Raw genomic sequence first — 57671 nt, forward strand, 5'->3', positions numbered from 1 at the left:
ACCACCATCAAGGACCGCCTGCAGACCGCTGACTTCCAGGCAGACCTCGAAGTCTAAAGGTTCTATCGCCGCTTAAAGCCTCCGAGCCCCACCGCGGGGCTCGGAGGCTTTTGCCATGTCTGGGGTGCCAAGTGGGGGTGATAAATGCATCATCGCCCGAACCATTCATCCCGTTTTATTGGGGGCCTTGCACGGACCCTCACTCTAACCCCGTGGTGAGCGCAGTAGGCGCAATGTTAAGCAGTGATACGGCGCATAAAAGTCTCTAAAGGGGCATCGGTTCACCCATTGTTAAACATATAATTGGGGCGGTTACAGCCATTGTCCCCCACTAAGGAGTCTCACTGACATGGAATTCATCTCCCGCCACCTAGGGCCGGATTCTGCGGAGCAGGCCACCATGCTTGCGACGGTAGGCTACAACAGCGTGGACGCGCTGGTCGATGCCGCGCTTCCTCCCCAGATCCGCGCCGCTGAACCCCCTCAGCTGCCAGTAGCCCTTTCGGAGGATGAAGCACAGGCTAAATTGCGGGAGTACGCCAACCAGAACACGGTTCTGAAGTCCTTTTATGGGCAAGGCTTTTCTGACACCCTTACTCCGGCTGTCATCCGCCGCGGGCTGCTGGAGGACGCGGGATGGTATACCGCCTATACCCCGTATCAGCCAGAGATTTCCCAGGGGCGTCTAGAAGCGCTGTTGAATTTCCAGACCATGGTTGAATCCCTGACTGGACTGCCCATCGCCAACGCGTCCTTGCTGGACGAGGCCTCGGCCACCGCCGAAGCCGTGGGGCTTATGTCCCGCGCGGTAAAAAAGGGCCGCCGCGTGGTGCTGGATTCTCGCCTGCACCCGCAGGTGCTTACCGTTGCGGCGGAGCGCGCCCGCGCCATTGACCTCGAGGTGGAAATCGTCGACCTGCGCGAAGGCCTCGTTGGCGAGGATCTTATTGGTGCGGTCATTGCCTATACCGGTACCGAGGGCGATATCTTTGATCCCTCCACCATCATCGAGGAGCTACACACCCGTGGCGCACTGGCTACCGTGGCCACCGACCCGCTTTCGCTGCTCCTGCTGGAGGCACCTGGCTCGCTGGGCGCCGATATCGTGCTCGGTTCCTCCCAGCGCTTCGGAGTCCCGCTCTTCTTCGGCGGACCGCACGCTGCCTACATGGCGGTCACGGACAAGCTCAAGCGCAAGATGCCGGGCCGCATCGTAGGCGTGTCCAAGGACGCGGATGGTCGCCCCGCTTACCGCCTGGCACTGCAGACCCGCGAGCAGCACATTCGCCGCGAACGCGCCACCTCCAATATCTGTACCGCGCAAGCACTACTGGCCAACGTCGCCTCCATGTACGCTGTCTACCACGGCCCGCAAGGCCTCAAGGCCATTGCCCAGCGCGTTCACGCGCTCGCTTCCTCCTTTGCGCAGTCCGTCAAGGATGCCGGAAAGCAACTAGTGTCCGAGGACTTCTTCGACACCGTTACCGTCTCCGGCGTCGACGCCGCCACCATCAAGGCCGACCTCCAGAAGGAGGGCTACCTCGTGCGCACCATCGGCGAAGACAAGGTATCGGTATCCTTTGGCGAATCGGCGACCAAGGGGGACGTCACCAAGCTTGCCCAGGCCTTCGGCGCCGAAGCGGCTGAGGCTGATTTCGCCCTGCCGGAGAACCTGCTGCGCAGCGAGGAGCCGCTTCAGCACGAGATCTTCAACCGCATCCACTCTGAGACCCAGATGCTGCGCTACCTGCGCAAGCTGGCCGATAAGGACTTAGCGCTCGACCGCACCATGATCCCGCTGGGCTCTTGCACGATGAAGCTTAATCCCACCGCAGCCATGGAGCCCATTTCCTGGCCGGAGTTTGCAGGCATCCACCCCTACGCACCAGAGGAGACTACCGCCGGCTGGCGCGCATTGGTTGAAGAGATTGAAGGCTGGCTGGCCGAGGTTACCGGCTACGCTAAGGTCTCCATCCAGCCCAATGCCGGTTCCCAGGGCGAGCTGGCCGGCCTGTTGGCCATCCGCCGCTACCACGTAGCCAATGGTGATAACGAGCGCGATGTGGTGCTCATTCCGGCCTCCGCACACGGTACAAATGCGGCCTCGGCTACGCTGGCTAATCTGCGCGTTGTCGTGGTGAAGACCGCCGAGGATGGCTCTATCGACCTAGCGGATTTGGATGAGAAGATTGCCAAGCACGGCAACCACATCGCCGGCATTATGGTGACCTACCCGTCCACCCACGGCGTCTTTGACCCGGAGGTCCGCGATGTGTGCGATAAGGTCCACGCGGTAGGAGGCCAGGTCTATATCGACGGCGCGAATATGAACGCGCTGACCGGCTGGGCCCGCCCGGGCCAGTTCGGCGGCGATGTCTCCCACCTTAACCTGCACAAGACCTTTACCATTCCACACGGCGGTGGCGGCCCAGGCGTTGGCCCAGTCGCAGTGGCCGAGCACCTCATCCCCTTCCTGCCCACCAACGCCGCGGATCCGCGGCTGGATGCCACCACCGCTACCCCGGTAGGTCAGGGCGTGCCGATTACCAATACCGAATACGGTTCGGCCGGCGTGCTGCCTATTTCCTGGGCTTACTTGGCCATGACCGGGACACAGGGCCTGGCTCAAGCCTCCGCCCATGCCATTTTGGGTGCGAACTACCTAGCTAAGTCCCTGCAGGATTCTTTCCCTGTGCTCTACACCGGCAACGCTGGCTTGGTCGCGCACGAATGCATCCTGGATCTGCGCGCGCTTACCGACGCCTCCGGGGTCACCGCCGCGGACGTAGCCAAGCGCCTCGTAGACTTTGGCTTCCACGCCCCGACCCTGGCCTTCCCTGTGGCCGGCACCCTCATGGTGGAGCCCACCGAATCCGAAGACCTAGGCGAGCTAGATCGCTTCATCGAGGCTATGCGCACCATCCGCGCCGAGATCCAAGAGATCATCGATGGCGAGGTCTCCTATGAGGGCTCCGTTATCCACCATGCTCCATTTACCGCGGAGTCCGTCGGTGCCGATACGTGGGACTTTTCCTTCAGCCGTGAAAAGGCCGCTTGGCCGGTGAAATCCCTGCGCCACAACTATAAGTACTTCCCGCCGGTGCGCCGCATCGACGAGGCCTACGGCGATCGCAACTTAGTCTGTAGCTGCCCGCCGCCAGAAGCATTCGATATCGAAGAATCCTAAGGAGTAACCATGTCTGAGCTTCTTACCTCCCCGCTTCATGCCGAACATGAGAAACTCGGCGCGACCTTCACGGCCTTCGGCCCGTGGAATATGCCGCTGAAGTACCACAACGAGTTGGACGAGCACCGCGCGGTACGCAATACCGCCGGCTTATTTGACCTTTCCCACATGGGCGAAATCTGGGTCAACGGCGCCGACGCCGGCAAGTTCTTGTCCTATGCCTTCATCTCCAACTTTGAGCCACTCAAGGTGGGCAAGGCCAAATACTCCATGATTGCCGCAGAAGACGGCGGCATCATCGATGACCTGATTACCTACCGCTTTGAGGAGGATAAGTTCCTCGTCGTGCCGAATGCTGGCAATGCCGATACCGTGTGGGACGAGCTCAATAAGCGCGCTGAGGGCTTCGATGTTTCCCTGAAGAACGAATCCCGCGACGTCGCAATGATCGCTGTCCAGGGTCCTAAGGCCGCAGAAATCCTCGTGCCGCTGGTAGAGGATAATAAGCAAGATGAGGTATTTCACCTCGGCTACTACGCCGCCACCATGGGCAAGGTAGCGCGCACCTTTGCCATCATCGCGCGCACCGGCTACACCGGCGAGGATGGCTTCGAGCTCATCGTGTATAACTCCGATGCCCCACAGCTGTGGGAGGAATTGCTCAAGGCCGGTGAGGAATATGACATCAAGCCGTGTGGCCTGGCCGCCCGCGATTCCTTGCGCCTTGAGGCCGGCATGCCGCTGTATGGCAACGAGCTCTCTCGCGATATCACCCCAGTAGAGGCGGGCATGGCCCGTGCCTTTGCCAAGAAGGAAGCTGATTTTGTTGGCTCCGAGGTCATCCGCCAGCGCGCCGCAGACGGCCCGCAGGTGGCGATCACCGGCCTGATCTCCGCGCAGCGCCGCGCCGCGCGCGCCGGAGCCGAAGTTTTCGCCGGAGACAAGAAGGTAGGCACCGTTACCTCCGGCCAGCCCTCCCCCACCTTGGGCCACCCAGTAGCCATCACCATGCTGGATACCAGCGCCGAGCTGGAGCCCGGAACCGAAGTCGAGGTAGACATTCGCGGCAAGCGCTATCCTTTTGAGGTAACCGCGTTGCCGTTCTACAAGCGCGATAAATAAGCATCTTCTCAAACAGCCCGAAAGGACTACATCACCATGGCCACCCTTCCACAAGATTTCTCCTACTCCGAAGACCACGAGTGGGTCAACGCTGCCGCTGACGCCGTTGCGGGCGCTACCGTGCGCATCGGCATTACCTCCGTGGCGGCAGACCGCCTCGGTGAGGTCGTCTTCGCCGAACTGCCGGAGGTAGGCGATACCGTCACCGCCGGCGAGTCCTGCGGCGAGGTCGAATCCACCAAGTCCGTCTCTGACCTCTACTCCCCTGTTACCGGCACCGTAAAGACCGTGAACGAGGCCGTGCACGATGACTACGCCGTCATCAACAACGATCCATTCGGTGAGGGCTGGCTCTTCGAGGTCGAGGTGGATGAGGCCGGCGAGCTCATGGATGCCGCCGCCTACGCATCCGCCAACGGCCTAGACTAATTCGACCCACGCGGGAGGGTGTGCCATGCGCATCCTCCCGCTTTGCTTTGCCCACCGCACCAGAGGAAACTTTTGGCTATGACTGCACCACGCGATCCTTTCTTTCCCGCCGAGCGCTCCATTCGCGCTTCCGATAAGCCACTAGAGGTCCGGTTCCTGGGCCGGATGGACTATCAGGAGGCGTGGGATTACCAGGCCGAGGTCGCGGCCGCGCGTGCCAAGGGCGAGCAGGGCGATGTCGTGCTGGTAGTAGAGCACCCGAATATTTATACCGCCGGCAAGCGCACCCAGCCGGAGGATATGCCCGATAACGGCCTGCCCGTTGTCACCGTGGACCGCGGTGGGCGCATCACCTGGCACGGCGAGGGCCAGCTGGTCATCTATCCCATCATCAAGCTGGCTGAGCCTGTCGACGTCGTTGACTATGTCCGCCGCCTCGAAGAGGCCACCATCCAGACCGTGCGACAGATGGGGGTGACCACTGCCGGGCGCATCGATGGCCGCTCGGGCGTTTGGGTCCCTTCCACCACCGAAGCCAAGGATCCGGCTGCCCCGAAGCGCGACCGCAAGATCGCCGCGCTAGGCATCCGCATCACTCGCGGGGTCACCATGCATGGGTTGGCGCTCAATTGCTGCAATACGCTGGAATACTACGACCACATCGTGGCGTGCGGCATCGATGACGCCGACGTCACCACGCTGTCCCTAGAACTCGGCCGCAAGGTCACCCTCGAAGACGCCACCCAACCGCTCTTGCAGGCGCTGGACGACGCCCTCTCGGGCCGCCTCATCGTCGCCGACCACACCTTCGGCTCAGCCCCGGATCCCACGAAGCTGGCGAATGAAAGGGCACGGGAGAGGCGTCGGCAAGCGCGGCAAAAGCCCTAGTTCGGGGCTGGCGCGGAATAGGATGTGACCGCGGTGACTTATACCAAGCAGAGCTATTAGCCATCACCACCATCAACCGATAAAGTGAGTTTTTGTGACTGTTAAGCCCGAAGGACGCAAGATGCTCCGCATTGAAAAGAAAAATGCGGAGTCACCCATCGAACAAAAGCCACGCTGGATCCGCAACCAGGTCCGCACCGGCCCCGGCTACGAAGATATGAAGTCCCGCGTGGCCGGCGCTTCCCTCCACACCGTGTGCCAAGAGGCAGGCTGCCCGAATATCCACGAGTGCTGGGAATCCCGCGAGGCAACGTTCCTCATCGGTGGCGATAAGTGCACCCGCCGCTGCGACTTCTGCGATATTGCCACCGGCAAGCCGGAGGAACTAGACCGCGACGAACCGCGCCGCGTGGCCGAAAACATCCGGGAAATGGACCTTAACTACACCACCATTACCGGCGTTACCCGCGATGACCTCCCGGATGAGGGCGCATGGCTCTACGCCGAGGTCGTGCGCAAGATTCACGAGCTTAACCCGCATACCGGCGTAGAAAACCTCACCCCGGATTTCTCCGGCAAGCCGGACCTGCTCGAGGAGGTCTTCGAGGCTAAGCCGGAGGTCTTCGCCCACAACCTGGAGACCGTGCCGCGCATCTTCAAGCGCATCCGCCCCGCCTTCCGCTATGAGCGCTCCTTGGACGTTATTCGCCAGGCTCATGACTATGGTCTTATCACCAAGTCCAACCTGATCTTGGGCATGGGCGAGACCGAGGACGAGGTCGAAGAAGCACTGCGTGACCTGCGTTCTGCTGGCTGCGATATCATCACCATCACCCAGTACCTGCGCCCCGGCCCGCGCTTCCACCCGATCGAACGCTGGGTACGCCCAGAGGAATTCGTGGCCCACTCCAAGCTGGCTAAGGAGCTCGGTTTCGGCGGTGTCATGTCTGGTCCGCTGGTGCGCTCGTCTTACCGCGCCGGCCGGCTCTACGTGCAGGCCATGGAAAAGCGCGGCTTTGAGCTGCCGGAAAACCTCAAGCACCTAGCCGAGACCTCCCAGGGCGCCACCGCCCAAGAGGCCTCTACTCTGCTGGAGAAGTACGGCCCATCGAAGGAGACCCCCGTGACCACCCGCATGGCCAAGGCCCCGGCAAATTCCAATTCGGCGGCGGCCACCATCCGCTAAACCGAACGTTTTCATAACGGCCTGCGCTTTGCGCGTGGGCCGTTTTAACATTTATGCCCGTTGACCTTTAAAGTAGGAGCCATGGCGAAAGATGACAAGGCAGCACTAAAGGCTGCAAAGAAGCAAGAACGCGCGGCCAAGCGCCAGCAGCGTAAGCAAACTTGGTCCCAAATGTGGCAAGCATTCAACATACAGCGCAAGCAGGATAAAGCGCTTATCCCGATCATGCTGGGTGCCTTCCTGGGAATGGGCTTGCTCTTCTTCCTCATTGGCCTGCTTTTTGGCGGCGAATGGTTCATGCTCATCCTCGGCTTGGGCATTGGCGCGCTGCTCGCCATGTTCCTATTTACCCGCCGCCTTGAGCGCGATATGTACAAGCGGGTGGAAGACCAGCCGGGTGCTGCCGGCTGGGCGCTGGAGCAGCAGCTGCGCAATACCGTGGGCATCGTGTGGTCCGTAAAGACCGGTGTGGCCGCCACTCGCCAGCAGGATCTTATCCACCGCGTCATCGGCAACGCCGGCGTCATCTTCGTTTGTGAGGGCAATAAGAACCGCCTACGTCCCACCCTCAACCAGCTCAAAAAGCGCGTGGACAAGATCGCCGGTGGCGTTCCTGTCTACGAGATTTTCGTAGGCAACGGTGAGGACGAGGTTCCTGTTTCCAAGCTGCGCAATAAGGTCATGAAGCTTCCGCGCAACTACAATAAAAATGAAACCTATGAAAACATCCGCCGCATCGAGGCCATGGATTCCATGCCGGGTACTACCCCAGGTATGCCCAAGGGCCCGGTTCCCCACCAGGCGCAGAACATGGCCGGCATGAACCGCCGCATGCGCCGCGCCCAGCAGCGCAAGAAGAATAAATAGGCGCCTAGAGCTAATCCCTGCCGCACTTCGGACGATGTGCGGCAGGGATTTTCTTTTGCTCTAACTACGCCGACGAATTAGGAGCGGATAACGATGGTGCCGGTGGCGCGGTCATGCATGCCGCGACCGTCCGCATCAACCATGGCTGCTGGAAAGAGCACGCCGGTCAGCAGCGTACGCAGAACGGCGCGCCACAGACCTACGCGGGCACCGGGAACGTCGAGACGCGCCACGCCCATCCCTAACAGCAACATGCCCGGGGTGCGGGCAAAAAGCCAGCCGCACACAATGCCCATGACTACCCACAGGGCGTAGCCCAAAAAGGCCACCCCACCGAATTCCGTAGTGAACATGTGGATGAGGTTGGCAATAAGCATACACACGATCCAGTCAATGGCTACAGCGCCAGCGCGGCGGCCTACCGAAGCCAAAGATCCAGCTCCAGACTCGGGAAGACCGAGCTTTTCTCCCGGCCAGCGGCCGGGTCCTTCCATGTCATCGTATTCGCCCGGAATATTCGGCCCATCGAGCCACGTACGCTTATCTGCCATGCTCACCAATCTAGCGGGCGCAAAGTGAGATGTGAAACGAGGGGAATCGCGATGCCCGAGTTGCGAAACTAGTAGGCTATAGGGAGACAATTCACCGGTCAACAACGAGGAGACAATCGTGTCTTTCGAGACAGTGCAGGACATCGTCCAATTCATTGAGGACGAGGATGTAAAGTTCGTCGATATCCGCTTTACGGACGTCCCAGGCACCGAGCACCACTTTTCCATCCCAGCAGACGAGTTCACCGTAGAAGATGCCGAAAATGGCCTTGCCTTCGACGGCTCCTCAATCCGCGGATTCACCACCATCGATGAATCCGATATGACCCTGGTGCCGGATCCGGCCACCGCGCATATCGATCCATTCCGCACCGCAAAGACGCTGAACATTAAGTTCTTTGTCCATGACCCGTTTACTTTTGAACCCTTCTCCCGCGATCCGCGCAACATCGCGCGCAAGGCAGAAGAGTACCTCCAGTCCACCGGCATTGCTGATACCTGTAACTTTGGTGCCGAGGCCGAGTTCTACCTCTTTGACTCCGTGCGCTACGCCACCGATACCCATCACGGTTTCTATGAGGTGGACTCCGATGAGGGTTGGTGGAACCGTGATAAGGAAACCAACTTCGATGGCACCCCGAATACCGGTTATAAGACCCGCATGAAGGGCGGCTACTTCCCCACCGCGCCGTATGACAAACACGGTGAGGTTCGCGATGCCATGGTGGAAAACCTGCAGAAGGTAGGTTTCCAGATCGAGCGCTTCCACCATGAGGTGGGCGCCGGCCAGAACGAGATTAACTACCGTTTCAACTCCATGCTGCACGCCGGCGATGACATTCAGACCTTCAAGTACGTGATCAAGCAGACCGCGGCTCAGTGGGGCAAGACCGCTACTTTTATGCCTAAGCCACTGGCTGGCGATAATGGTTCCGGCATGCACGCACACATGTCCCTGTGGAAGGACGGCAAGCCGCTTTTCCATGATGAGGCTGGCTACGCGGGCCTGTCCGATATCGCCCGCTACTACATTGGCGGCATCCTGCACCACGCAGGTGCTGTGCTTGCATTCACCAACCCAACCCTGAACTCCTACCACCGCCTAGTTCCGGGCTTTGAGGCACCGATTAACCTGGTGTACTCCCAGCGCAACCGCTCGGCCGCTATCCGCATCCCAATTACCGGTTCCAACCCAAAGGCCAAGCGCATCGAATTCCGCGCTCCGGACCCATCCGGCAACCCCTACCTGGGCTTTGCCGCCATGATGATGGCCGGCGTCGACGGCGTGAAGAACCGCATCGAGCCGCATGCTCCGGTGGATAAGGATCTCTACGAGCTGCCACCGGCAGAGGCTGAGTCTATCCCACAGGCACCGACCTCCCTTGAGGCTTCCCTCAAGGCCCTGCAGGAGGACATGGACTTCCTCACCGAGGGCGATGTATTCACCGAAGACCTCATCGAGACCTACATCAACTACAAGTACGAGAACGAGATCAACCCGGTTCGCCTGCGTCCTACCCCGCAGGAGTTTGAGATGTACTTCGACTGCTAGAGCTGCGCTTGCCGACGCTCCTTAGAGACCGTCGGACCTAACGGCCTAGGACCTAGACCCCAAGACTTCAGCAACGAAGTCTTGGGGTCTGTTCTGTTCTTAGCGCTTTGGATTCAACGGCGACCAATCTACCACCGAGTTGAGCTGAGCTCGAACATCCTGCCATGGGGCCGTTAAGTCTAATGCTTTCGCCGCAATCTGATGCCCGCGAATCGTCGTATCGAGATTAGGGCATATTGCTTCATCTGTTTTGGTATAAAGCAAGATCCCAGCCACATTTCTCGCTCCTGTCGCAGCTAGATTATCGACGTAACTTAGCAACTGGTAGAGATGCGGTGATTGTACTTTCGGTACTCCAGAGCGGCCATACTGCATAGAAGTTGCATAGTATTTTGCATCGATAATCAACGAAGAAAATCCATCACTCATGGTTACATCCGTGAACATACTGGGCAGCTGCTCAGCGCCGCTGATGGTCTCTTCAATATCCCAGGGAACTTTGGGGGCGCCTACCGATAGTTGAGGATAGTGCTGCTGAAAATAGCGCAGAAGGAATCGTTCGTACAATGCGCTTTCCACCTTCTCATCAAGCCAAGATGACAGTACCCTGCCCTTTTCAGCTTCTCGTTGCAGCAGCCCCTCGATTACGAGGCGGCAAACGCCGTGCATCAGACGATATTTGCTGGTCATCCTAGTGTAGTGAATATCGCGCCAGCCAATTGAATATGGAGATATGCTTGAAACCTCTGAAAAGTACCCAAGAGCATCCCGCAATCTCCACCTGCGGTCTGTTTGCACCTCCCCTTCCGTGAGCAAGAGCGACAAAACGCATTTTAGGACTTGGTTGTGCGGGGTATCGGCTACGTAGTCGGCATATTCACATACCACTGCCCCACGGCTGCGCGCTCCCCAAGATAGTGTGCTCGCGAAATCAATGCGCCCGCGAATGGTGCTTAACTCTTCTGCCTGGGACACATAATCATGATGCAGTCCACGTTGCTGCTGTGCTTGAACCCCTTGAAGCATAATCTCAGCACACAAATCGTGCAGATGTTCAAATTCCTCGGTAGCAAAGGACGCAGCCTCAGCCTCTTCGATTGAATCAAAAGCATAAGCCAGCATGATGTAGATATTGCGCAGTACGCGGGAGCTTTTCTGCCTAGGTGGCCCTTGATCCACAGGGTCGTGGGAAAATACGGCCTCCATCATTTCACCGCGTTACGAAGAACCGTTGCCCACTCATCGACACGACTAGGGCTATCAAACCAATACTCCTCCACCAACGGAATGAGATCGTCCTCAACCACTGAATACAGCCAGTCCTCTTCTGTATCCTCAGCTGAAGATCCGTTAAGCACGTAGCTATGTCCAACCATAAATCCTGGCCCTAAGCGGGGATCCTCCGAAATTTCAGCATTTAAAGCTCGCAATGCATCGACTAGTTCATTTAGAGCTTGGCTGTCTTGCTCGGACTTCCAGTTTAAAAACCCATCGCTATCAAATGCGGGAGAAATGTTGAAAAACCCAAAGCGTCGCCTCAGTGCGTAGTCCATGACTGCCAGACTGCGGTCTGCAGTATTCATCGTTCCAATGAGATAAACGTTGTCCGGAACGCTAAAGAATTCATCACTATAGATAAGGCGAAGCTCGTTGTCGCGCTTATCGGCTTCGATAAGCATGAGTAATTCACCAAAAATCTTAGAGACGTTTCCGCGATTGATCTCATCGATTATGAAGAAATATTCCCGATCAGGATCCTCACGTGCCTTCTCACAAAAGTTATAGAAGGGACCATTAATCAGCTCGAACCCACCTTGGGCATTCGGGCGAAATCCCATCATGAAGTCTTCGTAAGAATAGCTCTGGTGAAATTGCACCTGCTCAATCCGAGAGGGATCCTTTTCACCCATGAGGCCAAAAGCCGCTCGACGAGCTACAAATGTCTTTCCCACCCCCGGTGGGCCCGTCAAAATGACATTCTTTTTTCGTTTCAAAACGGACTGCAGCCGATTGAATTGATGCGGCGTAAAGAAAACTTCTCGCAAGAAATCCTCTTCCGCATAGGCAGCTACCGAAGTAGTGTGGCTGTACTGGTCGTCCTGTTCAACAGCAAGTACAGCGTCAAGTTCGTCGATTTTGCTGCGCTTTGTGGTGATGTTGGTTAGCGTCTTCTGCGCCATTCTAAACGGGGTCTCCCACTCACCGCTGAATTCCCAATTCACTGAACGCACATTGCGGTACTCGCCTCGTTGAGGGTCATAGCGCGGCCCCGATTCTACGATTCCTCGCCCGACAATTTCAGACATTCCTCGCCGAGCGTAGACGATGTCGCCTACCGACATCTTGTGTTGAAATTCCCACACTGCAAGAGTGTCGTTGCGAAAGCTTTTTGTTGCGTCCTCTTCTTGCAACTTGGCCTGAATCGCATCGCGCTCGGTGTACGAACCAAAATCCCCGAGCTGATCCCACCCCAATGCCATGATGCTTTCCACTTGAAATTCTTCCCACTTTTGAGCGTTTTCGCCGGGAGCAAAAATCCAATAATTGCGACGCTGGGGTTCAGCCGGTGGTTCATCTGACCACTGAGCGAAGATTTTGTCAGACCAGAAACCAAACTCGCCTTCATAATGTTGAGCTAATGCCGTGCGAATGGCATAAAGATCACTGTCAATGTCTTGCGGGTCATTTCCCGAACGGCTCCCTATGAGGTCGCTAAAGCCAATGACAATTTTTTCTTTGAGTCCTTGGGATGAAATCGGCTCAAAGGATTCTGGCGCCATCAAGAATTGCATAATATTGCGGATATCCGAGCGATCCACTGTCGGTAGTCCCAACATGAACTGTTGAAGTCTGGCAGCATCACTCGCGATAACCCGCCGCTGTTCTTCCTCCTCCGCGCGGAATTCCTCCACGAAGGCTGCCATCCACGAAATATGCCGCCACATGTCCCCGTTGAAAGCTCGGCCTTGCTTTAGCCCGGCCACGCCTGACTTTCTATTCATGGCCGAACGCATGCCTTCTGGAATCTCAACGTCTCGATGCAAGTGTTTAAGTACGCTTTTGACATGATTCAGGCGTGTTTGTGGCCGCGCATTTAGAAGCGGCTGTTCTCGGAGAAATACCAATTCAGCAGCAAGGAGCACGACTTCGTCGCTCGCTCCGTCTAGCTGAATATCCAATTTTTCCCACTGCGTCATGCTCGTCCCGTCAATCGGGTCTTTTTCAACTCGGTTACGGATCTCGCGTGCCGCTGAAATTTTCCAAATATTGACGGTGGGATCGATCACGGAGCTACCGTCGCCTATTAAATTCTCAATGAGCGGCGCCACCTCTCGAGCAATTTTCATATCCGCAGCAAATCGGGATTCGAGGTTTCGCTGGTTTCGAGGGAATAGTGCGTCTTCAGCCATTACCCCATTATCCAACACTCGATTGATTGAGTCAGCTGGATTGGCGAAAACGGGTGGCCTGATTTAAGGACATAGAGCCGATTTCTAGTCTTCTCGGCTCAGCGCTGAACCACGTCTAATGTGCGACCCCAGACACACATTCACGTGGGATTGACCCCCGCCCCTATATACCCGCTTAGCGAGAGTTCTCACCAGCAAATACGACAGTAAAATTCTGATTTCCAGACCAGAAGAAATTAACATATGGGTGTGACTGATAGATTCCGCCAACTCCCCGCCCCGGGCCCCGCATGGGGAGGTAGCCTCATGGGCACCTCCATCGTTTCGCGCTTGCTCGTGGAAGAGGGGATGATGATTCTGGCTGGCATTTTTGCCGCGATCGCCTGTGTCATCTTTGTCGTTCTCACCGTCGGTTTCTTGCGCTATCGGTATCCCAGTTTTGAGCGCACCACCATGGCGGAATGGTCAATGTTTTTTATTGGCATCTTGGCGCTCGGCGCAGCACTTTCCGGCCTAACAGATGTCCCTACCTACCGCCTCGTCGGCTTTTGGATCGGTGGGCCAATCACGGTCATTACTTGGGCGATCCAGCTCACGCGCTTTGATGGCGAGCCCCGATTCACCTGGGGCCTACCACTCGTTGGCCCGATGATTTCGGCCTCCGTTTCCGGCTGGTTGGCTCACGATTACGGCCCGATGTACCACGTGATGGGTACCGGATTTTTCGTGATGTCCCTGGTGACAGCTGTTCCAACTTTTGCCCGCGTCTACTGGGCCGCGTGGCACGGCAAGGTAGATTTTACTGGCGCAAAGTCTGCGACCGCTTGGGTTCCTTTGGGCGTAGTGGGCCAATCCACTACCGCGATGCAGATACTTTTCCCAGGTCCCGTATCCATTTATTACGGCATCACTGCTCTTATCATCGCCGTTCCGCTGTCCATCTATGCCATGTTTACTTTCTATCCCAATGTGGCTCGGTGGGTGCCTTACTCCCCCGCCTGGTGGTCTTGTACCTTCCCGCCGGGGACCGTAAGCATGGGTGGCCACCAGCTGGCATTGGTCAATGGCTCCGAGCTTATCGACGCCATTGCGCTCACCATCCCCGTCCTCCTCACGGCACACTGGATGTTGTGCTCCATCCGCTTCCTCAGCTGGGTGTGGGAGGGCAAGAAGGAAACCGGCCCCGAAGAACCGCTCATCAAAACGGGGGCATAAAGAACTTAAAAGGAGGTGTCTCTAATGCAAGGCTCCTCCCCGATCACTTTTATCGCCTGGGATAGCGCCAACCTGCCGGCAGTAAGAGAAGTACTTACTGGCCTGCAACGAGACGGCATTTATTTATGCCGCGGCCGTCTGCTGCTGGAGACATCGTGGCTCGGCCAGGGCGCTCGGGACTTCTACGCCACTGCGTGGCGCTGGAGCGCAGATGATTCCCCGCTCTTTTGTGACTTAGCCCGGCGCGGAGAGCTCCTACTTACTATCAGCGATACCGTGATTGCATGTGGCAACGAGGCTGATATCGACGCTGCGCGCGACTGCATTGCCCAGGAGCTCATCGCCGTCCAGAATGCGCAGCAACTGTGCGAGCTGCTTGCCGACGCCGCAGAAGATTAAATCCTAAAGTCCCGGTTGCTCGCTGCGCTTCATCCACCCCATGCGCGGGGCAAAGCCACGAGGATGCTTCATCTGGGCTACAGCATCAGCGATCATGAGGCGGTGGCGGCGTGAGACGCTATCGGGAAGCTTGGCCACGGAGAACCACCCTGCCTCGGTATTTTCCTCATCACTGATGACTGGCTTCGCACCATCCGCTACCGATAAGCGCAGTGCCGTGCCCATGAAGGTGCACTCATCCCCGTTGGGATAGGTCACTGGGCCCGACTGCCCCACGCCCAAGAGCGCTTCCACCTTGGCGTCGAGCCCGACTTCCTCTTTCACTTCTCGCAGTGCGGTGGTCGTAATTTCCTCGCCCGGCTCGCAGATTCCTTCCACCGGTGTCCAGGTGCCGTTATCGGAACGCTGTACTAGGAGCACGGATGGAACTTCCCACAGTGCGGCGTCTGCTGATACATCGCGGATAATAATGGCGCTACAGGAAGGTACAAAGATCTGATCGTGGCCAATCTTTTCGCGCAGTTGAACAATAAAATCTGGAGTCGGCATGCCACCAAGCGTAGACCAGCGCGGCAGTTTTAGGCCATGGGCCCCAAGACCTCTTTGGCAAGCAGCTGGATATCAGTAGCCAGGGTGAAAGAAAGCTCCATATCTGTTTGTGTGCTTTGGCAGGTGTGGCCTTCTTCAAGGTGTTGCGTCGTTCCGGAGACTACGCCGACGATGGTCTGTCTTCCTTCTACCTCGCCGTACACTGGCCCACCGGAATCACCATTGGTACTGCACACATGGGCTCGGGCGGCAAGCGAATCTCGTTGGAGGTCCTGCGAGTTAAGCTGCGCAATCTCGGCGTCGTGCGAAAGCGATCCGCAGGTTTCCTCCGTAACGCGGCCAAGCTTGCACACCTCATGCGGCAGATGGGCCAAGGAGGTAGCGACGTTATTCTCCACTCTTCCGGGAACAAAATACTCGGCGCTGCCGGTGATTTCGATAAAGGCGACGTCGAGGTCATGGCTCTGGTCGGAGTAAAAATCCGAGTAAATAACTTCACCGATGGGCTCGGCGGGGTAGGTAAAGTCACCGTCGGCAGTTCCAGCCCACACCTTATCGCCGGGTTTGCCGCAATGGGAGGCGGTGACGGCGATCGTGCGGGCGTCGGCAAGCGTAAATGACCATGCCGCCGTACAGGATTGGTAATTGAAATAGGCACCCGGCCGCGGATCATCGCCGGATAAATCAAGCGCGGTGCCTGGCGCTAGGGGTGCCGCAGACGGGGAATAGGACTCATTAGGGATGAGGTTTTTATAGGACAGGGCAGAGAAATTCGGTTCTTCCCCGCTGTGAACCGGGCTGCATGCCGCAAGGGCTGCAGCCGTGCAGACTGCGAAGACGCTAGTTACTATCCGCGTCCGCATCCCCGGCGTTGTCCTTATTATCCTCTTCTGCATCCATCTCCGCCTGGGCTTTGAGATCGCGGATGAACTTTTCTGGGTCAAACTCGGTGTAGTGTTCCGGGCCTGCAAAATTTTCCAGGGCCATGGTCTAAACCTCCGTATCCTGAATCGACGTGGTGATGTAATCCTTCACCGCTGCGGCATCGTTGGGCAAATCCTTGACGTGCCGTTCGGCCTCGAGGATGCTGGCAAAACGCGCGGGTGGTTCGGGGGCGGAACCAATAGCCTCCGTGATGGTTTCCGCGAACTTTACCGGCAGGGCGGTCTCCAAGCACACAATCGGCGTCTCCACGCCCTCGCGCTGTGCGCCGCGCGCCACCTTAATTCCATCGGCCGTGTGCGGATCCGCCAGGTAATCAAAGCGCTCGTGCACATCTTTAATGGTGGCTAGGCGGTCCGCGTGGGTGGAGGAACCGGAAAGGAAGCCATATTCCTCGCGGGCGGTGGTGAGCTTCTCTTGATCCAGGCTGAAGCCGCCTTCTTTGACCTTGGTGCCGAAAAGCTCTGCGGTTTCGACTGCATCTCGGCCGAGTAAGTCGAACGCAAAGCGCTCGAAATTCGAGGCGCGCGAGATATCCATCGACGGCGATGACGTAGCCATCGTTTCTGCGGCAGGGCGCGGACGATAGTTTCCGGTGCGGAAGAACTCATCGAGCACGTCATTCTCATTGGTAGCCACAATGAGACGATCGATAGGAAGGCCCATTTGGCGGGCGATGTGCCCGGCGCAGATATCACCAAAGTTACCGGTAGGAACGCTAAAGGATACTTTCTGCTCGGCGTTCTCGGTGACTTTGAACCAGCAAGAGATGTAGTAGACCACCTGGGCCATCAGGCGTGCCCAGTTGATGGAATTGACCGCCCCAATGCGGTAGGTGGCCTTGAAGTCGGCATCGCCAGATACCGCCTTGACCACGTCCTGGCAATCATCAAAGACACCGTCTAGGGCGATGTTGAAGATATTCGGGTCATCTAGACCAAACATCTGTGCTTGCTGGAAGGCCGTCATGCGGCCGGCCGGGGTGAGCATGAAAACACGGATGCCGTGGCGTCCACGCATCGCGTACTCTGCTGAGGAACCGGTATCGCCGGAGGTAGCGCCCAAAATATTGAGGGTTTCGCCGCGGCGAGCAAGCTCATATTCAAAAAGCTCGCCCAAAAGCTGCATGGCCATATCTTTAAATGCGGCGGTGGGCCCTTCAGAGAGGTGCCCGATGAAAAGGCCCTCCCCTAGCTCCGTTACGGGCACAATCTCAGGATCGGCGAACTTGGGGCTAGTGTAGGCGCGCGCGGCGATGTCCTCGATGTCTTGCGCCGGAATATCGTCAATGAAAAGCTTAAGTACCTCGGCCGCGAGTGCCGCGTAGCCCTTATCCGCAAGCAACGTGCGCCATGAATTTAAAATGGCGGGATCCAGCTGTGGGTAGCTCTCTGGCAGGTACAAACCGCCATCGGGGGCAAGCCCGCCAAGGAGAATATCCGTAAAAGATGCGGGCTGACGGGCGGTATCGCGGGTCGAAATATACTTCACACAAAAGAATCTTAGTAGTTAAGGCGTAAGGTATCAGCCATGTCGCAGCCGAATCCTAGAGAAGTCATTACCACTCAGGCTTTAAGCATTTGGGTGGCCGCCATGGCGGTCTACCTCGTAGCGATTACAGGGCGCACTTCCTTCGGCGTCGCCGGTCTAGATGCAATTGAACGCTTCGATGTCGATGCCGGCCGCATCGCGGTTTTTACCTCCGTGCAGCTAGGTGTATATGCCCTAGCCCAAATCCCCACCGGCATCTTGATCGATAAGTTCGGCCCGCGCTTACTTCTAGTAATCGGCGCCGTCATTATGGGCGTGGGCCAGGTGGTGCTGGGATTTACCACCAGCTATGGCGTGGCCATCGCCGCCCGCGTTCTCATCGGCGCCGGTGACGCAACAGCGTTCCTCTCTGTTATGCGCATCCTGCCCTACTGGTTCCCGCTGCACCGCACGCCGATGTTTACCCAGGTGACCTCATCGCTGGGACAAATGGGCCAGTTCATCTCTGCCGTTCCTTTCTTGTGGCTATTGGGCGCGGCTGGATGGACCGCCGCCTTCGTCACCCTAGGTGCGGTGGGAATTCTCGTGGCCATCGCCGCGATTGCGGCGGTGGCGGATTCGCCAGAAAAATTGGGCATTATGCCTACAGAAAAGGAGCCGCCCAATTCGCAGGCGACCAGCATCCCAGCCCGCTTGAAAAAGGTCTTCCGCTCCCCAGTGGCCTGGCAGGCCTACTTCATCCACTACATCGGAATGCTGCCACTCGTCGTCTTTGTCATGCTCTGGGGCATGCCGATGATGACCCAAGGCATGGAGCTCTCTAAGGCCAAATCCAGCCTCGTACTTACTCTGCTGGCCGTATTCTTGGTTTTCGTCGGCCCACTGCACGGCAAGATTTCATCTCGCGCGCAGCATGTCCGGCCGTGGTTGAGCCTCGGATTTGTGGCTGTTCACGTGTTAACTTGGCTCGTTTTCTTTGTCTTTGGAACCGACAGCGGGCTGCCGGCAATCTTGGTGGTGTCCTTTATTACCGCACTGTGTACGCCAACGGCCAATTACGGCTTCGATATTGTGCGCGAACGCATGGACCGCTCTGTAGTAGCCACGGCTACAGGTCTGGGCAATATGGGCGGTTTTACCTCCGGCATGCTGGGCGCGCAGCTGTTCGGCATGGTGCTGGACCATTCTTCCGACGCCCCCAATTACTCCATGCCGGATTTCACTGCAGCCTCCACTGCGGTTCTAGCCGTGTGGGTAGTAGGCATGGTTGGTGTGGTTATCACACAGTTCCTGCGCCGCCGCGCCGGTGAAGATGGCCCTTCCGTAACTTTCGTGGAAGTTTCCTGAACCCTGCTCTAGTCCTCCGGATTGAGAATGAAGCGAATCGTTCCTTCTGGATCCGCCAGAAGCTCTCGGGTGGCCGCGACAGCTTCAGCCTCATCAAAAGCGATGCGTTCAAAGCCAGTATCGTTTAATTCCACGATGTCCGCGCCGGGACAGGCCAAGAGAATGGGCGAATGCGTGGCGATGATGACCTGTGCCCCACGATCTACCGCCTGAGCGATCTCCCCTACGAGGGCTAGCTGCCGGATTACGGAAAGGCCGGATTCTGGCTCGTCAAGGATATACACCCCTTCCCCGTTGATGTGCTCATAAAGCAGGTCAAAGACGGATTGACCGTGTGAACGGCGCGCTAAATCCACGTTCTGTGACAATGTGGAGCGCCCTCCTCGCTCGGCCGCGGAATCCCCGCGTTCGATGAGGTACTCATGCTTTTCGGCACGCAGAAAGTATGCGCGTTGGATAACTTCCTCCGTGTTGCAGCGTATGGGACTGCGAGGGACGATCTCATCCGGATCGTCCATCCTTCCGCCCTCTGGCGAGCAGCCCAAATCGCTAGCAAGGCCGGCTAGCAGGCTAGATTCTCCGATGCCGTTCTCGCCCACAAACACGGTCACCGGACTGCGCAATATAAAGCTGCCCACATCATCCAGGTAGTCAAAGACGGGCAATTCAGCACGATAGTCATCGGGCTTAAATTTCAGGCTCAGGGCATCAACCAGCATGGGCCCTAGGTTAATTCACCTCAGCAAGCCCGTGTAGCGCATCTGCATGCGAGGCGGCTGCAACGAGGGTCTTCAGGTGATTCTCTAGATCACCGGAGGGCAGTGATTGAGCGATGGCATCGGCCGGCACGGTATTGACGGCATAGGCCACTCCCACTCCGCCGGTAATGGGAATAGCGATGGCGGCGATTACTCCCACCGCGGTCGACAACGTGGTCTTGAAAGTCATAGTTTCCTCCAGGGGCTTCGGTATCGAGTATCGCGCTCGTTACCAATTTGTGATGTCTCACCTTAGGAAGAATTGCTGCCAAGGCCATGCCGCTATGCTGCTTGTTGCCTGAATCTTCGCCCCGAATCCGCGAAGTGCCGAAAGGTTAATTAGCCGGGTAACTTCTAGCTACTATGCCATCGCTAGCCGGCATGACAAGTCCCCGCTCGAAAGCTACAAGAATCGACTTTTCATCGGATTCGCTAATATCACCGGCTTCAACGGCGCTGTTGAGCTCGCGCTCTAGATAGGCGCGGACATCAGACTTGCCGTTTTCGGTCTGGGTAATATCGCGCGGCACGGAGTTAAGCGGGATCCCCAGTGCCTTGGCTAAGGAGGTTACGCGGTTAGCGTCGGTGGAATCATCCTCTTTGATGGCGCCGTTGACCTGCGCGGGCATGTCTTCTTGTACCACGCCGCCGGCCACGGCCTCGCCCACAGTCAACGTACCTTTCGGCGGCTTATGGCGGTTGGTGGCCCACGCTCCTACTGCAATGGCCAAAATGACGGCTACGGTCACAAAGGTCCACAGGTAAACCAGCTTGTTCCGGTGAGCGCTGTTGAGCTTAGCCATGGTAGCCAGCGCCATCGCCAAAGAAACCGTAGTCATTGCCGCGGGAGTTCTCGCCGCGATCATTTAGCGCATCGATGATGGAACGAATGGTAGCCTCCCCGATGCGGTCGGCACGGCCCCACGAGCGAGGTGCCCGACGGGAATCATGGGGCGAGGATTCTGGACGCGGGGGCGCTGGCTTCTCTTCCCTCGGCGTGGATACCTCAATAGTCAGTGTGGTGCCATCTAGATCAAGCGAGTCGCCTTCCCGCACCCCTGCGGCGCGAGCAGCAGAAAGCAGCGCGGACAACTCTCCCACGGTCGCATTCTCCACATCGAGTTGCAGCTTAAAAGACATAACTAGCCAGTCCTTTCTCTTTTCCATCCCACTCTAGAGCCCGGAAGTGCAAAACGTAAGGCCACGATGGTGAAACAGCGAATCTCTAGGGCAACTCTAAGAATGCTCGAAGGATTCCTCTTCGCCCCAAAAGACCTCATCTACTACTTTGCGGGCGTGCCGGGTGAGTTTCAAATAGTTTTCTAGAAACTCCTGGTTATCCTCCGGCGGCCAGCCAGCAGCTCCGGCCACTTGCGCTAGCTGCGGTCCAGGACCGGGCAGCTGGTCCACGCGCTTGCCGCGCACCAGCACCAGCGCATTACGGGCATCGGTGGCCGTGAGCCAGGCTTCGCGCAGATCGGAGACTTGCTCGGAGGAAAGAATGGCGGTTTCTTCTAAGGCATCGAGTACGCGCAGCGTAGAAGGGTCGTGCAGTTCCGCATGCTCGTGGGCATGCATCATCGTTAGCAGCTGCACCGTCCATTCAATATCCGTCAGCGCACCGCGGCCGAGTTTGGTGTGGGTATTGCGGTCCGCGCCGCGGGGCAGGCGCTCATTGTCCACGCGGGCCTTCATGCGACGAATATCGCGGATGGTAGACGCGCTGCCACCGCCTTTTGGATACCGGAAGCCATCGATCATTGCCATGAAGCGATCTCCTACTTCCTTATCGCCGGCTACGAAGGCTGCGCGCAATAAGGCCTGCATCTCCCAGGACTCGCCCCACTCGCGGTAGTAGCGCTCATAGGAGGCAATGGTGCGCGCCACCGCACCGGAGCGTCCTTCCGGGCGCAAGCCTAGATCAACATCCAGTGGCGGATCGCCGGAGGGCTTGGACAACCGGCGCCGGAGCTTATCGACGATCCCGATGGCCCACTTCACCGCTTCACCTTCCGCGCTAGAATCGACTTCTTCAGCGGGTTCGGCTACTACGAGCACATCCGCGTCCGAGCCGAAGCCCAGCTCCATGCCGCCGAGCCGGCCCATGCCGATGACGGCGATGCGCGCCGGTGGCTCCGCGTCTTCGTTTGCTAGGCGCCAAGCGCGTACCTCGGCGCGAAGTGCAGCCTCAAGCACGGCGTCCCAAATGGTAGAAAGCTCGTGGCAGACCTGTTTGACTGGCATAAATTCCAGCAAATCCGCGCTGGCAATGCGGGCTAGTTCCACCCGGCGCAACGAGCGGGCCACTGCCACCGCTTTATCTGGATCGGCGTGGCGCTTGCTGGAATTTACCAACGCCTTGGAGACCTGTTCGGGCTTGGTTTCTAATAGTTTGGGGCCGGTGGCACCGTCGGAAAGCTGCTTGACCGAATCCGGCGCGCTAATAATCAAGTCCGCGGTAAACGGGGAGGTACCCAGGATATGCATGAGTCGCTGGCCCACAATCCCTTCATCGCGCAGCATGCGCAAGAACCACGACCTGTCATTCGCGGCTTCCGAAAGCTTGCGATAGTTCAACAGGCCCATGTCTGGGTCTGCGGTATCGGCTAGCCATTCCATCAAAGTAGGCAGCAAAATCGCTTGAATGCGCGCCTTGCGTGAGGTCCCCGCCGCCAGCGAGGTCAGGTGTTCAAATGCGCGATCCGGATAGTTATAACCCAGCGCAGCCAGCTGCAGCTTAGCGGCTTCCGGCGAAAGCTTAAGCTCATCGGCGGACATGGTGACCACAGAGTTGAGCAGCGGCCGATAAAACAGGCGCGAGTGCAGCTCGGAGATGCGCAGGCGAATACGGCGCAGGTGCGAAAGCATACGCTCGGCTGCCGATTTGGTGCCTTGTGGATAAAATCCGGCGATGCGCGCCAGCCACTTCATCCCGTCTTCATCTTCCTTCTCTGGAAGCGTGTGGGTGCGCCGGAACCGTTCTAGCTGCAGACGGTGCTCGAGCAGCCGCAGGAATTCATAGGCCTCAATGAGCTGCGTGCCATCTTCCCGGCCCACATACCCAGCCGAAATCAGTGCCTCCAGCGCCTCCACTGTGGACAGCGCGCGCAACGATTCATCGGAACGACCATGGACCAATTGCAGAAGCTGGACTGCAAACTCGATATCGCGCAGGCCGCCCACGCCCAGCTTAAGCTCGCGATGCTTGAGTTCATCAGGCACGTTTGCGAGCACTCGGCGACGCATGGCCTGGACATCCTCAACGAAGGATTCGCGCTGCGAGGCCGTCCACACCATCGGCCGAATTTGCTCCAAATAGTCTCGGCCCAACGGCAGGTATCCTGTCATCGCACGGGCTTTAAGCAGCGCTTGGAATTCCCAGGTTTCTGCCCACCGCTTGTAGTAAGTTACGTGAGATTCCAAGGTGCGTACTAAAGCGCCTGATTTCCCTTCGGGACGCAGGTTCGGGTCCACCTCAAAGAAAGTGGCGGATCCAATCCGGTTGAACTCCGCTGCAAGCCGCGTAGCCCGTGGGGTTGCCTCGCTGCCGACGAAAATGACGTCCACATCGGAGATATAGTTCAGCTCTCCCGCGCCACACTTGCCCATCGCCATAACTGCCAGCTGGGCGTCTAGGGGTTCATCGCCGTAGACGGTGCGCACGGCACAGGCAAGGGAGGCGGTTAAGGCGGCGTCGGCAAGCGCGGTGGTCAGTGTCGTCACTTGGCGGAATCCTACCTCCGGCTGCGGCCTGCTCTGGCCTTTTCGCGCGTGGAAGGTGCCAGCCACATCGCAAGCGGCAATGCGCATCATTAATGTGCGGTACGCCGTGCGCAACTCCTGCTTATGCTCACCGTCTCCGGCGCGATAGGTGCCCGGCGCAGACAAATCCTCGCGCGCTGGATCGGGCCGGTCAAGGTCAGTAGCAAAGTCCGCCGGCTGGGCGTCCACGGCGCTGAGCATGCTCTGCAGCATCTCTTCGGACTGCGGGAGGGGCTTTTCTAACTCCCGCCACAACTCAGGGTTCGCCGCGAGGTGATCTCCAAAGGCGGTCGACGCGCCCAGCAAGGCAAAGAGGCGCACGCGCAAAGTTTCATTGGAGCGCACGGCATCGTCTAGCTCTGGGGCTTGTTCATAAATGCGGATCAGGTTATTAAGGGCTAAATCTGGGTCACCCACGGCAGCGAGGGTCCACAGTAGATCCACCGATTCCGGATTCTTCCACCCTAGCTGCTCAATATCCTGGGCAGCATGCGAGTGGGTAAGGCCAAGCATGGCCGGTGAAGGCACAGCAGCAGGACGCATTATTCTCCTAGAAGTTCAGGTTATTGCGCAGCTCAAAGGTGGTAATTTGGCTCTGGTAGTGATGCCACTCGTCCCATTTGGAGCGCAGGAAGAACTCAAAGACGTGCTCGCCTAGAACCTCCGCCATGAATTCGGACTTTTCGAATTCGCGCAAGGCCTGATCCAGGCTAGTGGGAAGGTCTTTATATCCCATCGCTCGGCGCTCGCGGCGGGTGAGCTGGTGGACATCATCTTCGGCCGGTTCATCGAGCTCGTAGCCTTCCCGGATTCCGCGCAAGCCAGCTGCCAAAAGAACCGCATAGCCCAAGTACGGGTTCATGGAAGCATCGATAGAGCGGATTTCCACTCGGCGTGATTCCTCCTTGCTGAGCCGGTACGTAGGAACACGCACCAGCGCGGAGCGATTAGAGACGCCCCACGTAGCGGCCCCAGGGGCCTCGTTGCCGAACATGAGGCGCTTATAGGAGTTGGTCCATTGGTTGACTATGGCGGACATCTCCGTGGAGTGTTCCAGAATGCCCGCGATAAATTGCCGGCCAGTCTGGGACAAGGAGAATTCATCATCCGGATCATGGAAGGCATTTGATTGGCCTTCAAAGAGGCTCAAGTGCGTATGCATGCCAGAACCAGGAAGATGCTCAAAAGGCTTCGGCATAAAGGTTGCGCGCACATTGGAATTGGTGGCCACCTGTTTGATGACGTGCCGGAAGGTCATGATGTTATCGGCCATGGTCAGCACGTCCGCATGGCGCAGATCAATTTCTTGCTGGCCCGGCGCGGTTTCGTGGTGACTAAACTCCGTGGCGATCCCTAGCGATTCCAGCGCTAGCATCGCTTTTCGGCGAAAGAGAGGTGCAGTATCATGCGTTGCTTGGTCGAAGTAGCCACCGTTATCGGTCGGCACCAAGTCCGTAAGCTCGCGGCCGCGCTCAAATAGGTAAAACTCGATTTCTGGCGAAGCCATACACGTAAAACCATCATTGGCAGCCTCGGTGACCTGGCGGCGCAGGATATGACGTGGATCCACCATGGATGGCTGGCCATCTGGCTGCGCAATATCGCAAAACATGCGGGCCGATTGCAGGTCCGGCTCATCCAAGTCAAACGGCAGGATCTGGAAGGTAGAAGGATCCGGCAGCGCAATGGTGTCTGACTCGGAGATGCGGGAGAAACCTTCTACGGAAGAACCATCAAAGCCAACACCTTCTTCAAAGGCCGATTCCAGCTCGGACGGGCTCATGACCACGGATTTGAGGGCACCCAAAATATCCGTAAACCACAAGCGGATAAAGCGGATATCGCGTTCTTCAACGGTGCGCAAGACAAATTCGTGTTGGCTATTCATGCCCTAAACCTTACCGGCTCTCCCCCGAGGGATGTGCAGTTCATACGACAGTTTTTCTTGGGCGAAATGTGCAGGTCGCAAGAGTATCGAGGGGGTAGCTAGCGGGGGCTTTTACCTCAGGAACCGATTGATGAGCATGCTTTGCTAAGTGGGCAAGCGAACACACGTACACCTCTTAAAGGACGAAGGTTTATGACCACTCACTGCGATGATCTATCTGCTCACGTAATCGAACGCCTCATCACCGCCGCGCAACATGGCTGGGCACCGGCGGATTTAGAACACGTCTTAGGCTCGCACGCCTATCCCATCATCTATCGTGCAAGCCCACATGTTCCGGCACGGATTACCTCACCTGCGCTGCGCAAAGCCTGGCTGCAAATGCCCCCGCCAAAGGAGAATTTCATCCCGCGCGATAAGCTGCGCGCAATCATTAAAGAACTTATCCACCTACCTAGGCTGCGCGATACCGAGCTATTAGCGTCCGGTGAATCCCTGCGGGAAGACGGGCTCAGCGAAAAGCAGCGCAAAATCCGTGAAAAGGTCTTAGGCCTCTTGCGCAAAGCAGAATCCACCAGTTTTGAAGATGAGGCCGAAGTGCTGATTTCCAAGGCCCAGTCCTTGCAGCAAAAATATCGTATTGAGGACCTGCTCACCTCCAATCTCCCAGACCTGATTTCTCATCGCGTGCACATCCACTCGCCCTATATCAAGCACCAAGCTTCCCTGCTCAGCACTATTTCCGATGCCAATGGATGCACAACCCTCCTTATCCATGACAAAGGCTTGGCTTGCGTGATTGGTGCTCCTGCTGACGCCGCCCATTGCGCTGACCTTTTCGACTCCCTCAACCGCCAATGCGATTGGTTCATGCGCAATGGCGACGGTGCCGAAATTGCCCGCGCTACCAATACCACCGCCGCCTACCGGCGCAGCTTCCGCCTTTCTTACGCCGCACACATTGGAGAACTACTAGCCCAAGCCAATGAGGACGGAATCAAAGATAACCTGCGTGAGTCTCAGTACTGCGCGCACCATGCAGATGCTGTAATTACCCAGACCCTTCCTGCACTGCAGGCACGCACCGATCATGCCATCGAGACTCGCAACCGTCTCTTCCCGAATCTGACGGAGATGTCGCTATCTATGAACAGCCTCCATGGCATCAACGATGGCATTGCCGCGGCCGATAGGTCTCACCTTGGCGGCGACGCCACAGGAATCGGACCAATTCCAGAAATTACGCAGTAATTTTTCCCTGCTCAAGGCCATCCTCGCCTCCCGTTCCCTATCAGCGAACGGAGGCCAAAGCTGGCACCGCGGCGAGGCTATAACAGGTAAGATCACCGGTGAGATTTACTAGGTCTAGAAAGTAAAAGGTACGTGAATGTCTACACAGTCTTTTCTCGAAGTTGAAGCGAAATTCTCCGTAGCCGAGTCCACTCAGCTCCCTGAACTGACTCGCCTCGAGGGAGTTGACCACGTTGCGGACACGCGCCACCACGCGCTTTCTGCCATCTATTACGACACTGAGGATCTCCGCCTTACCCACGCCAAAGTCACTCTGCGCCGCCGCACCGGCGGCAACGATGATGGCTGGCACATCAAAATTCCTAGTGAGGCAGGCCGCACCGAAATCCACGCCGAGCTGGGCGAGCCCGTCGATGGCCGCTACGAGGTACCGGAAGAGCTTCTCCACCAAGTTCGCTCAATTATCCGCCACAACGAACTCAGCCCCATTGCACAGGTGGATAATAAGCGCACCGAGATGGTCTTGGCGGATGCCGATAATAAGCCGGTTGCTGAGTTCTGCGATGATCACGTCACTGCCTTTTCCTTCCTCCCCGGCGGCCAGCAGCAGTCGTGGCGCGAGTGGGAAGTCGAGCTAGCCGGCGATCTTCCCGGCACCGAAGAAGGAACGCAGTTTATTCGCCGCGCTACCTCCCTCCTGATCGGCGCCGGCGCGCGCGTTTCCTCTTCCCCATCCAAGCTGAAATCCGCCCTGGGTGATTCCTATGCCAATGCCCCGCTACCGCCAGCCTTGGTAACGCCAGACGTCGACACAGATTCCCCTGCCGCCGCGGTTATCACCGCGCTCCAAGCCAACCGCGACAAGCTCATCGACTATGACCCACGCGTTCGCCGTGATGAGTGGGACTCGGTTCACCAGATGCGCGTAGCCACCCGCGAGCTGCGCAGCCATCTGCAGACCTTCCACGGCATTGTTGTAGGTCCAGAAATCGAAAAGATTGAAGCCGATCTCAAAGAACTTGCCGGCATTCTAGGCGTAGCGCGCGATGCAGAAGTAGTTGAAGAGCGCTGGCAAAAGCTGCTGGATTCCGAGGATTCTGACACCCTCGATGAATCCACCCGTGAACACATCGCTCAAGACATGGGTACTGCCTACCGCCGCGCGCACCGCCGCGTCATCGCGGCGCTAGATTCAGAGCGCTACCTCGAGCTACTGGAGTCCCTTGACCGCCTGCTCGCAGATCCGCCGACAGCCGATAAGCAGCAGGAATCCACCCCAGTAGACAGCGATGCAAAGGAACAAGATATAAGCTCCGCTTCCGAATCTGCTGCGCAGCCAGAAGAATCGACCTCTGCGGACGCTGATGCTGCCCCTTCTTCCGAAGCCGCTGAGCACAGAGAGCCTGCCGCGGAAAAGGCAGAAAAGAAGGCAGAGAAAAAGAAGGCCAAGGAAAAGTCCGCAGACATGGACACGGTGATGGCCCAGCACCTAGAAAAGGCCTACAACAAGCTGGTCAAGCGCCATAAGAAAGCTGTACAGAACTGGGATAACCAAGAACTGTCCCTGCACGAGCGCGAGGACTATTTCCACGATATGCGCAAGGCAGCTAAGAAGTTGCGCTATGCGGCAGAAGCTGCAGGTTCTGCCACCAATCTCAAGACCAAGCGCCTATACAAGGCCTGCAAGCAGATGCAGTCGGTGCTCGGTGATTTCCAGGATTCCGTGACCTCGCGCGATAAGCTGCTCGAGCTGGCAGATTCTGCCCGCCGTCGCGGTGAGAATACCTTTGGCTACGGCCTGCTCTATCAGCGCGAGCGCACCATCGGCCTAAAGGCCTTGGATGATTACAACGAGTCCTTTAAGGACATCAAGGCTGCGTTTAAGCCACTGCGCAAGAAACTAAAGTAGCCGCGCTCCCCAGAAAAGGCTCGGGGTAACACGGCTAAGCAGGTTGATGGCTGGGAGTTAACTACTTCCAGTCATCTTCCTCATCTGCGGCATCTGCCGCATCGTTGCGGGCCTGTGCGATTTCGATGGCATTTTCTGCCTCTTCGCGGGTGTCATACGGACCCATTCGATTTTCCCAGCCAGAGGCCTTGCCTTGGCTGACTTCCTTGGTGGCTGGATCAAAAAACCATTTCTGATCTGCATCGCTCATAAAAACTATCCTCTCAGTTATTGCTCCAGCGGCACCGGTCATACGCTGCCGCTGGTATGGTTTGTGCCCACACTACCCACGCTGCGTTAGCAATGCCCGCTAGAATGTGGGTCAGCACATTTCTTTTATACGAATCCAAGTCGTATTCCCCGCCCCCTGCGCTCAATGGTGGCGGGCATTCGTTGCTTTATGCGCACCGAGAGCGCGAATGAAGCTACGGAAACAACTGGTCCTAGAACCTGGAAAAGGAGCTTTAGCACCCATGCCACTGTGGTCAACCCCAGCAGAGCCTACCGCCAAGCGCGCAGCCCAGGCGCACACCGAGGTAACGGGGAGTACGCCCACACATACCGCAAGCGCGCCGGCCACGTGGTCGCTTATTGGTGAACACATTGATCACTTCGGTGGCATTGTCGCGATGTGTGTAGGCAAGCTGCGCGCAGCAGCCGCGGTCAGCCCGCGAACAGATGGCGTGGTGGCTGTGCATTTCCATCCGGCGCAGGGCGAGCCCGCTCATGATTCGATCAGCCTGCAAGCGCTGGCGGATCTGGCAACGGCGCAACAGCCCTCCACGGATGCCGAAGGTCAACCGGTTATTCCGCCGGCGACGGAGGGCGGGTTGGCTGCCCGCGTGGGCGGCATTGTCCATACGATGATTAACCGCCAATTGCTCTCGCGCGAGACGGCCGGTGCGGATATCACCATCGCCTCCGATATTCCAGAGGGCGCGGGATTGGGCGCGGATGCCGCTGCGGACGTTGCCGTAGCGCTTGCGCTTATGGGAGCAGATGCGGACTTGGACGCACCGCTTAGGGCCCGGGTAGCGGATGTGTGTACTCAAGCCGTCAACATTTTTGCCGCGCGGCCGGCCTTACGCGCGCGCCACAGCGCTGCGCTGCGCAGCACGGGTGAAGGCGTATGCATCATTGACTACGCCGATGGCTCTGTCACCCACGCCCCGCACGTGGTGGGCCGCGAGATCGCCGCCTTCGCGGTGGCGGTACCGGAGGATTTCTCCGCGCAGGAGGAAGCGGCCATTGCCGATATTCGCCAGCGCCAGCGCTTTATTGATGATGCCTGCCATTCCTTTGGCACCGATTCGCTGCGCTTGCTTCCCGACGCCCAACAGCGCGTCCTCGATTGGCTCAAAGCCGTCCACAAGGTCTATGGCGAAGAAGGCCGCCCGAGTATCAGCGCCGCCACTGAGTGGATGGCCTTTTATGAGGAAGAAACCCAACGGGTAGAAAGGTTTGCGCGCTGCCTGCGCTCGCACCGCGGCGCGGAGCTCTTCCCTATCTTGTTGCAGTCACAATCCTCCCTCGCCAATATCTATGGCCTAGATTCGGCGGAGAAGCTCGCCGAGCTGGTCACCGTGCGCGGTGCCGTGGCGGGGCGCTCGGCGCATGCGGGCACCTCGAACGCGGTCATCGCCTATGCTCCAGTAAAGAGCGCGCATAATTTCGCGGCCGACTTGGCGGAAGACGGCCTTCTCGTAGTTGAGCTGCAGCCTGGCGAGGCCGCGCGCGGCGAAAGTTAGCAACCACACTGGCTAGTCGGCCGGCCAGGCAAAGAGCACCTCGCGTGTATCGGTATCCGCCGTCACCAGCGAAACGGTGGTTTCGCTGCCAGTTTCTGGAGAGCCCACGCTGTGGGCGAATACGGGTGGCTCCGGAACAAAAATGCGCGCTTTGTCCCGCTTCGGGTCCCCGCGGACCACGGTGGCCGGAAAATTAGTCCCGAGCCAGGGACGCAACACGGTGGCCTCAGTCAGGTTCAAGCAGGCCTTATCCACCTGGGAGGCGAGCTGCGAGGTCGAGCGCATCACACCGATGACCTCCGTGGCGCTCGCGCGCACCCACTCGGGAACCTCGTAGCCGCCGCACAGGGCTAGGCAGACCTCGGTGGCGAACCTATCCTATCGCAAAGGCGCCGCAGCGGCGCGGTCACATGCGCATAGTAGCCGCCGATGCCGGCGTGAACCTGCGCCTCCTGCTCACCTAACCAGGCATAGTCGGCGCCCCTCAGCAGGCTCTGGGCCTCGCGCATGACGGCCATGCCGCGCGGGGAATCGGCGTCGACGGTAAGGAGGAATTGGGGAATGGGGGCGTCGCCAAGCGCGAAGCCTAGCGCTTGCGCCTCGGCGCGGAATTGGCGCTCGTGCTCTGCCTCGGCTGCAGGCAGGGTGCGCAAGAAGCCCACGCCGGCTTCCTGCATGAGGCGTCCGGCGCACATGCCGGCGAGCAGCGAAATCTCCGAGTTATAGTCCATGACCTCATAGCGCGGCTCGATAATGAGCTCAAAGGTGCCATCATCATTTTCCACCACGCGCTGGGAAGGAAGGCGCAAGGATATGGCCTCGCGGCGCAGGGAGGATTCTTGGCGCAGCCGGCCGACTTCCGGCAGCAGAGCAATGGATGGGTGAAGCTTGCCGGCCGCCAAGTCCGCGTGGGTGCCTTCATAATCCAGCCGGGCCTGGGAGTAGATGAGCGCGCGCTCAACGTGGAAGGACTCCACCTCTCCTTTGCCGTCTAAGTCAAAGGTCCACAACACCGCCGGCTTATCGGTGCCAGGCAGCAGCGAGGCTCGGTCCTCGGAAAGCTCTGGCGGATGCAGGCGCGCGGGCTCATCGGGAAGATAGATGGTCTGGCCGCGGCGGAAGGATTCGCGCTCTAGCTCGCTGCCCGGTTCAATGAAGGCGGCAACATCCGCGATGGCATAAAAGACACGGTAGCCGGCCTCGCGCTCCTCGATGTAGACCGCCTGATCCAAGTCCATGGAACCGGCAGGATCCAGGGTGACAAAGGGGATATCGCGGGCGTCGCGGCGCGATGCGGCATACCGGTCCTGCGCGCGGGCGGCCTGGGCGGTGACCTCGGCTGGGAAATCGGTGGCTACCGAAAATTCTGCGGCAATGGCGCGGAAATCAAGCGGGGCGGCGTAGAGCTTCATGCCCACCACCATAAACGTATTAGGGCGAATGAGCCGGCCTATAAGCCGGATTCTGTCTAACCGCGGCGCTCACAAGGGAGCACCGCGCGGTGAACATCCATCTAGACCAACCGTTGCCAGTTGGTTCCAGCAGCTACCTTCAGGCTCGAGCGAGCAGCCTTAAACCGCCTGATCGGGCCCCGCAACGTGGCGGGGCCGTGATGCCTTGCTCCCGGTGGGGTTTACCCAGCCACCGCCATCGCTGACGGTGCTGGTGCGCTCTTAACGCACCGTTTCACCCTTACCTTGTGTCCCCAACTTGGCCGAAGCGCAAGTGGAGGCACGAGGCGGTCTACTTTCTGTTGCACTTGCCCGCGGGTTACCCCGGGTTGCCGTTAGCAACCACCGTGCTCTGTGGAGTCCGGACTTTCCTCGGCGCCCACGCGGCAGCACTTTGCTGCCCGTATGAAGCGACGCGATCACCCGGCCGGCTCATTCGCGTTCCTTATTCTAGCGCAGCCCCGCCAGGTGACCCACATCGTTAAATCCGTGCACCATAGAGCCGCCATCCCAGAATTCCACCTGCGAAATGGCGGCCAAACCCAGGAAGAGGTGCCCAAAGGTGGCCGGGCCCGCATCGAGCGCCTGGCGGATGAAGGACTTAATCGGGTTAACGTGGCTGACCACCAGCACGGTTTTGCCTGCAAAGCGCTCTTGGAGTTCCTTGCGGGTCGTTCGCACACGGCGGTTGACCGCCTGCAGCGATTCGCCGCCCGGACAAGCGACGCTCGCATCGTACAGCCATTCCTCGTGCAGTTCCGGATCGCGCTGGTAGGCCTCGGCCGCTGTCTTTCCTTCCCAGGCACCGAAGTCCACCTCGATGAGGCCGTCGACGGTTTCTACCTCGATATCGCGGCCATTGGCCACGGCCGCCGCAGTCTCCTGGCAGCGGCGCAGGGGCGAGCAGACGATGGCATCAAAGTCGGTGCCGGCAAGCGCTTGCGCAGCGGCGAGCGCCTGCTTTTGGCCCAGCTCGGTTAGCCCCGGGTTGGCGCGACCAGAGTACTGCTTGGCGGCCGACATCTCCGTCTGTCCGTGGCGAAGCAGGATAAAGCGGGTGGTCGGTCCGCGGTCCCCGAGCCAGTCGGTGGGGTGCGGCGCGGTGGTGTCCTGCTCCCCGGCCGGTGCTGGCTCGGCGTCTTCTTCACCGGCAACGATGCCTTCTGGGTGGCCGGCCGCTGCGGCATCCATGGCGTCATTGGACAGGGCGTCTGCCACCTTGTTTTTAGCGCGCGGCACCCAGTCCAGGCTGAAGGTTGAAAAGCCGTTGATGTGCTCGCGGGCACGCAGGGCCAGCTTCTGCATATCAGGGTGCTTGATCTTCCAGCGGCCGTTAATCTGTTCCACTACCAGCTTGGAATCCATGTGGAACTCCACCTCGGTAGCGCCCATCTCGGTTGCAGCCTCGAGCCCGCGCAACAGGCCGTTGTATTCGGCGACGTTATTGGTGGACTTAGTTCCTACTACGTAGACGATCTCGCGCAGGATACGCTGACCGCTGGCATCATAGACTACGGTGCCGGAACCGGCCACGCCGGGGTTGCCGCGGGAGCCGCCATCGGCATAAATGATGACCTTCATTAGACCAGACGCACCAGGTAGGAGCCGCAATCGCTGCACTGCGGCAGCTCATCGGCCGGGGCGTTGCGCACGGCGTTTTGCTCGGCCGGTGGCAGGACAATAAAGCACCCTCCGCAAGCACGGTTTGCCTTGAATTGGGCGGCACCGACGCCGTTTTCTTCGCGCTGGGAGTCATACTCGCCTAGAACTTCAGCGGGCAGCTGCTCGCGCAGTTCCCCGATGCGCACGGCCGGGTCCTCCTGGTTAGCTGCTGCTTCTTGGGCAGCCTCGGCTGCGCGGCGAAGCTTTTCCAGCTTGCGCTCGGAATCTGAAACGCGCGCGCCGTGCACGTCCAGATTGGAACGCAGCGCATGGACCTCGTTATGGGCTTCTTGCAGCTCGCTCATGAGATCTGCGATACGGGACTTGGCGGCGTAAAGGTCGTGCTCAAGATCCTTGCGAGTTTCTGGGTCTAGCGCGGCGCCGAGCTGGCGCTTGTCATCGCGTTCGCGTTGGCGCAACTTGCGCTCATCGGCCTGGATGCGAAGGATTTCAGTCTCCATGTCATCGACGGCCATCTGCGCGGAACCGGAGGCATCCAACAGGCGTTTGTGCTCCTGCTGAGCCTTCTCATACTCCGCTTGCTCCGGGATTTCCTTCTCGGCGCCGAGGTCCTGCGAGCGCTCTAGGTTGGCCAGCTCTAGCAGTACCGGCTGTAGTTCTTGCGATAGTTTCACTTATGACTCCTTTGGGTGCGCAGAGATAGTCCACGGGTCAGTGCGCAGGCTAATAATTTCCGTATCCAGTTCTAAAGCATCCTCTACGATATCGCGCGCCTGGGCCGTCCACGGAAATTCGCTGGCCCAGTGGGCAGTATCGATAACGGCTGGGCCGCCGGCGCGCAGGTGTTCATCCACCGGGTGATGGCGCAGATCCGAGGTGACGTACACGTCCACGCCCAGCTTCGCGGCCGCAGAGAGAAAAGAATCACCCGCGCCGGAAGAGACGGCCACGGTGCGCACCTTCCGATCCGGATCGCCTGCTGCCCGGATGCCCCAGACGGTCTCCGGCAGGGAGTTGGCCACCTGTTGAGTGAACTCGCGCAGGGTCATTTCCTGCGACAGCTCTCCCACGCGTCCGAGGCCAAGCGCCGTATCGAGGTCTTGGTGGCCGGCGGTTTCCGTAATGTCATAGGCCGGAACCTCATAAGGGTGGGCGGCGTGCAGGGCCTTCAACAAAGAGGAGCGAAGAGCAGACGGTGCGACGAACTCGACGCGGATTTCCTCACCGCGATGCAGCGCGCCAATTTCTCCCTCGGTAGGGTCCGCTCCCTCCTCCGGCTGGAATTGGCCCGTGCCCGCAATATCGAAGGAGCAGTGGGAGTAGGAGCCGATGTGGCCCGCACCGGCGTCGAAAAGCGCCTGCTTTACCTCCTCGGCCGCGGAGACCGGCACGTGAACGCCCCACTTGTCCACGCCTTGCGGCTCCGGCACGATGGGTCGGCCGGGGTTGATGCCTACCAGCTCCGCGAGCTTATCGTTTACGCCCGGCCGCGCCTTATCGGCATTGGTATGGGCCGCAAAAAGCGCGACGCCATTGCTGACCAGCGTGTGTACGACCTTGCCCTTGGGCGTATCGGCCGCCACGGACTCCACCCCGCGCAAGAGCAGTGGATGGTGGACCACGAGCATGTCGGCGCCGAGTTCTACCGCGCGCTCGGCCACCGCCTGGGTGCAGTCCAAGGCAAAAGCCACGCGCTTGACCTCCGCGGCCGGATCGCCGCAGATAAGCCCCACGGCATCCCACTTTTCCGCCAGGTGTGGCGGGTAGGCCTCATCGAGTACGCGGCGGACATCGCCCACGCTCACAGCGGACATGGAGGTACTCCTTTATGCTCGTTTCATGGAATAGTTACTACTGCTATATCCTATCTTCCGCACCACAGTACTATTCGCGCGAAGGGGTTTTCCGCATGACCGAATCCGCTGCCCGCTCCGGCCTTTACCTCGTCTTTGTCTGCACCGGAAATATCTGCCGCTCCCCCATGGCAGAGATCATCGTGCGCGATGAGATGGAAAAGGACATGCTTGACCTCGTTGCCACCGTGGACTCGTGCGGCCTCGGCGGCTGGCATGTAGGCCAAGGCGCAGACCAACGCGCAATTGCCGAGCTGCGCCGCGGCGGCCACGATGGCGGTTCCCACCGCGCGGCCAAGCTGGGCGCCAAACACATGGATGCCGATCTCTTCATCGCTATGGATAAAGGCCACCGCGAGGCTCTCATTGAGCACGGCGTCGACCCAGACAAAATCCGCTTGATGCGCAGCTTCGACCCCAATTCCCCGGAAGACGCGGATGTGGCAGACCCGTATTACGGTTCCGCAGCGGATTTTGAGACCACGCGTAAGAATATCGAGGCCGCCGTGCCTGGCCTGCTGGATTGGATTCGCGCTAACCGCGACTAAACTAGGCCCCATGCTAAAGACGTTCCTTAAGCCGGGTTGGGTTCTACTGCTGCTTTTCGTCGTAGCATTTTCCTACCTTGCTTTTACCGTCCTCGCCCCGTGGCAGCTGGGCAAGGACGATGACATTGTGGAACGCAACGAGCTCATCACCCACGCCTATGAGGCTGACCCCCAGCCGGTAGAAGACCTCGTGGATGGCAATGGGGCTATCAAGAACGATGAGTGGTCCCGCGCCACACTGCACGGCCACTACCTGCCGCAGGATGAGGTGCTGCTGCGCCTGCGCCCGGCCGAGTCAGGACCGTCCTACCAATCCTTGGTGCCCTTCCGTACCGATTCCGGCCTGACCATCTTGGTCAACCGCGGCTGGGTGAAGGCCGGTGAGGGCAACGCCGTGCCAGATATTCCTGGCGCGCCTACTGGTGAGACCACCTTGACCGGCATGATCCGCGCCGATGAAGCCCAGCACCAGACCGCACCCATTAAGCAGGAGGGCTATCAGCAGGTCTACTCCATCCATACGGAACAAATTGCCTCGCTTATCGATGCCCCTTTGGCCCACGACTACATCCAACTCTCCGCGGATCAGCCCGGCGTGCTCAACCCCATGCCCATCCCGCAGCTCGATCGCGGCAACCACCTCTCCTACGGCTACCAATGGATAGCCTTTGGCATCATGGCCCCGCTGGGCTTAGGTTACTTCGTGTGGTCCGAAATCCGCGAGCGCCGCCGCCTGCGCGAGGAGGAAGAGGCACTTGCTGCCCTCGACGCCGATGCCTCTACCCCGTCCGATCCCACCACTGCTGACGCCTCCGCTGCGGACCACGCGCCCGCAGAGCCAATGGCCGGCGCCGACTCCGCCCCCAGCGAGCATGCAGTCGCAAACGACGATTCCTCGGCCGTTCCCGCTGCATCCTCCTCGCACGCCGCCAGCCGCCGCAATCGCTCCCGCTACGGCGATTCGAAGCCAGATCACTACGCCAAGCTAAACAAGCGCCGCCGCGAGCGCTACTAAGCCGGCATCGCGCAGCCTTGGTCTAAGGCCAATTACTTGGTCGAAGGGCCTAGGTACTTGGTCGAAGCCTAAGAAGCAGCCACGCTCTTGAGGCTTCTTCCCCAACTTCCACGCACAACGCGGCCGAAAGTTGGCCCACAAGCGCCCTAAGCCTTGAGCCCCACGCGGGCTAGCCGTGCCCGCGCATGCGAAAAGGACCGCCCCTCAGAAATCCATCTGAGAGGCGGTCCGTCTTGTGCGGCCTGAGGGGATCGAACCCCCGACCTATTGGGTGTAAACCAATTGCTCTTCCAGCTGAGCTAAAGCCGCATGCGCTCTTGCGCTGTTAGAAACAGTAGCGCAGGTTGCTAAAGCAACACAAATCGGCAGGTAAAGCCTTACTTCTTGGTGTAGCCGCGCTGCACCAAGCAAGAGCCTTGCCACTCGCCTAGGCGCTCCGCCTTGGTCTGCACCAGTCCGGCTAGCTGAGCGGACTCAGAGATAAGTCCCGGCTCTACGGTGCCGGGCTTGCCGGCACCTGGGGTAAGCAGCCAGACTGCGCCGTTATCGGCCAGTGGGCGGCTTGCGTCCACCAATCCATCCACTAGGTCACCGTCTTCTTCGCGCCACCAAAGAAGGACTACATCGCACAGCTCGTCGTTTTCTTCTTCCAAGAAATCATCGCCGAGCACGGCCTCGATCGATTCAGAGATTGCGGTATCGCAATCCTCGTCCCAACCAAGCTCCAGGGCGATCTGCCCTTCCTTGATTCCGAGCTTGACTGCAGCGTCAGCCACTATGCATTTCCTTCCTAGTTCAGTGAATGTATGGTCCACGGATCACCCGCGCTTGGCGGGTAAATCGCGGCTTAATAGAAGCATTTTAACGCCCACCGGCACCTTTTACCTGCCTAAGGCGCGCAATTCCCCCATTTTGCAGGCCCTACCGCGGCGATACCCGGCTCCACAGAGTTAGCAAGTTACCCTCTTTCGCCCCACCAGACCGGGCAAAGATGCTGGTTATAGAAAGGTAACGTACCGCACGTCCCTTTTAGTCGGACTTCACAACCACTGTGGATCTGTGAGCGCGTATCCTAGTAGGCAAACTGTGCAGACCCTTATACAGGAGGTTTAAATGGCCGAGAAGGACGCCACCAAGGGCGATTCCAACTTCCCCCTCATCCGCGACGGTGTTGCATCGTATCTTCACGATAATGATCCAGAAGAGACCCGCGAGTGGATGGACTCCCTCGATGGTCTGCTGGACCACTCCGATCCGGAGCGCGCACGCTACCTGATGCTGCGCCTACTCGAGCGCGCCACCGCCAAGCGCGTTGAGCTGCCCTCGTTGACGTCCACCGACTTCGTCAACACCATTCCCACTACCATGGAACCAGAGTTTCCTGGTGACGAGGAACTAGAAAAGCGCTACCGCCGCTGGATCCGCTGGAATGCGGCGATTATGGTCCACCGCGCACAGCGCCCAGGAATCGGCGTTGGCGGCCACATCTCCACCTACGCGGGCGCTGCCCCGCTCTATGAGGTGGGTCTAAACCACTTCTTCAAGGGCAAGGACGATCCCTCGGGCGGCGACCAAGTCTTTTTCCAGGGCCATGCTTCCCCGGGCATGTACGCCCGCGCATATATGGAAGGCCGCCTGAGCGAAAAGGATCTGGATAGCTTCCGCCAAGAAGTCTCCCGTGGCGAGGGCGAAGGCCTGCCGTCCTACCCGCACCCGCGCCTGATGCCGTGGTTCTGGGAATTCCCCACCGTGTCCATGGGCTTGGGTCCGATTAACGCTATTTACCAGGCGCGCTTTAATAAGTACCTGGAAACCCGCGGCATTAAGGACACCTCCAAGCAGCACGTTTGGGCCTTCTTGGGCGATGGCGAGATGGACGAGCCGGAATCCCGCGGCCTGCTGCAGATCGCTTCCCTCTACGAGCTGGATAACCTCACCTTCGTGGTCAACTGCAACCTGCAGCGCTTGGACGGTCCGGTGCGCGGCAATACCCAGATCATCCAGGAGCTGGAGTCCTTCTTCCGCGGCGCCGGCTGGGAGGTCATCAAGGTTATTTGGGGCCGCGGCTGGGATCAGCTGTTGGAAAAGGACACCGAAGGCGCCCTAGTCAACGTCATGAACACCACCTCCGACGGTGACTACCAGACCTTCAAAGCGAACGACGGCGCCTATGTGCGCGAGCACTTCTTCGGCCGCGATGAGCGCACGCTCAAGCTGGTAGAAGACATGTCCGATGATGAGATTTGGGCGCTGCGCCGCGGCGGCCACGATTACCGCAAGGTATATGCCGCCTACGCCCGCGCGCTGGAGAACAAGGGCACCGGCAAGCCAACCGTCATCTTGGCGCACACCATTAAAGGCTACGGCTTGGGCCACAACTTCGAGGGCCGCAACGCTACCCACCAGATGAAGAAGCTGACCCTGGATGACCTGAAGCGCTTCCGCGATAAGCAGGAAATCCCCTTCTCCGATGAGGAGCTGGAAAAGGATCCGTACCTGCCGCCGTATTACCACCCAGGTAAGGACTCTCCGGAAATCAAGTACATGCTGGAGCGCCGCAAAGAATTGGGCGGCTTCCTGCCGGAGCGCCGCGAGGAGTTCACCCCGCTTGAGGCACCTGCGCTGGATAAGCTGCGCTCCGTGCGCAAGGGCTCCGGCAAGCAGGAAGTAGCCACCACCATGGCTCTGGTGCGCACCTTCAAGGAAATCATGCGCAATAAGGAGCTGGGCAAGCGCGTCGTTCCGATCATTCCGGATGAGGCCCGCACCTTCGGCATGGACTCCTGGTTCCCCACCATGAAGATTTGGAACCCGCGCGGCCAGAACTACGTGCCGGTTGACCACGATCTGATGCTTTCTTACCGCGAGGCAACCGACGGCCAGATCATGCACGAGGGCATTTCTGAGGCCGGCGCCGCTGCTTCCTTTACCGCCGCAGCCACCTCCTACGCCACCCAGGGCGAGGCCATGATTCCGCTGTACATCTTCTACTCGATGTTCGGCTTCCAGCGCACCGGCGATGCTTTCTGGGCGGCTGGCGACCAGATGGGCCGCGGCTTCATCATCGGCGCTACTGCCGGCCGCACCACCTTGACCGGCGAGGGCCTGCAGCACATGGACGGCCACTCCCCGGTCTTGGCCGCTACCAACCCGGCTGTAGTTTCCTATGACCCGGCCTTTGGCTACGAGGTTGCCCACTTGGTCACCCGCGGCATTGAGCGCATGTACGGCAAGGACAACGAGGCCATCATGTACTACCTCACCGTCTACAACGAGCCGGTGCACCAGCCGGCCGAGCCGGAGGACCTAGACGTGGAGGGCCTGCACAAGGGCATCTACCACTACAACACCGCAGAGGGCGGCTCCATTGCTGCCAATATTCTGGCTTCCGGTGTGGGCGTACACGAGGCGTTGCGCGCGCAGCAGCTGCTTGCCGACGACTTCGATGTCAAGGCCTCCATCTTCTCCGTTACCTCCTGGAACGAGCTGGCCCGCGACGGTGCCCGCCGCAATAAGGAGGCCCTGCGCAAGGGCGAGGAGCCGACCGAGGCATTTGCTACCTCTCAGCTCAAGGGCTACGAGGGTCCGTTCGTTGGTGTCTCTGACTTCACCACCGAGCTGCAGGAGCAAATTCGCCCCTACGTCCCGGGCACCTATATCACCTTGGGTGCGGATGGCTTCGGCTTCTCCGATACTCGCGAGGGCGCACGTCGCTACTTCAACATCGATGCCGAGTCCATCGTCGTCGCCGTACTCGATGGGCTTGCTCGCGAGGGCAAGATTGAGCGCTCCGTCGTTGAGAAGGCTGCCAAGGATCTTAAGCTGGATGATCCGACCGCAACCACGCACATTGAGGACTAGCTTCCTCCTGCGCGCGGGCTAGACCCGCGCCCCGCGCTACTGAAAAGGCGCCGCTGGCCGTACCGCCGCGGCGCCTTTTGCGTGGCCTACAACGTCGTCTGGGAAAGGGCCGCGATCCCCCGGACAACCTTACTGGCGGTAGTCCTAGATGGCGTCGAGGACGCGGCCAAGCGCCTCGGAGATGGCTTCTGGATCTTCCAGGATCACCATGTGCCCAGATCCTTTCACGGTATGTAGATCAGCGGCGGGCCAATGCTGGCATAACACCTCGGATTGCGAGCGCGGGGTGACGATATCGGCGGTTCCCACCACCACCTCACCCTGCAGCTGGGCCAGTCTTTCTGCGGCGCCGTATTCGGCGTGCTCCAAGAGGTCGTCGAAGAAGCCGGAGTAGGAGGCCAAGGGGGTATCGAGAAGCATGGCAACGTGAAATTGCAACTTCTCCATCTGGGGAAAGCCCGCCAAGGTCGCCGCAAAAAGCGGGGCAATGAAGCGGGCAGCCTCAAAGCGAGCGTTATCGACGCGCCCGGGCAAGCGCAGGCACAGGCGGTAGAGCGCGTGCAGCGACTTGGACTGCAAAATCTGCGCCACGCCCTTGGCCGCAAAGCGGCGCATAGAAGTAGAAATCAGCAGCGCTCCCTTGATGCGCTCATAAATTTCGGCAGGAGCACGGCGGATGAGGTTTAAGGCAACCATGCCGCCTAGAGAATGGCCCACAATGACCAGGTTGCCACGGGGAGCGCGCTCGCGGATGACGGCAAGGACGTCGTCGGCAGCCGCATCGATGGTGCACTCCTCAGGGCCGACCGTGGCGGATTGGCCGTGGCCGCGAAGGTCTACTAGGAGCGCGCGGGCATTGCGATTGCGCAGGTAATTAGCCTGATCATAATAGGATTCCGCGGATAGGCAGTAGCCGTGGATAAAGACCACCGTCACCGGGGCGTCTTCGCGCCCGACTTCGTACCACGCAATATCGAGGCCATCGTGGTCCACCGTGCCAGAAGCGCTGATTTTGGTAAGGCCAGGCTCCGTAGAGGGGTCGTGCAATCCGCCGTAGAGTTTTTCTAGTTCAGCGCGGTGCGAGGGGCGCAATCGTTTGAGCCAACTACGCGCGACAACGGAAGAACGTTTTCTCAATGCCATAACGGGATCAATACTAGACTGGTGGGCATGGCAAACGACCTCAGCGCCCAATTGCAGGCAAAATTCAACGCGAGCGCGCCAGAAAAGGAGCCGGAGCGCGATACGCTCGGCCAGCTCATCGCGCTTATCAGCAAGGTCACCGGTACCGAGGAAGACCTGAGCCGGGATACACGCCTGAAGGATATCGGGGTGGAATCGCTAGATCTGGTGGAGCTAACCGTACGCGCGGAAGAGACCTTCCAAGTGCGATTTTCTGAGGAAACGATGCTCAACTGCGAAACCATCGGCGATATTGCCGAGTATGTGGAGGATCACCAATGATTTCTTATCTATCCGATATGGACGGCGTTCTCATCAAAGAAGGCGAGATGATCCCTGGCGCGGATAAATTCATCCAAGCGCTCAAGGATAATGACATCGAGTACATGGTGCTGACCAATAACTCCATGTCTACCCCGCGGGATCTTTCTGCTCGCCTGCGCAACACCGGCCTGGATATTCCGGCAGAACGCATCTGGACCTCCGCCACTGCTACCGCGAATTTTCTTTCCAGCCAAGTAAGCTCCAGCAAGGCCTATGTGGTGGGCGAATCCGGACTGACCACCGCCATGCACGAGGCCGGCTGGATCCTCACTAACGATGACCCAGACTTCGTGGTGCTTGGCGAGACCCGCACCTACTCCTTTGAAGCAATTACCACCGCCATTAATCTCATCCGTGATGGCGCGCGGTTCATTGCCACCAACCCGGATGTCACCGGCCCGGCTCCGGTAGGCGTGCTTCCTGCGACCGGCGCCGTGGCCGCGCTGATTACCGCCGCGACGAACCGCGAGCCTTATTACGTGGGCAAGCCCAACCCGGTCATGATGCGCTCGGCGCTTAATCATATCGGCGCCCACTCGGAGCAGACTGTGATGATCGGTGACCGCATGGATACGGACGTCAAGGCAGGCCTCGAGGCCGGCATGCGTACTGTTTTGGTGCGCTCCGGAATTTCTGATGACCGGGAGATTTCCCGCTACCCTTACCGCCCTTCTGCCGTGCTGAAATCTGTGGCGGAGCTACCGGAGAAGATCCTGGATCCGTTCGCGGAAGATAAGTAGGCCGCGCGACTGACTTGCGGTACTAAGAAGGGGGCTGGCCCAGCATTGAGCGGGCCAGCCCCCTTTTGCGCTTTCTACGGCATGCGCACGGCCGCGGTAAAGCCGTGGCGCTGTGCAAGGTAGCGCACGACGCAGTCGAGCGCATCAAGCTCCTCACGGGTGCCGGTAAGCACCTGGTGGCAGCCAATACCGCTGCCGGCGCTGGCGCAGGCGCTGCCGCCTTGGGCGAGCGCTGCTACGGAAAGCCCATCCCGGAACCAACGGGTGCACCACTGAGCGGTCAGCGGGTCATCGCCCGGAATGATAAATTCCGATTCGGTGCGAATGCACCGATCCATGGCGTGTTCAATCTTCGAGCGCAGCGAACGCGGCATCCCGGAGATTTTGAGCACACCGGTGACCACGGTGGCGCCACCATTGACGGTGGGCCACGCGGAGGTGGAGGCCGGCTGTTCAACCGGCGCAGGGTTAACGCACGTATTCATAGCCGATTCTCCCTCGACATAGATCACCACCGCGCCAAGCATGCCGGCCCGGCGCGATGCAAGACGAGCTTCGTCTTCCCCAACGAACTGTCTGATGCGTCTGCTCACAATTTTCCTGCGTCACATCGCCCCCTACAACCCTCAACTTTCACTTCAACCCCCATTTGCTAAACCTCAACCCTAGGTACAGACTGGGACTAAAGTTGCAGGTGAAACCTATGTTGAATATGTGAATATTGGGAAGATTTGGTTCCAGGCTAGCCACCCGCCTCCCGCCGCAGTAGAATCCCAGCTCATGCAATTGAAAAAGGTCTTGATTTCGCTCGCGGCAGCCACCTTGGCCGCCGGGGCGCTATCCCCCACCGCGAGCGCCCAGTCCTCGCTCGATTCCCTATCCTCTTCCCCGGCCATGGGGGAGCTTTCCTCCGCTCTTGGCAAGGCCCTCGAATCCGCACCAAAGGAAGGCGAGCAAGCCCCACCGGAAGAAGCGGCGGTTGACGAAGAATGGCGCAGCATTTCAGTCGCCGGCTATGGCCAGCGCAAGTACCTAGTACAGGTACCGAAGAATTTCTATCCGAATCGCACCTACGATGTGATTTTTGGCTTTGGCGGGATGGGAAATGACGTTCCTTTCACCAAGAGCTACATGAATCTGGCCGAGCACACGGATGGTACGGCCATTGTCGTGTATCCGCAGCCCACGATGGGCCGCAACGGCCAGCTGGCGTGGGAGGGCCCTAATTACGCCTCGACGCGCCGCGGGGAGGACGTGGCCATGGTTAAAGCCATCGCCAACGAGCTCAAGCACAGCTACCGCATCCACAGCGTATACGGCACCGGCCTTTCCAATGGCGGCGGCATGGCACTTTCTGTGGCTTGCCAAGAGCCCACGCTTTTCGATGCCATCGCGGTCGTCGCCTCGGCCAACTACCAGCCGATTTTTAATAACTGCCACGGTGCCGTCGATACGCTATTTATTCACGGCACGCGCGATGCCACCGCGCCGTATGGCGGCCCCGCCATCGGTGCCAATGCGCACGGCGGCCGCTACCTTTCCGCCCAAGCCGCCTTCCGCAACGTAGGCGAGCGCAATGGCTGCATCGACGTCAATAACCCGCGCCAGGGCTTCGGCGCTGGATATGACCCATTTATCTTCGATGGCTGCGCGGCCCATACCGAGATCGACCGGGTCAACAACGGCGAACACACCTGGTTCCCGTTTAATCCGGATGCCACCGAGCGCGTGGTGGAATTCTTCCGCGAGCACTAGCGCCTCCACCCCGGCTCGGTAGGGCGTGCTAACGCCGCCCGAAGGAGACTACAAAGAGTCCCAGATAGCGGTATTTGTATCGTGCCAGAGCGGCTTGCACCACTCGCCAAAGTCGCGGTTCGAAAGCGCCACCATGGCATAGTCGCCCGCCACCCAGAGGTAGGTGCCGGACATACCGAAGTGACCGGCGGCGTCGGCAGGCAGGGCGCCCATCCAGTGGTCTTTGTTGCCATGGATTTCAAAGCCCAGGCCCCAGGTGCACTCCTTAAAACTGCCGTAGCCTGGCACGATGCCGCGCAGGCCGCCGAAATGGCCCCGGCGCATATTCGCCACGGTTGACGGGTGCAGCAGCTTAGGGTTGTGCACCTCGGCGGCGAAGGCCGCCAGATCCTCCACCGTGGAAATCAAACCGTGGCCGGCCGAGCCTTCGAGCCGCGTAGAGCCCATGCCCAGCGGCATGCACACGCCTTCGCGCAGGTACTCGGCAAAGTCCATGCCCGTGGCCTCCGCAACGATATCCGCGGCCCATTCATAGCCGGCCGAAGAATAAATGCGGCGCTCCCCCACCGGCTTTTGCGGCTCCCGCGAGTCGAAGGAGATGCCGGAGGCGTGTGCCAGGAGGTGCTCCAGCGTCGAGCCTGCTGGGCCGGCCGGCTGCTCCAGCTCCACCGCGCCTTCCTCCACAGCCATCATCACCGCGTAGGCAGCGACCAGCTTGGTTACTGACGCCACTGGAAACTCCCAGGCGGTATCTCCTACCGTTTCTATGATCTCGCCGCGGCGCAGCAACGCTCCGGCCACCGTGTCCGCGGGCCACTGGCTAATTTGGCTAAATTCGCTCATGCCTTATAGCCTACTGAGGCTTTTCCTCCAAGACTCCGTAGCGCAACACCGAGCCCGGGAAGCCGAGTGCGAGTGGCGAAGTTAACCGCCAGTTAAGACAAAAAGAACTCTTTATGGAATTGGGCGGAAACACTTGCGCCGGCATTAAACATGACAAAGCTTTAAGTCATGCCTAATAATTCTCAGAATCAGCCCGAGTCCGCTCGCGGCCACGTCAACCGCCGCCGCTTCCTACAGACCTCTGGTACCGCCGGTGCCGCCATCGCCCTATCCACCGCCGCCGCCAACTCCGCCCACGCGCAAAGCAGCCTATCCCCACGCGTAGAGCAGCACATGGTGGAGCCGAAGCTGGGCGAGCGCCCCTTCCTCCACGGTGTGGCCTCGGGCGATCCGATTCCAGACTCCGTCATCTTGTGGACCCGTGTAACCCCAGATGCCGATGCCATGCCGGGATCCGGGCTGGGCGAGGCCACCAAGGTGGAGTGGGAAATCGCCAAGGATGAGGGCTTTGGGGACGTCGTCAAGCAGGGCGAAGTAACCACCGATGCCAACCAGGACCACACCGTGCACGTAGATCCGCACGGCCTGGAGCCGGAGACCGTATACTTCTATCGCTTTAAGGCACAGGATAAGTACTCGCCCATCGGCCGCACCAAGACCGCTCCGGCTCTGAGCGCTTCCCCGGAAGAGCTGACCTTCGGCGTGGCTAGCTGCGCCAATTGGGAGTCCGGATTCTTCAATGCTTATGGCGATATTGCCCAGCGCGGCCGCGCAGACCAGCTAGATTACATGATTTTCTTGGGCGACTATATCTACGAGTACCCGCAGCGCGAGTACGCCGGCGACGGCCCGGTGCGCCTGCACCACCCAGCGCACGAGATTATCTCGCTCGAGGATTACCGCATCCGCCTCGGCCGCTACCGCACCGATGAAAACCTGCAGGCTGCACACGCCGCGCTGCCATGGGTCGTGGTGTGGGATGACCACGAGGTAGCCAACGATAACTGGCGCGAGGGCGCCGAGAACCACACCGAAGGCAAGGAGGGCGCCTTCCTCGACCGCCGCAAGGCCGCCATGCAGGCCTACTTCGAGTGGATGCCGGTGCGCGCGACCAACCCGTCCGAACAGGGCCACCTCTACCGCAGCCTAACCTTCGGCGACCTAGTAGAGCTGACCATGATGGACCTGCGCACCTACCGCGATGAGCAGGTGCGCTTTGGCCCGCACAAGATGGCCGCGGAGGGCCGCACGATGCTCGGTTCCGAGCAGTACAAGTGGCTGCTCAATAAGATTGAGACCTCTTCTGCCAAGTGGAATATGCTGGGCAATTCCGTCATGTTCTCCCCCATGAACCTGGTTACCCTGGAAAAAGATGAAAAGACCAAGCCGGTTTCTTCTTCGCTATCTTCCAATATCACCGGCATTCCGGTCAATGGTGACCAGTGGGATGGCTATTCCGCAGAGCGCCGCTTGCTTATCGACGCCCTCTCTAAGCACGATTCCCATACCCTCTTTGTCACCGGCGATATCCACTCCGAGTGGGCGCATAATATCAGCAAGGACGGCCGCATTTTCGGCGCCGAGATGGTCTGCGCCTCGGTCTCTGCGCCGAATGTTAACGAGCAGCTCAAGCTGCCGGAGGGCAATGAGCTGTCCAAGCTGGCCCAGCGCTACCTGCTAGAGGCTAACCCGCACACCCGCCACGTGGACCTTGACCACCACGGCTATAGCTTTGTAACCGTGCGCCCGGATTCTGCGGAGATGCACTGGCTGCGCGTGGATAACCTGCTCACGGCTAAGTCACCGGTGCGCGAGGCAGTCACCCTGACCTGGCGACCAGACAAGGGCTACAATAAATAATTGTAAGTTCTGTCACATGACAGGTACTCGCCGTTAACGAACGAGTAGTACACCATCGATAGGCACAGTGAAAGACCCTCTCTGGGGAATTTCACTACCTATCACTCTCCTGCCTCTCGGCCCCTGTGGTGCCGCGGATCCTTCCCTAGTCCGCGGCATACTCGTAGTCGATGTAGCCGCGCTCACCGCCCAGGTAGAACGTTTCTTGGTCCGGCTCATTGAGCTCCAACCCCTCGCGCCAACGGCGCACAAGGTCTGGGTTCGCGATGAGCTGGCGGCCCACCACTGCGGCATCCACGTAATCCAGCTCGATTTCGCGCTGCGCATCCTCCTTGGAGGTCACCGTGGGGAAGCCATCATTCATCAGCACCTTGGTCACGCCGTTAGCGTGCGCCTTCTTGGCCAGCTGCGCGATAAGCTCGCTTTCCGGCTCGCCATGCAGCAGCGACACGTAGGCCAGGTTCAGCGACGCCAAGGCATCGAGCAGGCCGCCGTAGGTGGCCAACATGTCTTCTTGATCATCCTCGATGACGCCCTGGACGTTGTGCGCCGGCGAGAAACGCACGCCCACGCGGTCGGCGCCGATTTCCTCTACTACAGCGCGAATGACCATCTCCGGCAGGCGCCAGCGATTTTCCGGGCTGCCGCCAAACTCATCGTCGCGCTTATTGGACGAGGCCGCCATAAACTCGTGCAGCAGGTAGCCATTCGCGTTATGGATTTCCACGCCGTCGACGCCGGCATCGATAGCCCGGCGCGCACCCTGGCGGAATTCATCCACGATGCGAGGCAGCTCTTCCTTTTTCAGCTCGCGCGGCAGTGGCGCGTCCATCTTGCCGGAAAAGCCGCGCACGGTCCCGCCCCAATCAAAAGAACTGGGAGCCTCTGGATTCGCGCCATCAATCAAGTCTGGGTGGCTGGTGCGGCCACCGTGCATGATCTGCATGAATAGGGTGCCGCCAGCCTCGTGCACGCGGTCTGCCACCGCACGCCAGCCTTCTGCTTGCTCCTCTGTAGCAATACCGGCTTGCCCCGGGAAGGAGCGGTTAGTCCATGCCGGAAACGTTCCCTCCGTAACCACCAAACCAGCCGTAGCGCGCTGCGAGTAGTACTTCTGGTGCAGCTCGGTAGGCACACCGCTTTCACCGGCGCGCTGGCGGGTTAGCGCCGCCATGGTCACGCGGTTATCTAGCTTGTATCGGCCAAGTTCCAGTGGTTCGAATAGTGAAGTCATGACCTCTTCAACACCGCAGTCAAAGAGATTGTTCCAACCCCAGCCTCGGACTAACTACCTATCTCCGATCCGCTACCGGCAGTTAAGCTCTTCAGGCGCCTGCGTACCATTGGCTCCTTTGCCTTCCGGAATGGTCAATGAGATTGAGGCTTATGGCATTATGGCGCAAAAGTACTGAGTATTTGAAGATCGCATTAGCGCTTCAATGAGCGCCCCACCGGAAGGATCGGCTCACTACTAATTGGTCGGCTCTGCTGGGATAGAGGCCTCGCGTGAGCCGGCAGTTCCGGAAGCCTGGACCCCAGCTCCGTCAGTGACCACGCCGCCCGTTGTGCCACCCGAACCATTGGAGTTACTTGGCCCACCTTGCTCGTCACCGCTTCCGGTATTGGTGCCGGTATTACCCGAGCCGCCCTCGGTTGCGCCCGAGTTAGCGCTGTCGGAAGGAGCATCCGTCACCCCAGCGCCTTCGGTGCCCTGCGGGTTGGTGGCCTCAGAAGGAGCCGCGTCCTCCTCACTCGGCTCGCTCTGCGTGCCGGTTTCGGTCGTTTCTTCGGTAGGTGCGGTGGAGCTGGGGGCTTCGGCAGGCTGCGAGGAGGAGGTTTCCTTGCCGCTATTGCGCCAATGCTCGGGCGAGAGCCAGCCAGCGTCGGCTTCATCCGGGTTGCTCGAAGCCAAGGTCAAGGCACCGACAACAAGCAGGGCGAGGATAAGCCCCGTGGTGGAGCCGCGCACTCGACCGCCAAAAGTAGCGATCTTTTGGAACTTGGTATTGGTCTCTAAAGAACGCCAGATTCCTTGGGTGGGTTCTGGTTCTTGGTCGTCATCAGGCAGGGCTGGCCGTCCGGGGCCATCGCTATCCGGTCCGGCTTCCTCTTCCGGTTTTGCGGCTGGGCGAGCCTCCACCTTGGTTTCCGGGTGAGATTCCTTGCCCGCTGTGGAAGCATCCTTGACGGATTCTTGGGCCGCAACGTTTCCCTCCGGAGCGGTAAGCGGGCGCTGGAGTTCATCGAGATCGGCCACGTTGTAGTGGTCCCAGAACTCCGAGAGCAGCGCGGAGCGAATGGCACGCTCCACCGCCCACTGCCGGGCGGGATTAACGGTAACCAGCACGCGGTAGGTCACGTGCCACGATTGGCCGGCCGCCTGCGGGGCAACCAACTGGGTGGCCGGCAGCACCTCCAACTCGCCGTTGACATCCACGGCGATGGACGGCTCCCGGATTGCTTGCTCGGAGATGGTGCGCACCCGGCGCGTGATTTCCGGTAAGGTCTCGCCTTCTTGCACGGGCACGTCGAAGTTGACCACAGCGCGCGACCATTCTTGGGAATAGTTTGTTACCGCGCCGGCCGAGCTATTGGGCACGGTGACCAGCTCACCGGTAGGCGTGCGAACCTTGGTAGTGCGCAGGGTCAGCATCACCACGGTGCCTTCGACGTCGGTCACGCCATCAAAGCTGACGTAGTCGCCCACGCCGAATTGCTTTTCCGAAAGGATGAAAAAGCCAGAAAGAAAATCCGCAATGATGGACTGGGCGCCAAAGCCCACGGCGGCCGAGACTATCGTCGCCGGCACTGCCGCGCCTACCGCAGGCACGCCGATATTGGTCAGCGCGGCCCAAATGATAAGGAAGTACGCGATAGCCTGCACGATGTAGACCAGCGCGCCGGTCAGCGCCAGGCGCGCCTTAGTGGATTCTTCATTATCATCGAGGCGGCGCTCTATGATGCGGATTGCCAGCCTGCCAACGCGCGGTATCAAAATACCGATCAGCAACAGCGCAATAAGCGGCAAGCCGTGGTCAACGAAGAGGCTCCACAGCTCGTAGAAGTAATACTTCAGGTTCATGCCTCTACCGTAGGCCGCAGAGCTGAAAACTGGATGCCAGTTCACTGCCAGCCACCATGCAAAAATTCCCCCTCGCACGGCCTCTACCCCCCTATGCCCTGCACAAACCCCTGCATCTGCCGCCTTGTTTGGCTACTGTGTGGGGCATGAAGAAATCATTCCTTATTCCCTTCTTTTCCCTAGTCCTTTTTGCCACCGGCTGCGGCGGCAGCGACGAGACCGCCACCACCATTTCCACGGTGAAAGAAACCGTTACGGAGACGGCCTCTGAAACGAGCTCTACAGAATCCAGCACCGAGGAAACTTCCACAGAAGAAATGACCACGGAAGTAGCAACTACCGAGGCCGCGCAGCACGCCGAACCGCAAACGGAAAATCAGGAAGCCGTGCAACCGGCTACCGAAAACCAGCAGCAGGCAAACACCGCGCAGTACCAGTGCGCGGACGGTACCTGCGTGGAGTTCGCTGCGTTGTGCAAGGAATCAAACGCTCAGCCACCAGTACAAGCGCCCAATGGGCCGAGTGCGGAGTGTCCGGCCTACCTGTGCGGCTATGGCAACGATGCCAATGGCAACCGGAATAAGAGCTCAGGCGAAATCCAGACCCAATATGGTTGCGAGCAAGGCTATATCACGGACCCGCAGCTTTGCGGTGCGGTTGGGCGCTGAGCCTCCACGCTAAGCCGCCGCACTAAAGTACTGTGGGCTAGTCGCGGGAGTTATAGCGCTTCATAAGCCGATCGATGAGCTCATCAGTAAGCTTGTCATCTTCCAAGATGGTATCGAGCAGCCGCTGGGATTCCTCGTGGGCGGCATTCTCCTCGGCCTCGTAGGAGTCACCCGTGAGATCCACGCCAAAGTCAGTATCCTCGGTCTCTGGCGCTGGGGTGCTGAGCTGATCGACGTCCAATTCAAAGGACTCCAAAAACTCGCTGGCCTCCGCAGCGGCCTCCTTGCGGCGCTTGCCGGAGCGCACTTCTTTTTCAATGCGACGCTGCAGCGCGGCTTCCATCTGGCGGTGGCGCCACGCGCGCAGGCGGTGCGGCTCCAAGCGGCGGCCCACCGCGCGGCTTTTATTCTCGGCCTTCTTCGCTAGCACCTTTACCTGCGCCGCGGTGTCATTAATGGGCGCCCAATCTTGGTAGGCAGGCACGCGCCAGCCGGCCCAAATACCCAGCAGCGCCAAGAAAATAGAGACCAGCGGCCCGATGATCATGCCCACGGCCATCATGTCGAAGTGGTGGCCCACCAGCACGATGATCGCGCAGGCCACGGCAGGGATGACCGTGGGCTGGTTATCGCCAAATACGCTCGGCTCGCGGCCCATCACAATGTCACGAATCATGGAACCGCCGGTGGCCGTAAATACGCCCATCATGATGCACGGAATCAGGGGCAGACCATAGGTAATGGCCTTCACGGCACCGGTGGCGGCCCAGAGGCCGGAAACGACGGCGTCGCCATGCGCTTGCAGGTAATCCCAGGTCTTGCCCTTGAAATAGACAAAGCGGGCAATCAACGCGCCGGTAAAAGCCAGGTACAGATACTCCGGCTGGCTCATGGCCGCCACCGTGCCGCGGTTGATGAGCACGTCACGCACCATGCCGCCGCCCAAGGAGGAGAACATCGCAATGAAGAAAAAGCCGATGATATCGTAGCCGCGCTTGCGCGCCATGGTGCCGCCGATGATTCCCATCAGCAACACGCCGCTGATATCGGACCAGCGGTAGAGAGATTCAATGAGCGGATCCACTTCAACCATATGGTTATTAGACTTCACCGCCAGCCCCTGCGCAATTAGCACACCCAAATGCGCAGCGCGGCTATACTAAATGTGTTTGTCTCCCTATCTCTACGCATAATGAAATAAGTATCTCCCTTTACTTTCCATTGCTGTGCTTAGCGCTTGTTCCTCCCAGCCCGAGGCAGACGAGCCTAGCTTTGCCGACCCTGCCGCGCACAGCAGCGAGGATGAGCAGGCCTCGCTTGCCGACGCCCCAGAAGACAACCCCGACTCCGACCTTGCCCAACAAATCGGCGGCGACTGCGGCGCCCGCGACTACGCGCTTATTAGCGCCCAGGAAGACACCAACTGCGCCTTTGCCATGGAGATTTATAAGCGCGCGATGAAGGCGACCTACCAGCTAGAGGCCCCCGATCCTTCCGTCACCCAGCGTGACAAAGCGATATCACCGCCAAGGGCCCAGTTTCTGGCGACAAGCACGATCTGCAGTTCATCATCTCCACTAACCACAAAAATCTCTCCTGCCTTGCAGACGATTCCGCGATTGGCGCTCGGCTCGAAATCACCGTCCAGCCGGGTTTTGCAGACCGCGTCCACACCAAAGATTAAAGGCGCCGGCACTGCTTGCCGACGCCTCCCTATCACCGTGGGGCCAGCGGGGCTCGAACCCGCGACCAACGGATTATGAGTCCGTAGCTCTAACCGACTGAGCTATAGCCCCACACAGATTGCACGCCCACTAGGGCGATTCTCTGCCCTCAAAAGATTAGTCAAAGAGCGGCCAAAGACCAATTTGCCCAGCGCAGTCTGTCTGCAGATAGCTTCTGCAAACTATCATCGACGCACAACCTGCTGTGCTCCTTACAATGCCCAATAAGTCGTGGGCCAAATTTTAACGACGCAGCACGGGCAAATTCTCGGCTACCACGTTCGCCGGCAACCGCCCCATGCAAACGTTAACCCTGCTTTTACCTCCGATTTCTCCGCGGCATAGAATAATGAGTGACATTGACCCCGATGCCACTTAATCTGTGATGGGAGATACACATGGCGACCCTTGAGTCCCTCTTGGCGCCCGGCGCGGTGGAGCTGCACGGCACCGCCAAGGACTGGCGAGAAGCTATCCGGCTTGCGGGATTGTTGCTCGAAGATGCAGGCACGATCACCGCAGACTACACAGAAGCAATGGTGCACTCTGCGGAAGAAACGGGCCCCTATATCGTGGTGGCCCCAGGCTTTGCCTTCGCGCACGCGCGCCCTTCGGAGGCGGTAAAAGAAACCTCGCTGTCATGGGCACGGCTGGATAAGCCGGTTGAATTCGGACACGATTCCAATGATCCCGTTGACCTTGTCGTAGCGTTTGCCGCACGCAGCGATTCTGAACACCTGCAAGCAATGAAGCAACTAGCAAAGTTGCTTGCTACCAAGCGTGATGAACTCAATCGCGTGGACTCTGAAGAGGAGCTCCGCACAGTTCTCAAAGCAGCGGCTCCGAGTAAGAAGCGCACGTCTTACGCAGCGCCGACCGAACCGGCAGCCCGCCCTGCGAAGGAAAAGGCCGCGGATTCCGTCGCCTCCAAAGGCAAGATCCTCACGGTATGCGGAAACGGCCTGGGCACATCTTTGTTTCTTAAAAATACCCTCGAGCAGGTGCTCGATGAGTGGGGCTGGGGACCGTACCTCAACGTAGAGGCCACGGACACCATCTCCGCCAAGGGCCGCGCGAGCGAGGCGGATTTTCTGCTCACTTCCGGCGAAATCGCTGCAACGCTTGGCGATGTCGGGGTTCCCGTCTACGTCATCCAAGACTTCACCTCAATGTCTGAAATCGATGGGGCTCTGCGCGAGCTCTATGACATCTAAGGAGCAACCTCATGGATTTTCTTCTTGCGATAGCAAACTTCATTGTCAATGAAATCCTTTCCGTGCCGGCATTCCTTATCGGCATCATCACCGCTGTAGGGCTCGCTGCGATGGGCCGCGGCACAGGTAAAACCATTGGTGGAGCCATTAAGGCCACACTTGGCTTCCTGCTCATTGGCGCCGGTGCGGGCTTGGTCACCGATTCTCTGGAACCGCTGGGTGCCATGATTACGGGCGCTACCGGTGCGCAAGGCGTGGTTCCGACAAATGAAGCGATCGTCGGCATTGCGCAAGACCAGTTCGGTAGCCAAGTCGCATGGATCATGATTTTAGGCTTTGTGGTTTCCCTGCTGCTGGCTCGCTTTACGCCAATGAGTTACGTATTCCTCACCGGCCACCATGTTCTCTTCATGGCGACGCTTCTCACCATGGTGCTTGCCCCGGCCGGGTATTCCTCCTGGATTGTCATCGCCTTCGGCGCTGCCCTACTCGGCATCCTTATGGTCTCGCTTCCAGCCATTGCGCACCCTTTTACCCGCCGCATTACTGGAGATGATTCCGTAGCCATTGGGCACTTCGGCACTGCGGGGTATTTGGCCGCGGGCGGCGTCGGCAAGCTGGTTGGCGGCAAGGGCAAGAAGATGTCCCCGTCCACCGAGGACCTAAAGCTCCCGGAAGGTCTGCGATTCTTGCGCGATTCTATGGTGGCAACCGCGCTTTCCATGGCGCTGATGTACGTGGTCCTTGCTGTGCTTTTCATCGCTCGCGCCGGTTCTGAAGAAGCCTTTACGGCTTTCCCAGATGGTGCCACCGATGTGGGCAATTTCTTGATGCAGTCCGTCACCCAAGGCCTCCAGTTCGGCGTGGCAGTGGCCGTTATCCTCTTTGGCGTGCGCACCATTTTGGGCGAGCTCGTGCCTGCGTTCCAGGGCATCGCGGCCAAGGTCGTTCCCGGCGCGATCCCCGCGCTGGATGCGCCCATCGTCTTCCCTTATGCCCAAAACGCTGTGTTGATCGGCTTCATTTCTTCCTTCATCGGTGGCCTTATCGGCCTTGCCATTCTTTCGGCGTGGTTGAACCCCGCCTTTGGCATTGCCTTGATTCTGCCGGGGTTGGTGCCGCACTTCTTCACTGGTGGCGCGGCCGGCGTCTACGGCAACGCCACCGGCGGCCGCCGCGGCGCGGCACTAGGTGCCTTTGTCAATGGCCTTATCATTACCTTCCTGCCGGCATTCCTGCTCGGCGTTCTCGGCTCCTTCGGCTCTGCAAACACCACTTTCGGCGATGCCGACTTTGGCTGGCTCGGCCTGCTTCTGGGGTGGTCCACCAATGCCGGCGGTGCGCTCGGGCTTATCTTCATTGCGCTTATCGCGCTGGCCATTTTGGCCTTGGGTTGGGTGTGCCAGCGCAAGCTTGTCGACGCCCACTGGGACCCCACCCCCTACCGTCCTGCACCCACTAGCAACGCCGATGCCGCCGCAATCAGCGGTGCAACCGGCACGGCTACATCCTCCGGCACAACCAAGAAGTATCCGAAGGTTCTGCCGCCCGAAGGTGCGCCAGTTCCACCCGCCCGCATTGACCACTAACCACGCGCCACGCCCCGAAGGGCGCTACAGTAACCCTATGCAGCGCCCTTCCATATTCCCTCTCGCGTCCGTCCTCCTCGCTACCGGTCTTGCGCTAAGCGCCTGCGGCTCCGGTTCAGACTCCAGCTCTGATTCCGCCCCAGCAGACGAGCCAGCCTTTTCCACCGCCCAGGACAATAACTCCGCAGCGGATGAAGGCGAAAAGGACACCGACTCGGTGAAGGAAACGAAACAACGCCGCACCGAAACTGTCACCGAAGAAGCAGAGCCGGCGCAGCCTGAACCACCGGCTGGCGGAAACCACAACATCCATGTCGGCCAGATCGGCGGATACTGCGGTACTTCTTCATCAGGCGATTCCATTGACGCCGGCGATGCCACCTCCTGCGAATTCGCCGCCGCGGTATTTGACGCCGCGATGCAGGCAAGCTACACCATGCGGTCAAAAAGCCCCACGGTAACGCCGACATACCACGCCGATATCACCGCCAGCAGCCCAGTAACCAAACAGTCCTATAACTTGGACTGCCACATGGGCAGCGATCAGAGAAACCTAACGTGCGAAAAGCCCGGCGATGAAACGGTGCAAGCCTCATTCGAAACCGCGGACAGAAGCGTGTGGACCAAGCGCGTGGCCACTACCAATTAACCGCTAGTCCAGGAACTAACCAGACCGAACTAGATCAACCGTTCAGCAAACCATTCTGCAATGAATCCTTCCTCCTTATCGCGCGCAGCGGCCACGGTTTCAACGAGCTCCACAATCTCTTCATCGGCGATTGGTCCCAGCCCAAAGCCTTCGATTTCTAAATAGGTGGAGGCCCATACCCAGGCGATTCTCTTATAGCCGTCGACGAATGCATGCGCCTTTGCCAGATAGTGCAACAACGCTGCAGCCCTATCCAGTGCAGGTGGGTGTAATTACTCTCCGCCGAAGGTTTGTAAAGGGGTGGCTAACGCTGACTCAAGTTTAGAGCGATCGAGGAGGTTGCTATCTCGACCGATGAGTTGACGGTTCAGTTGAACCACGTCCTCCACCGGAAAGCAATACTCATTCATCGGGTTGCAAGAATCTCAAGGGCTCCCTTCCAGCGTTCTGCTGAAGCTTGCAAGCGCTGCTTCAGCTCAGCACCAGAAAGATTCTGCACAGAAAGTACAGGCCGCGTCGGCCCTTCAACACCACGAGCTTCCTGCAATGCATAGTATTTTTTCATTTCCAGCTGCGAAATAGGTTCGTTAGTTTTCACCTCGGGGCCCATCTGACCACGAGCGGCAATCCATGGGCGTTCCGAGTGCGTAAGTTCAATTAGTTCGTTGGAGGTCTTATCACCATAAAAGGCAATCACGGCATCAATAATCTTTTCGGCTTCGTCTCCTATAGCCTCTGCGTCAGCTCCCGGTAGCACCGTAGAGGTTTTCTCGGAGCGTTGATATTTATTCTCGCGATAGAGGTTAGGTTCAACCGGACCGTCTGTCCACGCCTGAAATTCATTCGAGACAAGGGGTCGCCCGTACCAGCCCAGGCTCCATGCTTGGCAGTAATAGGTAAGCTTCTCGAGCTTCCAAGAATCGACCCACCCCAGTTTGTTGTAAATAACCTGCGCGACGTCTACTGCTGTTGCCATGGCCCCTCCTCTCCTAGTGCGTAGCAATTTTTACGTGTATAGAGCCAAAATTCTTAAGCCAGTATAGCCTTCCTCACCTGTTATATGAAGGCCACACTCTACCCCACAAAATCATCCTCGGTGGGCCACAGAAGCTCCACGTCCACGGGTATTCCGGCGAGGATGTCCAGGGATTTCTTGAGCTCGACCTAGTCGAGGCCGACCTCCTTATATACCTCAGATAG

Annotated in this window: 51 protein-coding genes, 2 tRNA genes, 1 other RNA gene and 1 pseudogene (1 of these 55 cut by a window edge); 25 read left to right on the forward strand and 30 right to left on the reverse strand. The window is 59.1% G+C overall.

The features are described from left to right. From sucB to L8V01_RS02465, 7 genes are all read left to right on the forward strand, one after another. Positions 1–57, forward strand: the 3' portion of a protein-coding gene (gene sucB / locus L8V01_RS02435) for a 2-oxoglutarate dehydrogenase, E2 component, dihydrolipoamide succinyltransferase (RefSeq protein ID WP_269945561.1). 2001 nt of this gene lie to the left of the window's left edge; the window shows 57 of its 2058 coding nt (coding positions 2002–2058); its start codon lies off the left edge, out of view; its stop codon occupies positions 55–57. Positions 58–349: 292 nt separating this feature from the next. After that, positions 350–3187 carry an aminomethyl-transferring glycine dehydrogenase gene (gene gcvP / locus L8V01_RS02440; RefSeq protein ID WP_269945562.1) on the forward strand — a complete coding sequence of 946 codons (2838 nt, stop codon included), beginning with the start codon at positions 350–352 and terminating at the stop codon, positions 3185–3187. 9 nt (positions 3188–3196) lie between these two features. Beyond that, positions 3197–4309, forward strand: a complete 1113-nt coding sequence (gcvT, locus tag L8V01_RS02445) for a glycine cleavage system aminomethyltransferase GcvT (RefSeq protein WP_269945563.1) — start codon at positions 3197–3199, stop codon at positions 4307–4309. A gap of 36 nt (positions 4310–4345) precedes the next feature. After that, on the forward strand, positions 4346–4738 hold the full coding sequence (gene gcvH, locus L8V01_RS02450) for a glycine cleavage system protein GcvH (RefSeq protein WP_259885847.1): 393 nt from the start codon (positions 4346–4348) through the stop codon (positions 4736–4738). Positions 4739–4816: 78 nt separating this feature from the next. After that, complete coding sequence (lipB, locus tag L8V01_RS02455; RefSeq protein ID WP_269945564.1) at positions 4817–5626, forward strand: lipoyl(octanoyl) transferase LipB; 810 nt, start codon at positions 4817–4819, stop codon at positions 5624–5626. A 121-nt stretch (positions 5627–5747) separates the two neighbouring features. After that, complete coding sequence (gene lipA, locus L8V01_RS02460; RefSeq protein WP_269945899.1) at positions 5748–6812, forward strand: lipoyl synthase; 1065 nt, start codon at positions 5748–5750, stop codon at positions 6810–6812. 81 nt (positions 6813–6893) lie between these two features. Then, a complete protein-coding gene (locus tag L8V01_RS02465; protein WP_269945565.1) occupies positions 6894–7679 on the forward strand; it encodes a DUF4191 domain-containing protein in 786 nt (261 codons plus the stop codon). A 77-nt stretch (positions 7680–7756) separates the two neighbouring features. On the opposite strand, the gene L8V01_RS02470 is transcribed toward L8V01_RS02465, so the two are convergent. After that, positions 7757–8230, reverse strand: a complete 474-nt coding sequence (locus L8V01_RS02470; protein WP_269945566.1) for an RDD family protein — start codon at positions 8228–8230, stop codon at positions 7757–7759. Between the two features lie 118 nt (positions 8231–8348). Between L8V01_RS02470 and glnA the strand changes: the two genes are divergently transcribed. Continuing rightward, a complete protein-coding gene (glnA, locus tag L8V01_RS02475; protein WP_269945567.1) occupies positions 8349–9782 on the forward strand; it encodes a type I glutamate--ammonia ligase in 1434 nt (477 codons plus the stop codon). A 99-nt stretch (positions 9783–9881) separates the two neighbouring features. On the opposite strand, the gene L8V01_RS02480 is transcribed toward glnA, so the two are convergent. Both L8V01_RS02480 and L8V01_RS02485 read right to left on the reverse strand, forming a co-directional pair. Beyond that, a complete protein-coding gene (locus L8V01_RS02480) occupies positions 9882–10991 on the reverse strand; it encodes a 5-methylcytosine restriction system specificity protein McrC (RefSeq protein ID WP_269945568.1) in 1110 nt (369 codons plus the stop codon). Then, complete coding sequence (locus L8V01_RS02485; protein WP_269945569.1) at positions 10988–13192, reverse strand: AAA family ATPase; 2205 nt, start codon at positions 13190–13192, stop codon at positions 10988–10990. The genes L8V01_RS02480 and L8V01_RS02485 overlap by 4 nt, the downstream gene beginning before the upstream one ends. A 249-nt stretch (positions 13193–13441) precedes the next feature. On the opposite strand from L8V01_RS02485, the gene L8V01_RS02490 reads away from it, so the two are divergent. Together L8V01_RS02490 and L8V01_RS02495 are read left to right on the forward strand one after the other, a co-directional pair. Next, positions 13442–14407, forward strand: coding sequence for a TDT family transporter (locus L8V01_RS02490; protein WP_269945570.1), 966 nt, complete (start codon positions 13442–13444; stop codon positions 14405–14407). Positions 14408–14431: 24 nt separating this feature from the next. After that, a complete protein-coding gene (locus L8V01_RS02495) occupies positions 14432–14806 on the forward strand; it encodes a hypothetical protein (RefSeq protein WP_269945571.1) in 375 nt (124 codons plus the stop codon). 3 nt (positions 14807–14809) lie between these two features. Here the strand turns inward: L8V01_RS02495 and L8V01_RS02500 are convergent, their stop codons facing one another. The 4 genes from L8V01_RS02500 to thrC are packed head-to-tail and all read right to left on the reverse strand — an operon-like array spanning position 14810 to position 17788. Beyond that, the gene (locus L8V01_RS02500) at positions 14810–15355 is read right to left on the reverse strand and encodes an NUDIX hydrolase (protein WP_269945572.1); all 546 of its coding nucleotides are present in this window, start codon (positions 15353–15355) and stop codon (positions 14810–14812) included. 29 nt (positions 15356–15384) lie between these two features. Further along, positions 15385–16218: a trypsin-like serine protease gene (locus tag L8V01_RS02505; RefSeq protein ID WP_269945573.1), complete on the reverse strand. Its 834-nt coding sequence runs from the start codon at positions 16216–16218 to the stop codon at positions 15385–15387. Continuing rightward, the gene (locus L8V01_RS02510; protein ID WP_269945574.1) at positions 16196–16342 is read right to left on the reverse strand and encodes a hypothetical protein; all 147 of its coding nucleotides are present in this window, start codon (positions 16340–16342) and stop codon (positions 16196–16198) included. Before L8V01_RS02510 ends, L8V01_RS02505 begins: the two co-directional genes overlap by 23 nt. A 3-nt stretch (positions 16343–16345) precedes the next feature. Next, the gene (gene thrC, locus L8V01_RS02515) at positions 16346–17788 is read right to left on the reverse strand and encodes a threonine synthase (protein WP_269945575.1); all 1443 of its coding nucleotides are present in this window, start codon (positions 17786–17788) and stop codon (positions 16346–16348) included. A gap of 39 nt (positions 17789–17827) precedes the next feature. Between thrC and L8V01_RS02520 the strand changes: the two genes are divergently transcribed. After that, positions 17828–19135, forward strand: coding sequence for an MFS transporter (locus L8V01_RS02520; protein WP_269945576.1), 1308 nt, complete (start codon positions 17828–17830; stop codon positions 19133–19135). Positions 19136–19143: 8 nt separating this feature from the next. On the opposite strand, the gene L8V01_RS02525 is transcribed toward L8V01_RS02520, so the two are convergent. The 6 genes from L8V01_RS02525 to L8V01_RS02550 form a co-directional block, all read right to left on the reverse strand. Beyond that, positions 19144–19854, reverse strand: a complete 711-nt coding sequence (locus L8V01_RS02525) for an AAA family ATPase (protein ID WP_269945577.1) — start codon at positions 19852–19854, stop codon at positions 19144–19146. A 10-nt stretch (positions 19855–19864) separates the two neighbouring features. Then, the gene (locus L8V01_RS02530; protein WP_269945578.1) at positions 19865–20083 is read right to left on the reverse strand and encodes a hypothetical protein; all 219 of its coding nucleotides are present in this window, start codon (positions 20081–20083) and stop codon (positions 19865–19867) included. 145 nt (positions 20084–20228) lie between these two features. Continuing rightward, positions 20229–20732: a hypothetical protein gene (locus L8V01_RS02535; RefSeq protein ID WP_269945579.1), complete on the reverse strand. Its 504-nt coding sequence runs from the start codon at positions 20730–20732 to the stop codon at positions 20229–20231. Continuing rightward, on the reverse strand, positions 20689–21033 hold the full coding sequence (locus L8V01_RS02540; RefSeq protein WP_269945580.1) for a hypothetical protein: 345 nt from the start codon (positions 21031–21033) through the stop codon (positions 20689–20691). The genes L8V01_RS02535 and L8V01_RS02540 overlap by 44 nt, the downstream gene beginning before the upstream one ends. 96 nt (positions 21034–21129) lie before the next feature. Continuing rightward, the gene (locus L8V01_RS02545) at positions 21130–24198 is read right to left on the reverse strand and encodes a bifunctional [glutamine synthetase] adenylyltransferase/[glutamine synthetase]-adenylyl-L-tyrosine phosphorylase (protein ID WP_269945581.1); all 3069 of its coding nucleotides are present in this window, start codon (positions 24196–24198) and stop codon (positions 21130–21132) included. A gap of 7 nt (positions 24199–24205) precedes the next feature. Beyond that, on the reverse strand, positions 24206–25543 hold the full coding sequence (locus L8V01_RS02550; protein ID WP_269945582.1) for a glutamine synthetase family protein: 1338 nt from the start codon (positions 25541–25543) through the stop codon (positions 24206–24208). Positions 25544–25735: 192 nt separating this feature from the next. Here L8V01_RS02550 and L8V01_RS02555 point away from each other — a divergent pair, with 192 nt between their 5' ends. Beyond that, positions 25736–26794, forward strand: coding sequence for a DUF2786 domain-containing protein (locus L8V01_RS02555; RefSeq protein WP_269945583.1), 1059 nt, complete (start codon positions 25736–25738; stop codon positions 26792–26794). 136 nt (positions 26795–26930) lie between these two features. Beyond that, entirely contained in the window at positions 26931–28703 is a 1773-nt protein-coding gene (locus tag L8V01_RS02560; RefSeq protein ID WP_269945584.1) for a CYTH and CHAD domain-containing protein, read from the forward strand. A 61-nt stretch (positions 28704–28764) separates the two neighbouring features. Here the strand turns inward: L8V01_RS02560 and L8V01_RS02565 are convergent, their stop codons facing one another. Beyond that, the gene (locus L8V01_RS02565) at positions 28765–28953 is read right to left on the reverse strand and encodes a hypothetical protein (protein ID WP_269945585.1); all 189 of its coding nucleotides are present in this window, start codon (positions 28951–28953) and stop codon (positions 28765–28767) included. A 262-nt stretch (positions 28954–29215) separates the two neighbouring features. On the opposite strand from L8V01_RS02565, the gene L8V01_RS02570 reads away from it, so the two are divergent. Continuing rightward, on the forward strand, positions 29216–30490 hold the full coding sequence (locus L8V01_RS02570; RefSeq protein WP_269945586.1) for a galactokinase family protein: 1275 nt from the start codon (positions 29216–29218) through the stop codon (positions 30488–30490). A 12-nt stretch (positions 30491–30502) separates the two neighbouring features. On the opposite strand, the pseudogene L8V01_RS02575 reads toward L8V01_RS02570, so the two are convergent. The 5 genes and pseudogenes from L8V01_RS02575 to L8V01_RS02595 form a co-directional block, all read right to left on the reverse strand. Beyond that, positions 30503–31902: pseudogene (locus L8V01_RS02575) on the reverse strand (RNB domain-containing ribonuclease). 25 nt (positions 31903–31927) lie between these two features. Next, an RNA gene (gene rnpB, locus L8V01_RS02580) (RNase P RNA component class A) lies at positions 31928–32376 on the reverse strand. A 15-nt stretch (positions 32377–32391) separates the two neighbouring features. Then, the gene (locus tag L8V01_RS02585) at positions 32392–33522 is read right to left on the reverse strand and encodes a bifunctional RNase H/acid phosphatase (protein WP_269945587.1); all 1131 of its coding nucleotides are present in this window, start codon (positions 33520–33522) and stop codon (positions 32392–32394) included. After that, positions 33522–34238 carry a zinc ribbon domain-containing protein gene (locus tag L8V01_RS02590; protein ID WP_269945588.1) on the reverse strand — a complete coding sequence of 239 codons (717 nt, stop codon included), beginning with the start codon at positions 34236–34238 and terminating at the stop codon, positions 33522–33524. Before L8V01_RS02590 ends, L8V01_RS02585 begins: the two co-directional genes overlap by 1 nt. After that, positions 34239–35378, reverse strand: coding sequence for a Nif3-like dinuclear metal center hexameric protein (locus tag L8V01_RS02595; protein WP_269945589.1), 1140 nt, complete (start codon positions 35376–35378; stop codon positions 34239–34241). Positions 35379–35473: 95 nt separating this feature from the next. Between L8V01_RS02595 and L8V01_RS02600 the strand changes: the two genes are divergently transcribed. After that, entirely contained in the window at positions 35474–35965 is a 492-nt protein-coding gene (locus L8V01_RS02600; RefSeq protein ID WP_269945590.1) for a low molecular weight protein-tyrosine-phosphatase, read from the forward strand. Positions 35966–35975: 10 nt separating this feature from the next. Then, on the forward strand, positions 35976–36980 hold the full coding sequence (locus L8V01_RS02605; protein WP_269945591.1) for an SURF1 family cytochrome oxidase biogenesis protein: 1005 nt from the start codon (positions 35976–35978) through the stop codon (positions 36978–36980). A gap of 236 nt (positions 36981–37216) precedes the next feature. Here the strand turns inward: L8V01_RS02605 and L8V01_RS02610 are convergent. Both L8V01_RS02610 and L8V01_RS02615 read right to left on the reverse strand, forming a co-directional pair. After that, a tRNA-Val gene (locus tag L8V01_RS02610) sits at positions 37217–37289 on the reverse strand. A gap of 68 nt (positions 37290–37357) precedes the next feature. Continuing rightward, complete coding sequence (locus tag L8V01_RS02615; RefSeq protein WP_005324380.1) at positions 37358–37756, reverse strand: DUF3052 domain-containing protein; 399 nt, start codon at positions 37754–37756, stop codon at positions 37358–37360. A gap of 337 nt (positions 37757–38093) precedes the next feature. On the opposite strand from L8V01_RS02615, the gene aceE reads away from it, so the two are divergent. After that, positions 38094–40841, forward strand: a complete 2748-nt coding sequence (gene aceE / locus L8V01_RS02620; protein ID WP_269945592.1) for a pyruvate dehydrogenase (acetyl-transferring), homodimeric type — start codon at positions 38094–38096, stop codon at positions 40839–40841. A 144-nt stretch (positions 40842–40985) separates the two neighbouring features. On the opposite strand, the gene L8V01_RS02625 is transcribed toward aceE, so the two are convergent. Continuing rightward, positions 40986–41984 (reverse strand): alpha/beta fold hydrolase, encoded by a 999-nt coding sequence (locus tag L8V01_RS02625; protein WP_269945593.1) that lies wholly within the window; start codon positions 41982–41984, stop codon positions 40986–40988. A gap of 27 nt (positions 41985–42011) precedes the next feature. Between L8V01_RS02625 and L8V01_RS02630 the strand changes: the two genes are divergently transcribed. Both L8V01_RS02630 and L8V01_RS02635 read left to right on the forward strand, forming a co-directional pair. Next, the gene (locus tag L8V01_RS02630) at positions 42012–42305 is read left to right on the forward strand and encodes an acyl carrier protein (protein WP_259885905.1); all 294 of its coding nucleotides are present in this window, start codon (positions 42012–42014) and stop codon (positions 42303–42305) included. Beyond that, positions 42302–43087 (forward strand): HAD-IIA family hydrolase, encoded by a 786-nt coding sequence (locus tag L8V01_RS02635; protein WP_269945594.1) that lies wholly within the window; start codon positions 42302–42304, stop codon positions 43085–43087. The genes L8V01_RS02630 and L8V01_RS02635 overlap by 4 nt, the downstream gene beginning before the upstream one ends. A 74-nt stretch (positions 43088–43161) precedes the next feature. Here the strand turns inward: L8V01_RS02635 and L8V01_RS02640 are convergent, their stop codons facing one another. Continuing rightward, positions 43162–43680: a hypothetical protein gene (locus L8V01_RS02640; protein WP_269945595.1), complete on the reverse strand. Its 519-nt coding sequence runs from the start codon at positions 43678–43680 to the stop codon at positions 43162–43164. Between the two features lie 187 nt (positions 43681–43867). Here L8V01_RS02640 and L8V01_RS02645 point away from each other — a divergent pair, with 187 nt between their 5' ends. Further along, complete coding sequence (locus L8V01_RS02645) at positions 43868–44842, forward strand: CE1 family esterase (protein WP_269945596.1); 975 nt, start codon at positions 43868–43870, stop codon at positions 44840–44842. Between the two features lie 48 nt (positions 44843–44890). On the opposite strand, the gene L8V01_RS02650 is transcribed toward L8V01_RS02645, so the two are convergent. Continuing rightward, a complete protein-coding gene (locus L8V01_RS02650) occupies positions 44891–45685 on the reverse strand; it encodes a serine hydrolase domain-containing protein (protein WP_269945597.1) in 795 nt (264 codons plus the stop codon). Between the two features lie 168 nt (positions 45686–45853). Between L8V01_RS02650 and L8V01_RS02655 the strand changes: the two genes are divergently transcribed. Next, complete coding sequence (locus L8V01_RS02655; protein WP_269945598.1) at positions 45854–47545, forward strand: alkaline phosphatase D family protein; 1692 nt, start codon at positions 45854–45856, stop codon at positions 47543–47545. A gap of 145 nt (positions 47546–47690) precedes the next feature. Here L8V01_RS02655 and L8V01_RS02660 read toward each other — a convergent pair whose 3' ends face one another. Both L8V01_RS02660 and L8V01_RS02665 read right to left on the reverse strand, forming a co-directional pair. Beyond that, positions 47691–48779, reverse strand: coding sequence for an alkene reductase (locus L8V01_RS02660; protein ID WP_269945599.1), 1089 nt, complete (start codon positions 48777–48779; stop codon positions 47691–47693). A gap of 237 nt (positions 48780–49016) precedes the next feature. After that, positions 49017–50627: a mechanosensitive ion channel family protein gene (locus tag L8V01_RS02665; RefSeq protein WP_269945600.1), complete on the reverse strand. Its 1611-nt coding sequence runs from the start codon at positions 50625–50627 to the stop codon at positions 49017–49019. A 146-nt stretch (positions 50628–50773) separates the two neighbouring features. Between L8V01_RS02665 and L8V01_RS02670 the strand changes: the two genes are divergently transcribed. Then, positions 50774–51295 (forward strand): hypothetical protein, encoded by a 522-nt coding sequence (locus L8V01_RS02670; protein ID WP_269945601.1) that lies wholly within the window; start codon positions 50774–50776, stop codon positions 51293–51295. Positions 51296–51332: 37 nt separating this feature from the next. Here the strand turns inward: L8V01_RS02670 and L8V01_RS02675 are convergent, their stop codons facing one another. Then, positions 51333–52388, reverse strand: a complete 1056-nt coding sequence (locus tag L8V01_RS02675) for a trimeric intracellular cation channel family protein (protein WP_269945900.1) — start codon at positions 52386–52388, stop codon at positions 51333–51335. Positions 52389–53017: 629 nt separating this feature from the next. Next, positions 53018–53091, reverse strand: a tRNA-Ile gene (locus L8V01_RS02680). Between the two features lie 326 nt (positions 53092–53417). Here L8V01_RS02680 and L8V01_RS02685 point away from each other — a divergent pair. Genes L8V01_RS02685 through L8V01_RS02695 form a run of 3 tightly spaced genes read left to right on the forward strand, consistent with a single transcriptional unit; the run spans position 53418 to position 56471 of the window. After that, positions 53418–54233, forward strand: a complete 816-nt coding sequence (locus L8V01_RS02685) for a PTS sugar transporter subunit IIAB (protein WP_269945602.1) — start codon at positions 53418–53420, stop codon at positions 54231–54233. A gap of 11 nt (positions 54234–54244) precedes the next feature. After that, positions 54245–55822 (forward strand): PTS ascorbate transporter subunit IIC, encoded by a 1578-nt coding sequence (locus L8V01_RS02690; RefSeq protein ID WP_269945603.1) that lies wholly within the window; start codon positions 54245–54247, stop codon positions 55820–55822. 37 nt (positions 55823–55859) lie between these two features. Next, positions 55860–56471, forward strand: a complete 612-nt coding sequence (locus tag L8V01_RS02695) for a hypothetical protein (protein ID WP_269945604.1) — start codon at positions 55860–55862, stop codon at positions 56469–56471. Positions 56472–56500: 29 nt separating this feature from the next. Here the strand turns inward: L8V01_RS02695 and L8V01_RS02700 are convergent, their stop codons facing one another. Then, positions 56501–56728, reverse strand: coding sequence for a Fic family protein (locus tag L8V01_RS02700; RefSeq protein WP_269945901.1), 228 nt, complete (start codon positions 56726–56728; stop codon positions 56501–56503). A gap of 149 nt (positions 56729–56877) precedes the next feature. Further along, a complete protein-coding gene (locus L8V01_RS02705; RefSeq protein WP_269945605.1) occupies positions 56878–57447 on the reverse strand; it encodes a Panacea domain-containing protein in 570 nt (189 codons plus the stop codon). Positions 57448–57671: the final 224 nt, after the last annotated feature.

Source organism: Corynebacterium curieae, from assembly GCF_027570035.1.
Taxonomy (GTDB): domain Bacteria; phylum Actinomycetota; class Actinomycetes; order Mycobacteriales; family Mycobacteriaceae; genus Corynebacterium; species Corynebacterium curieae.

Coding starts and splice junctions, on each gene's coding strand:
- L8V01_RS02650 (WP_269945597.1), bottom strand. CDS start 45,685: ATGAGCGAATTTAGCCAAATTAGCCAGTGGCCCGCGGACACGGTGGCC.
- aceE (WP_269945592.1), top strand. CDS start 38,094: ATGGCCGAGAAGGACGCCACCAAGGGCGATTCCAACTTCCCCCTCATC.
- L8V01_RS02675 (WP_269945900.1), bottom strand. CDS start 52,388: ATGGTTGAAGTGGATCCGCTCATTGAATCTCTCTACCGCTGGTCCGAT.
- L8V01_RS02625 (WP_269945593.1), bottom strand. CDS start 41,984: ATGGCATTGAGAAAACGTTCTTCCGTTGTCGCGCGTAGTTGGCTCAAA.
- lipA (WP_269945899.1), top strand. CDS start 5,748: ATGCTCCGCATTGAAAAGAAAAATGCGGAGTCACCCATCGAACAAAAG.
- L8V01_RS02545 (WP_269945581.1), bottom strand. CDS start 24,198: ATGCGTCCTGCTGCTGTGCCTTCACCGGCCATGCTTGGCCTTACCCAC.
- L8V01_RS02560 (WP_269945584.1), top strand. CDS start 26,931: ATGTCTACACAGTCTTTTCTCGAAGTTGAAGCGAAATTCTCCGTAGCC.
- L8V01_RS02520 (WP_269945576.1), top strand. CDS start 17,828: ATGTCGCAGCCGAATCCTAGAGAAGTCATTACCACTCAGGCTTTAAGC.
- gcvT (WP_269945563.1), top strand. CDS start 3,197: ATGTCTGAGCTTCTTACCTCCCCGCTTCATGCCGAACATGAGAAACTC.
- L8V01_RS02635 (WP_269945594.1), top strand. CDS start 42,302: ATGATTTCTTATCTATCCGATATGGACGGCGTTCTCATCAAAGAAGGC.
- L8V01_RS02670 (WP_269945601.1), top strand. CDS start 50,774: ATGAAGAAATCATTCCTTATTCCCTTCTTTTCCCTAGTCCTTTTTGCC.
- L8V01_RS02470 (WP_269945566.1), bottom strand. CDS start 8,230: ATGGCAGATAAGCGTACGTGGCTCGATGGGCCGAATATTCCGGGCGAA.
- L8V01_RS02535 (WP_269945579.1), bottom strand. CDS start 20,732: ATGACTACGGTTTCTTTGGCGATGGCGCTGGCTACCATGGCTAAGCTC.
- L8V01_RS02630 (WP_259885905.1), top strand. CDS start 42,012: ATGGCAAACGACCTCAGCGCCCAATTGCAGGCAAAATTCAACGCGAGC.
- L8V01_RS02530 (WP_269945578.1), bottom strand. CDS start 20,083: ATGACTTTCAAGACCACGTTGTCGACCGCGGTGGGAGTAATCGCCGCC.
- gcvH (WP_259885847.1), top strand. CDS start 4,346: ATGGCCACCCTTCCACAAGATTTCTCCTACTCCGAAGACCACGAGTGG.
- L8V01_RS02665 (WP_269945600.1), bottom strand. CDS start 50,627: ATGAACCTGAAGTATTACTTCTACGAGCTGTGGAGCCTCTTCGTTGAC.
- lipB (WP_269945564.1), top strand. CDS start 4,817: ATGACTGCACCACGCGATCCTTTCTTTCCCGCCGAGCGCTCCATTCGC.
- L8V01_RS02595 (WP_269945589.1), bottom strand. CDS start 35,378: ATGTCCGCTGTGAGCGTGGGCGATGTCCGCCGCGTACTCGATGAGGCC.
- L8V01_RS02660 (WP_269945599.1), bottom strand. CDS start 48,779: ATGACTTCACTATTCGAACCACTGGAACTTGGCCGATACAAGCTAGAT.
- L8V01_RS02685 (WP_269945602.1), top strand. CDS start 53,418: ATGGCGACCCTTGAGTCCCTCTTGGCGCCCGGCGCGGTGGAGCTGCAC.
- gcvP (WP_269945562.1), top strand. CDS start 350: ATGGAATTCATCTCCCGCCACCTAGGGCCGGATTCTGCGGAGCAGGCC.
- L8V01_RS02500 (WP_269945572.1), bottom strand. CDS start 15,355: ATGCCGACTCCAGATTTTATTGTTCAACTGCGCGAAAAGATTGGCCAC.
- L8V01_RS02465 (WP_269945565.1), top strand. CDS start 6,894: ATGGCGAAAGATGACAAGGCAGCACTAAAGGCTGCAAAGAAGCAAGAA.
- L8V01_RS02485 (WP_269945569.1), bottom strand. CDS start 13,192: ATGGCTGAAGACGCACTATTCCCTCGAAACCAGCGAAACCTCGAATCC.
- L8V01_RS02525 (WP_269945577.1), bottom strand. CDS start 19,854: ATGCTGGTTGATGCCCTGAGCCTGAAATTTAAGCCCGATGACTATCGT.
- L8V01_RS02550 (WP_269945582.1), bottom strand. CDS start 25,543: ATGAATAGCCAACACGAATTTGTCTTGCGCACCGTTGAAGAACGCGAT.
- L8V01_RS02585 (WP_269945587.1), bottom strand. CDS start 33,522: ATGAAGGTCATCATTTATGCCGATGGCGGCTCCCGCGGCAACCCCGGC.
- L8V01_RS02695 (WP_269945604.1), top strand. CDS start 55,860: ATGCAGCGCCCTTCCATATTCCCTCTCGCGTCCGTCCTCCTCGCTACC.
- L8V01_RS02655 (WP_269945598.1), top strand. CDS start 45,854: ATGCCTAATAATTCTCAGAATCAGCCCGAGTCCGCTCGCGGCCACGTC.
- L8V01_RS02495 (WP_269945571.1), top strand. CDS start 14,432: ATGCAAGGCTCCTCCCCGATCACTTTTATCGCCTGGGATAGCGCCAAC.
- L8V01_RS02540 (WP_269945580.1), bottom strand. CDS start 21,033: ATGTCTTTTAAGCTGCAACTCGATGTGGAGAATGCGACCGTGGGAGAG.
- L8V01_RS02565 (WP_269945585.1), bottom strand. CDS start 28,953: ATGAGCGATGCAGATCAGAAATGGTTTTTTGATCCAGCCACCAAGGAA.
- L8V01_RS02555 (WP_269945583.1), top strand. CDS start 25,736: ATGACCACTCACTGCGATGATCTATCTGCTCACGTAATCGAACGCCTC.
- L8V01_RS02690 (WP_269945603.1), top strand. CDS start 54,245: ATGGATTTTCTTCTTGCGATAGCAAACTTCATTGTCAATGAAATCCTT.
- L8V01_RS02600 (WP_269945590.1), top strand. CDS start 35,474: ATGACCGAATCCGCTGCCCGCTCCGGCCTTTACCTCGTCTTTGTCTGC.
- L8V01_RS02570 (WP_269945586.1), top strand. CDS start 29,216: ATGCCACTGTGGTCAACCCCAGCAGAGCCTACCGCCAAGCGCGCAGCC.
- L8V01_RS02705 (WP_269945605.1), bottom strand. CDS start 57,447: ATGGCAACAGCAGTAGACGTCGCGCAGGTTATTTACAACAAACTGGGG.
- L8V01_RS02505 (WP_269945573.1), bottom strand. CDS start 16,218: ATGCGGACGCGGATAGTAACTAGCGTCTTCGCAGTCTGCACGGCTGCA.
- L8V01_RS02605 (WP_269945591.1), top strand. CDS start 35,976: ATGCTAAAGACGTTCCTTAAGCCGGGTTGGGTTCTACTGCTGCTTTTC.
- L8V01_RS02645 (WP_269945596.1), top strand. CDS start 43,868: ATGCAATTGAAAAAGGTCTTGATTTCGCTCGCGGCAGCCACCTTGGCC.
- L8V01_RS02510 (WP_269945574.1), bottom strand. CDS start 16,342: ATGGCCCTGGAAAATTTTGCAGGCCCGGAACACTACACCGAGTTTGAC.
- L8V01_RS02480 (WP_269945568.1), bottom strand. CDS start 10,991: ATGATGGAGGCCGTATTTTCCCACGACCCTGTGGATCAAGGGCCACCT.